We start from the raw sequence: 43,760 nt of genomic DNA, 5'->3' as shown, positions 1-43,760 counted from the left end.
AGAGAAAAGATTACTTTGTCCTTCACCAAAAGTAGCTACCTATGATTTAAAACCAGAGATGAGTGCTTTTGACATTCGTGATGCCATCCTCCCAGAATTAAAAGCAGGAGAAGCAGATTTTATATGTCTGAATTTTGCCAATACTGATATGGTGGGCCATACAGGTGTTATGGAAGCAGCAATGAAAGCGGCAGAAGCAGTTGATTCTTGTTTAAAAGATGTAGTTACCGCGGCCTTAGAAAACAATTATTCGAGCATTGTAATTGCCGATCATGGGAACAGCGAAAAAATGATTAATGAAGATGGATCGCCAAATACAGCGCATACCACGTATCCGGTTCCGTTGATTTTGGTTGAAAAGAACAAAGAACACAACATCAAAAACGGGGTTCTTGGAGATATCGCTCCTACAGTTTTGGATCTTTTGAATGTTGACAAGCCTGCTTCAATGACTCGTGATTCCCTGCTGGACTAGGAATACAGCGAATCATCGTCTCAGTAAAACACGAAAAAGAAGAATTTTTCGTTATATAATATGTTAAAATTCTATTATTGAATAGCATTTCTTGATTAAAGAAGCTATTATGAGTAGATTTGAAAAAATATCTAGATGAAAATGTTACCTAAAAATTCTCTCTTGATTGCTGTCGATTTTGATGGCACAATTGTAGAAGATGCCTATCCTAAAGTTGGAACTGCAAAAATTTTTGCTTTTGATACTTTATTGGAGTTACAGCAAAAAGGGCATCGTTTGATTTTATGGACCTATCGATATGGAGACAGGCTGCAGGATGCTGTAGATTTTTGCAGCAAAAACGGACTTGAGTTTTATGCTGTTAATAAAAGTTATCCTGAAGAAAAATTCGATGGTAGTATCAGTCGTAAAGTGAATGCTGATGTTTTTATTGATGATAGAAATGTAGGCGGTTTACTTGGCTGGGGGGAGATTTACCAACAGCTTTTAAAGACAGAAAAACCAAAAGAACACAAATCGAAGAAAGGTCTATTTGGTTTTTTTAAAAGCTAGAAAGGAATCATTGGCCGGTTCGATCTGTTTTTTATAACAGCTACAAACAAAAGATTATAATCCTCAACATCTATTAAAATGAATTCAACAGAAGCCTTTCGTATTTTTGAAAAGAGTATTGATGATTACCACATAGATGATCACATCGAAACACCTTTGAACAATCCATTTGAAAAAGACGATATCTATCATCTTTTCTATCATAAGAATTGGATAGATACGGTCCAATGGCATCTCGAAGATATTATCCGTGATCCTGAAATTGAGGCCATTGAAGCTCTCAGGATTAAAAGACAAATTGATGCCTCAAACCAGGTCAGAACAGATATGGTTGAATATATAGACAGTTACTTTTTGGATGAATTTAAAGATATTCTGGTTAAAGAGAATGCCAAAATCAATACTGAAAGTCCTGCCTGGGCCTTTGATCGACTGTCCATACTAGCTTTGAAAATTTATCATATGCGGGAAGAAGCTAACAGAGAAGATGCTTCTGAAGATCATAAGAGTTCCTGTAAATCGAAACTTGAGGTGCTTATGGAACAGCGTGAAGATCTTTGCACCGCCATTGACGAATTGCTAATAGATTTTAAAAAGGGTGACAAATACATGAAGGTTTATAAGCAGATGAAAATGTACAACGATGCTAATTTAAATCCTGTACTTCGTGCAAGAAAATGAAAAAAAACATCCTAAACACTTATTGATCATTCGACTTTCTGCTTTGGGAGATGTAGCGATGACGGTTCCCATTATTCTGGCCTTACGCCAACAGTACCCAACCTTAAAAATTACTGTTGTTTCAAAAGCTTTTCAAAGTTCTATTTTTAAAGATATTCCAGAAGTGAATTTTTTTCCCGTTGATTTCGACGAATATAAAAATGGTGTTTTTGGTTTGAATGAATTATACAAAGATTTGTCAAAATTTGGTATCGATGCTTATGCAGATCTTCATAACGTTCTGCGAACGAAAGTGATCAATTTATTTTTCAAACTGGATACGATAAACACCGCTGCTATCTCCAAAGGAAGGTCGGAAAGAAAGGAGCTGACAGCTCTCAAAGAAAAACAGATCAGCCCTATTAAATCTATTTTTGAACGGCATGCTGACGTTTGTAAAAAATTGAATCTTCCTATTGATCTTTCTACGATCAACATGCTTGATAAACAAGCCTTATCCAAAAAAACAAAACAACTCACAGGTGAAAAAAAATCATACTGGATAGGAGTCGCTCCTTTTGCTGCATATAGGACGAAAGTGTATGACCTCGAATCAATGAAGCAGGTAATTAAATCATTAGTCAAAGCAGATAGAAAGGTGTTGTTATTTGGAGGAGGGAAAACAGAAATTGACAAACTTGAAATACTAGCTGCTGATTCAGACAATAGTATCAACATGGCCGGTAAGCTATCTTTTGATGAAGAATTGGCCTTGATTAGCAATCTTGATCTTATGCTGAGTATGGATTCCGGGAATGGACATCTTGCTTCAATGTATGGCGTACCTGTCATAACGATGTGGGGAAATACGCATCCTTATGCAGGATTTGTTCCTTTCAGACAACCCCTTGAAAACAGCCTGATTCCGGACCTTACTAAATTCCCATTTATTCCTACTTCCGTTTATGGAAATAAGGTAATTCCTGGCTATGAAGATTGTATGAAGACAATTCCACCTGCCTCTGTTATCAGCAAAATAAATTCCGTTTTAAGCAATTTATAAATCTTGATATTGAAGGTTTGAATCGCTTTGGTTCAATCTCTTTTTACAGTATCTTTGCCACATTAATAATTAGTCATGATAGTAGTAAAGTCTCGTGAAGAGATAGAATTGATCAGACAAAGCGCGCTTATCGTTTCAAAAACTTTAGGGGAAATCGCAAAAGTCATCAAACCTGGAATAAGTACCTTAGAACTGGATAAAATTGCTGAAGAGTGCATTAGAGATCATGGTGCAGAACCTGGGTTTTTAGGTCTTTATGATTTTCCAAATACCCTATGCATGAGTCCAAACGAACAGGTGGTGCATGGAATTCCAAATAGCGACCCTTTGCAGGAAGGCGATATCATATCTGTCGATTGCGGAGCACTCAAAAATGGTTTTTATGGGGATCATGCCTTTACTTTTGCTGTGGGGGAAATCGCTCCTGAAACAAAGAAACTACTTGATGTAACGAAAGAAAGTCTCTATGTTGGCATCCGTCAATTCAGAGTTGGTCAAAGAGTGGGAGACGTTGGTCATGCGATTCAAAAATTTACTGAGAATCACGGCTATGGAGTTGTAAGAGAATTAGTGGGACATGGCTTAGGTCGTGAGATGCACGAAGATCCTGAAATGCCAAACTATGGAAGGCGCGGGAGAGGTAAAAAATTTGTTGAAGGAATGGTTGTTGCCATAGAGCCTATGATCAATCTAGGAACACAACGAATCAAGCAATTCAGCGATGGATGGACCATCAAAACAGCCGATGAAAAGCCCAGTGCACATTTCGAACACAATGTTGCCATTGTAAACGGGAAACCTGAGTTATTATCTACCTTCAAATATGTGAACGAAGCCTTGGGCATTGTGACTGATGAGGAGGATGAATTTAGAGCGCTATAAGACTTGGTAAAATGAAGTTATTCAAACTTGCACTGAATACAATTCCAAGGCCCTATCTGATAAAAATGAGTTATCTCGCAACCCCGTTCTTATCAGTTTGGTTAAAAGGAGATACCTATACGGATCCAATTGACGGCAAAAGCTTTAAGCGATTTTTACCTTATGGATATGGAGAACAAAGACCCAATGTTTTATCTCCAAGCACGCTTTCATTAGAGCGTCATCGTTTGATGTGGCTATACCTCAAAAATGATAGTTCTTTTTTTGACAAGCCTTTAAAAGTGCTGCATATGGCACCTGAACAATGCTTTTTATCGCGGTTCAAAAAAATGAAAAACCTCGATTACACAACAGCCGATTTATACTCGCCGATTGTTGATGTAAAAGCGGACATTCTTGAACTTCCGTTTGAGGACAATCTGTTTGATGTTGTTTTTTGCAATCATGTGTTAGAGCATATTGAAGATGACCACAAGGCAATGTCAGAACTATATCGCGTGATGAAACCAGGTGGAATGGGTATTTTCCAAGTCCCTCAAGAGCTTTCCAGAAAGACTACCTACGAAGATCCAAGTATCACCACTCCTGATGAAAAAGCCAAACACTTTGGTCAATATGACCATGTTAGAGTTTATGGCCAAGACTATTTTAACCGACTCAGAAAGGTTGGTTTTGAAGTAGAAGAAGTCGATTATTCCAAAAAATTAAGCCCGAATTTAATCGAAAAATACCGCCTGGCCACAGGTGAAATTCTACCTGTTTGTTTTAAATAGTGATCGGTTTACTGCTGTTATGATCAAGTGATGGATCGACTGAAGCCAAGCTTGTACTGAGGTGAAGGTTTCACTGATGTCAGAAAGTAATGAATAGTAAACAGCTCTCTATTATGTGTCTAAGAAACCAGAATCATCGCAGTTATTATGCTGCTAAATCTCCTTGAGATTATCTGAGATGATCCAGCCCATTTTCCCATCGGCAATTTTAATTTTCTTCCAATTATCCAAGGTTTCCAGAATTAAAACCTTGGTTCCTTCATGAAGTTCAAAATAAACCTCACTGGAAGTAGTAGGAGCATTTTTCACCTGTGCGGCCGGAGAAAAGATGATCGCTTCTATATTATTATCTATGTAATGCTTATTTCTGTATGCAAAAAACAAACTGGTTGTTACAAATATAACCGCCAGAATACTTGTAATAAAGTAGATCCTCTTTTTCGCTGTGCTGTAAGAAAAATGATACATCAAAAACAACAAGGCAAATATAAATGCCAGACTAACCGCTATTTTTGACCATGTCTCATAGGTAAATCTCAGGATAACAGCCTCCATAAAATTCTCCCATAAACTGTTGGGTATGGGTTCTATATTATCGAGAATCATTCTATTGGCAAATTCCAAATTAACCTTAATATCCTGATCATTCGGATCCAATTTCAAAGCTTTTTCATAATAGTAAACCGCAGGTGCCACCTGGTTTGTTCTATAATAAATATTTGCCATGTTGAAATAAAGTGACGCTGATTCCAACTCCAATTTCTCAATCTGTTGATACTGATCCAAAGCCTCAATGTACTTTTCCTGCTGATACAGTTTATTCGCAGCAGTAAATAAACTATCTGCACTCTGAGCTCTCATCAAAGACACTGAAAAAAACAGTGCAGTCAGAAAAATGGTATGTTTAAAAAACGTCAACATTGTTTAAATCATTTACAGCTATAATTGTTTGTCAATTTGAGCAATTACTTTCTTTGCATTCTCATATTCCTGCTTCATCATAACATCTGTCGATGGTGTATATCGGGCATAATCACAATTCTCTAAAACAGTGCTAAATTCACCAATCGTAGCATCATCTACTTGCCTTTTGTTCAATATTTCCGCTATCTTCTCACGTGAAATCTCAGAAGTTTCAACATTGAGCTTGGCCTTCAGATAATTGTGCAATGCTTTTTCCAACGCAATATAAAAAGCCTCTTTTTTACCCAATTCCTTTCTGGCCTGAGACAAGTACCTTTTGGCCAATCTATCTGCCTTCCTTCTCTTGTTACCAATGATATCACTATCTCTTTCCTGTTTCTTTTTACCGATAAAAATACCTAATGGGATCGATAGCAATGGTAATATCATGAGTAGGTAAAAGAGATTAGAATTAAAAAAATCTTCATCTTTAAACGTAGATACGAAGTCGGATTTCAATTGTATATATCTAATATCCCCTTCATTTGCAACGATCGCCTGCTTGTTAATTCCGACTACATCCTGATCTGGCAATGCTGCACCACTCAGAGCATTTAAAACTATAGGATCCGTTTCTACAGAATAATACTTCTCTTGTTTTGGGTTAAAATAAGAGAATGAAACTCCAGGAATTTTGAATTTCCCTCTGGCCTGTGGGACAACAGCATATTGATCATAAATACTTCCTTTAAGACCACCTAAGGTTGTTTTAATATTTTCTTTGTGCTCAGGTTCGTATTCTTCCAAGCCATTTGGTGTTGAAATACCTGGAAGTTTTACCAGTTTTAAGTTTCCTTCCCCTTTCAATTCAACTTTAATCTGTGCAGATTCATTGGCTTTTAAATCAGTTTTACTTGGCGTTACAGAAAACCTATAATCACCAACTGCCCCATTAAAATTAAACGGTTTATTTTCTTCAGGCAATTCTTTAACTCTAATGGTTTTCTTACCTGAAGTCAGTGTAAAACTAACATCATTCATAAGCATATTCCCAAAAAAGTCTCTCCTTCCAATAGGTACACCGGCTGTTATCTCCATCTCAAGTGGTTCAATCTCAAGCTTGCCTGATTTATGAGGAATCAATACCGTTTTTCTAACAATTACAAATCGATGAGGTTTTCCCCCATATGTTCCATTTTTGGCGACCCATTTTTTGACTTCGATATTCTGATTCCAAAAACCGTTAAAAGATGGTGAAGATGCTTCTCGGGTATTTTGAACATTCACCTTGTTAATATCCACATAGAGTTTATAAACAACAGCAATACTTTCTCCAACATAAGGGGTCATATCTGATACTTCAGCCACCAAATGAATATTTTGCTGTGCCACATACCTCGGATCGTTCGGATCTTCAGGAATTTCCACAGCATCAGTAACCGTAATTCTTACCGTATTAGACTTGATCAATTCACCTTCATATGAAACCGTAGCTGAAGGAATGGTAAAGGTTCCTTTGGCTGTTGGCTGAATCACATAGGTATAGGTTAATTTATAAGAGGTTTTTCCGTTGATAGATGAAAAACTACTTGATTGACTAGGGCCTGCAAGCACCTTAAAATTCTTAAAATCCGGTGGTGTAAAATCATCCCCACCTTGTTTATCAATTGAAAACTCAATACGCAATCTTTCGTTTAAACCTAGATCAGTTTTACTCACAGCAGTTTTAAACGTTACTTGTGCAAGTACGCTTTGGGCTGTAATAAGCAATAATAATATGGATAAATACTTCACTTTCATTTTCTAATCAACTAGAAGCAGTTCATCTTAACGCTAAAAAACTGGTTTTATTTACCAATCTTTTTCCTGATCTACTTTTTTACCCTTCGCTTTTTGGGCATTCACTTTTTTCTGTGTTTTATTCTCCTCGTTATTCATCGCCTCCAATAGTTGTTGAATCTGTTGTTGACTCAATTGATTGGGTTGAGGCTGTTTCTTTTGTTCATTCTTGTCACCCTGATCTTTTTGATCCTGCTGATCATCCTGATCGTCTTCATTATCTCCTTCATTCTCGTTCTTATCCTTCTTATCGTTTTCTCCCTGATCTTCGTTTTGATCCTTGTTTTCACTATTCTGATCCTGGTCCTGATCCTGGTTTTGATCCTGATTCTTATCCTTGTTCTTGTCCTTATTCTGATCCTGGTTCTGATCATTTTGCTGATCTTTCAGCAGTTTTTGAGCAAGAGCCAGGTTATACCTTGTTTCTTCGTCATTTGGATTGAGCAGCATGGATTTTTTATAAGCATCAACAGCTTTGTCGTATTGCTTATTTTTCATCATCACATTTCCAATATTATGAAAAGCCTTCTCTCTGGTTTCAAGCTTTAAATTACTTTTAGCGACCAATTCATATTGAGGTAGAGCCTCTTCGAACCTGTTTTGTTCATAGACTGCATTCCCAAGGTTATACCCGGCTGTTCCATAGTTCGGATTCTCTTTCAAGGCCTTTTTATACTTCACTTCGGCATCCACATAGCGCTTTTGCTTAAAAAGATCATTCCCTTTTCTAAGAATCTGCTTTTCAGCTAATTTTATTTTAACAGGTTCCTCTTTTTTGGTTTCTTTTTCCTTATCCTGAGCCCATAAGGCCAGTGGTAAAAAGAGCAACAGATATACTAGTTTTTTCATTTTACCTTTCATTAAACAGATTTAACTTTTGTACCCATTTGGTTTTCTTACTCAACAAGAAAACATCCAAGACCAAAAACAGCAAGCCAAAACCAACAAACCATTGAAACTGATCTTTATAATCCGAAAATTGTTTGGTTTCAAACTCCTTTTTATCTGCCTTTAACAATAGTTCTTCAACGTATTCAATTGTCTTTGATGTTTTATTTCCGTAGATGTATTTCCCGTCTCCCTTTTTGGCGATATCCTTTAAGGTTTCCACATTCAATTTGGTAATCACCACCTCGTCTTTATTATCTTTTTTATATCCTAAAAATTTACCTTTATTTTTGATAGGAATAGGGCCTCCTTTATTCGTTCCTACTCCAATGGTATAGGTTCTGATTCCAAGGTCAACAATCTCTTCGGCAATATTGCTGGAGTTCTCCTCATGATCTTCACCATCAGATATAACGAACAAAAACCTGTTGGTCTGTGTGTCATCATCAAAAAAGGTTTTTGACAATTCTAAGGCTTCATTAATGGCTGTTCCCTGAGAAGAAACCATATCTGGCCCGGCATTTTGTAAAAACATTTTTGCAGCTCCGTGATCCGTTGTAATCGGCAACAAGGGATAGGCATTTCCTGCATAAATAATAATTCCAACCCTGTCACTTCCCAACTTATCAATAATCTTAGAGATTATTTGTTTGGATTTCTCCAATCTGGTTGGAGCAATATCTTCAGAAAGCATACTTTTAGAAACATCCAAAGCAAAAACAATATCTACTCCCTGTCTTTTAACCGACTTTAACTGAGTTCCCATTTTTGGGTTTACCATGGCAATGATCAAAAGGGATAATCCAATAAGTACAAAGATCATCTTTAGCGCAGGTTTAAAAACGGATTTTTGAGGACTTAACTGGTTTAACAGCTTCAAATCTCCGAACTCCTTTTGCTTTTTTACTTTCCAAAACCAATTCAAAAAGTAAAATAGCACCAGTACCGCAATCGCGATAAAAAGATAAAAATATTTTGGTTCCTCTATTTGATACATTTCTTACTAAATAAAACTTCTATAAACCGTAAATCTCAACAACATTTCCAATAAAATCAGAAAACCAGCCAACATAATTAAGGGTCTATATTTTTCTTGATAATTATAATATTTAAATTCCTCTATTTCTGTTTTTTCAAGCTTGTTGATTTCTTCATAAATGGCTTCAAGTTTTTTATTCCCTGTAGCCCTGAAATACTTGCCATCCGTTTCAGCTGCAATATATTTTAAGAGCTCTTCATCTATTTCAACAGGAGCATTTCTAAAAATCAACTTTCCATTTAAATCTTTGGCCACCGGAAATAAAGCCGTTCCGTTGGTTCCAAGTCCAATGGTATAAACCTTTATATTGAGCTCTTTGGCCAATTCTGTGGCTGTTTTAGGATCAACAAACCCGGTATTGTTCACTCCATCGGTTAGTAAAATAATAACCTTGCTCTTCGCCTTACTATCTTTCAGCCTGTTCACTGCTGAACCAAGCCCCATTCCTATGGCGGTGCCATCTTCAATCTGACCCCACTTAATTTTTCTTATCGTATTCTGTATAATTGTTTTATCACTGGTAATCGGAGTTTGGGTAAAACTCTCTCCCGCATAAACAACGATACCAATTCTATCATTCGGCCTTTTTTGAACAAATTTGCTCGCCACAGTTTTCAAGGCCTCCAATCGATTTGGCTTTAGGTCCTTTGCTAACATACTGGCAGACACATCTATAGCCATTACAATATCGATTCCTCTGGTCGTTTTAGTTCTCTTGCTCACCTCAACATTTCTGGGTCTGGAAAGGGCAACTATCAAGGCAGCTATGGCAGCCAATCTCAAGACATACAGCATTGGCTTTAATTTTGCCCATATATTCCCTTGTTGAAACCCTGATATACTTGGTATATTTAGATCAGCGCTGTCCTTCTTCCTCACCAGAAAATACCATATGGCCAGCACTGGTATCAGCAATAATAACCACAAAAACCCCGGGTTGGTGAATTCCATATTACTCCCCATCATCGCCTTCTTCTTTAGTTTCCAATTTAATGGGATGTAACGTATCTATGATTCCTTCAGCATCCGTCCTATGAAGACTGATTTCATTTTGCAAAGGTTTGGATTTAGCAAATTTTACAAGATCCGCTTCCTGCAATAACTTTTGCAATTTTTCCAGCGTCTCAAGTGGTATATTCAATTTACTACTGGCGTTAAAATCTCCAATCGTATCTATTAACTCATCCGTTGTAGACTCCAAGGCCGGGATATTTAATTCTCTTTCAATAAAGGTTCTTACAATATCCGTCAGTTCAACATAGTATAATTTGATCTTGTTCTGAGAGATGAGTTTTTTTCCATCCAACTCCTTTAATCTTAATTTAGCCGCATCAAAAGGCGGAATTCTGGATAAGATCTCTTCCTCTGTTGGCTTATCTCGTAAAACAAAGTACAGAATGAGGCCAATAATCACCAAGGCCGCAATTAAGCCCCAGAAATAATTCAAATAATCTGAAAACAAATAGGGTTCATTCTCAATTTCTTTGATATGAAACATGGGTTGTTTAATCGTGTCAACAGGGACCGTTGCCACATCAATAATCACATCATCTGTAAGATATTTTTTGTTCTTTATAAATATCTCCTGTCCTGGAAGTACATACCTGCCGCTATCAAAACTGGTTAAGGTGTATTTTTTGATCAATTGATTTCTTAAAGAATCAATTTTATGAGATGTAACAACACCGATTCTGTTTAAACTGTCCAATTCTAATTTTGGAAAACGAACATCAGAAGTCTGATCTACGATAATCTCATAATTGAATTGCTCCCCTATTCTAATTTTTGTCGTATCAATTTTTGTCGATACCTGGCCATTTGCCATCAGACCGGTCAACAAAAACAGCAAAACAAAAAGGCTTGTCAAACTGGCGGTCCCAATTCCAACCCTAGTCCTTAAGGAGTTCTTCGTATTATATGTTCGCGTAAACAAAAACTTCATTTTCTTTATTCAATTTTCAAAGCAATTCTCCATTGGAGATCTTGCTATGCCCTTCTTTTAAAATAGCCTAATAGCTTCTTTACATAACTTTCATCAATCCTGGTGTTGATCACACCCGAACCACTTTTTGTAAATGATTCTTCGTAATAATCCACCGTCTTCAAATAATTGGCTCGGTAATTTGTTCTCACAGATTTGGAGTTTGTATTCACCAACTTGATTTCACCGCTTTCCGAATCTCGCATTGGTACCATACCCAATTTTGGTAGTTCCGTTTCAAGTTTATCGTATACCCTGATACCCGTTACATCATGTTTCTTTCCTACAATTTTTAAGGCATTATCATAACCTGTATCAATGAAATCTGAAAGAATAAAGACAATCGCTTTCTTCTTCATTACATTCGAAAGATATCTTAAAGTTTGGTTGAGGTCGGTTTTTTTACTTTTTGGTTTGAATTCAATCAATTCCCGAATGATTCGTAACACATGTGTTTTCCCTTTTTTCGGTGGAATGAATAATTCAATTTCATCAGAAAACAATAACAATCCTACTTTATCATTATTCTGAATGGCTGAAAAAGCCAGCGTGGCACTTATTTCGGTTAAAATATCTCTTTTGAACTGTTCTCTTGTTCCAAAAGATTCGGAGCCGCTAATATCAACTACCAACATCATGGTCAGTTCTCTTTCTTCCTCGAAAACTTTGACGTAAGGTTCGTTATACCTGGCAGTTACATTCCAATCGATGGATCGTATGTCATCACCAAATTGATATTGTCTTACTTCAGAAAAGGTCATACCACGTCCTTTAAACGAACTGTGATACTCTCCCGAAAATATATGATCAGACAATCTTCTTGTCTTGATCTCAATTTTTCTAACCTTTTTAAGTAATTCTTTCGTATCCACTAGCGGGTATTCTAATTAAACATCACAATCTTAATTCTTAAAAGATTGTCGTTTGCAAGTTTCCAATGGTTGTTGATTCTGGTATTTATTAAGGCACCTCAACTTCATTAACTATTTTGTTAATGATATCAACAGAAGTAACATTCTCGGCTTCAGCTTCATAGGTGATTCCAATTCTATGTCTCAGAACATCATGCACCACGGCGCGCACATCCTCGGGAATTACATACCCTCTTCTTTTGATAAATGCGTAACATTTCGAGGCCATTGCCAGATTAATACTACCCCTTGGTGAAGCTCCAAAACTAATAAGTGGTTTTAACTCAGCCAATCTATAATCTTCAGGGTATCTGGATGCGAAAATGATATTCAGAATATACTTTTCAATCTTTTCATCCATATAAACTTCTTTCACAGATTCTCTGGCACGAATAATCTGCTCCACTGACACAACAGGATTTACAGATCCGAAACTTCCTTGCAGATTATGTCTCATAATCATCTGCTCATCATCCAGTTTTGGATAATCAATGACGGTTTTTAACATAAATCTATCAACCTGAGCTTCTGGTAAAGGATACGTTCCTTCCTGTTCAATCGGGTTTTGTGTCGCAAGAACTAAAAATGGTTCAGGCAATTTAAAGCTGGTATCACCAATGGTAACCTGATGTTCCTGCATGGCTTCCAACAAGGCAGATTGTACTTTTGCAGGCGCTCTGTTGATCTCATCTGCCAATACAAAATTGGCAAAAATTGGTCCTTTTTTAATAGAGAAATCATTCTCTTTCATATTAAAAATCATTGTACCAATCACATCGGCAGGTAATAAATCCGGTGTAAACTGAATCCGACTGAATGAGCCCTTAACGGCTTTAGACAAGGTGTTTATAGCCAATGTCTTCGCCAAACCAGGCACACCTTCAAGTAAAATATGGCCATTTCCAAGCAAACCAATTAGCAGTCTTTCAAGCATGTGTTTTTGCCCTACAATCACCTTGTTCATTTCCAAATGAAGCAGGTCGACAAATGCACTTTCCTTTTCAATTTTCTCGTTGATTAATCTGATATCAACATTTGCGTTTTGTGTATCCATTTATCTTTTTAAATTTCTTTTTGTTTTTAGACAACAAGGGCAACAAATCTAAGGGTTAGGTAAGTTTTTTCTTGTTAAAATTTGGTTAAAAGTATAAAATAAAAAAACTCGCCTAAATGGCGAGTATACTGCATTAATACTGTTCTTCCTTGTTTGGAAAATCCTTTGATTTTACATCCGAAATATAATTTCTAAAGGCATTGCCCATTTCAGTGTAAAGGTCGAGATACCTTCTCAGGAACCTCGGGCTAAATTCATGCGTCATTCCCAACATATCATGCGTGACTAAAACCTGACCGTCAACTCCGTCTCCTGCACCAATTCCAATCACCGGAATAGAAACACTCTCAGCAACTTCCTTTGCTAATTTTGCAGGTACTTTTTCAAGCACGATGGCAAAACAACCTAACTCCTCCAATAATTTAGCGTCGGCTTTTAATTTATCCGCTTCTTCCTCTTCTCTTGCCCTGACGGTATAGGTCCCAAATTTATAAATCGATTGAGGTGTTAAGCCCAAATGTCCCATCACAGGAATACCGGCCGACAAAATTCTTGTGATTGATTCTGAAATTTCCGCGCCACCTTCCAGTTTCACTGAATGAGCTCCAGATTCTTTCATTATTCTAATGGCTGAATCCAACGCCTGCCTTGAATTTCCCTGATATCTCCCAAAAGGAAGGTCCACAACAACCAAAGCCCTTTCAATGGCACGAACCACAGAAGATGCATGGTATATCATCTGATCGAGTGTAATGGGTAATGTTGTTTCGTGTCCTGCCATAACATTTGAAGCAGAATCACCTACTAAAATAATATCTATACCAGCATGGTCAACAATTTTTGCCATGGTATAATCATATGCTGTCAACATGGCGATTTTCTCACCATTTGTTTTCATCTCAACCAAGGTCTTGGTTGTGATTCTTTTGTATTCCTTTTTAGCTACGGACATAATTAAGATTTAGCACTGCAAAAATAGCGATAATTTTTATGAGCTTGACCCGTGATTTATTAATTTTAATTGATGACGGCTTCTACATTAATCTTTGACGACTCGCACCAAATTTGGAAATATGGCAGGTGCAAAGTTTTTAACCGGTTCGTATAAAACAGATTTTTTGACTTTCGCCTTTTCCACAAATCTCAATGATGCATTTATTTCGTCATAAACAATTAAAACTATACTCAGAATCAACGCGTATTTAACAAAGCCAAATATGGCGCCTACCAATTTATTAAAAAAGCCCAGGGCGATGGTTTCTGCAATTTTTGTCATCGCTTTTCCCAGAAGAACCATTCCAATAAGTATGATTAAGAATGTCCCTGCAAAGGAAACGAGCTGGAGCATAGATTCATCCCAACTCACACTTTCTTTTAAGAAATCTCCTAAAAAGTGTGAAAAGTGTATGGCTCCATAAATACCCAACACCAAACCAACCAGCGTTGTAACCTCAATAAACAACCCTTTTAGAAAACCATTTACAGTCCCAAAAATGAGTATGATCCCAATAATAATATCAATTGTATTCATAAATTTTATCTTTTAACTACCGTAATTTTATCATCTATATAAACCAATATGCGGTTGGCCACTTCATAATTCAATTTTTGCAATACCTGGGCATAATTATCAATTTGAAGTTTGTGATTCTCATTCGGGCTGCCCGTTTTGTAATCAATAATTGTCACTTTATCTCCCTCAAACACCAACCTGTCTGGAATTATTAATTGACCTGAATCTGTCAATATCTCTCGCTCAGTCAGCACCTTAGCACCTTTCTTGAAATAGTTATCAAGCAAAGGATGTCTGACAATCTCTACAACCAAGCGTCTAATTTCTGCCATTGATTCCTCCTGAATCAATCCTTTTCTCAGGGTTCTTTCTATGGCTGATTCTATATCTTCTTCATCGATGATCATTTCCATTAATTCATGAATTAGATTTCCATACCCAATAGCTTCTTCCCTGGTCTGATCCCATAATAATTCAGAATTTGCAACAATATGAATCTGATGATCCTTCCAGGAACTACTGATGAATTCTTCCTGAAATACCGCTTCGCTTTTCGATCTTTGCGGCTTACTTAACCGCTCCATGTTTCCAAATTCATAGGATAATTTATTGTCATCCCAAAGATGTTGTTGCTTTAAAAAATCCACAAAAAGTTGTGAACTTGTTCCCAGTGCCTTGCCTGATTTTTTTATTTCAGAAATGATATACAATTGTTCTATGGCTCTTGTCAAACAAACATACAAAAGGTTATAACTATCCAGTTCTTTTTCTTTTTCCTGTTCTTCATAAATCATTGTTCCTGATTCTCCGGTTTTTTTTATTCCAGTAGAAGAATTGACCAGGATACTGTCGAATCCATGAAACGATTCCCCGTCCAGGTCCTTAAACCAGGCTTTCGGATCTCTTTCATAATAGATATCCAGATCAAAAGGATAGATCACCACGGGGAACTCCAAGCCTTTTGACTTATGAATTGTCATAATTCTAACTGCCTTGACATCCTCAGAATTGACAATATTCAATCGATCCTTTTTTTCTTCCCAGAACTCCAGAAAAGAACTGCTTTTCTGAGATTTTCTCTGGGTATAATCGAAAACAAAGTCCAGAAAAAACTGAATAAAAGCGTCTGATTCAGCGGTTAATCGAAAACATCTTATCAGATCTTCTACGCCTTCTAAAATTGAATATTCATTAAAAGTGTCAGGGGAGTAAAACACATTATAGGCCTCAAATGATCTAAAAAAATCTTTTCCTTCTTTTTTCACAAATTGTTTGATAAATTCATGCTTGGCCATTTTTACACCTAAATGTATGTGCAGAAAATATAATATTTCAAACTTCGCATCTTCATTTTTATCATCTTCTATGATTCGCATTAAATTGATGATAAAACCGATTTTCCTGTTGTTTTGAATCTGAAGGGTCTCAGAACTTACAATAGGCACTCCTTGTTCAGTCAAGAATTTAGCAACTGCTGCTCCTTCTTTCTTCTTTCTGACCAGAATGCAAATTTCATTCGCCTGATATTGATTCAATAATTTCGTCAATGTCTCAAGAACCACTCTGGGGTAATGCTCTTCTCGCTCTTCATTGTTCTTGAAGGCCTCCATAAACTGCAGACTTACAAAACCACCTTTTTTATGATTGATTTTTTGAGCATTCCCTAACCTGTATAATTCATCATACGTTTTATTGCCAAAATTACTCGCAATATGACTGAAAAAATCGTTGTTAAATTTGACAATCTCTTCAAGTGATCTATAATTTGTATCGAGATTTAATGCTGATTTTTCAGCTTGAAAAGGATTGGCATCAATCTTAAAACTGTCGGATGACAAACTAATAAACTGTTCGGCACGTCCGCCCCTCCATCTGTAGATGGCCTGCTTGGCATCCCCAACCAGCATTAATCCAGCTGATTCGGCACTTAATGCATTGTCAATTAACGGTATCAGGTTGTTCCATTGCAAAACAGAGGTATCCTGCATCTCATCTATAAAAAAATATTTGAATCGCTCCCCAAGCTTTTCATAGATAAAAGCTGCCGGCTCATTGATCAAATGATCACTGATCAATTGATTAAACTCTGCATTTAACCTGATGTTATTGTTGGTCTTTATTTCTTCCAATGCCTGGTTAATCGCATTAATCACAGCCAAAGGCACCAGATTCTTTAAAATCAACTCATTCAGCTTATACTTTTCAAACAGCTTGGAGGCATCACTATAAAAAGTTATGAGCTCGTCACTTATACCGTCAATGGATAATTTTACTTTTTCCGGTTTTGATTTGCCATAAAAATTTCTATCACGAATATTTCTGGACAAACTATTTTCTTTGTCAAAATCTAATCCTGGCGGATCATTGATCATTTTTAGAAAAAACTTTGGAAACTGACCTCTATAAAAGTCTTTCATATCTATTCCTTGCGCATCAATCAGGGCAATAGCGGCTTCTCCTTTCTCTGTAATTTCTTTGATATAGGCAGCTTGCTGCTTTCGTAGCCTTTTCGATAAGTCCGAAAACGAAGACAAACTCTTGTCAGATAATCTCACTAGTTCCCTGGAATGATTCTCATTCAAAATAAGTTTAGAAACTTCAAACAGATCCTTACTGATATCCCAGGATTTATCTTCAAGTGTTTTTTCCTTAGAAAAAGAAACCAACAATTTGGTCAGTTCCTGATCTATACCAATTCTTGCAAGCACTCCATCAACAGCCTCCTGCAAAATAGCGTCTGTATCAAGTTCGACTTCAAAATCAGTTGATAATCCAAGATCGAAAGCAAAAGATTTGATCAACTTATTGGTAAAACTATCGATCGTTTTAATATGAAAAGAGGCATAATTCTTTAGTATATCCTGCAAACGCTCTTTGGCTCTTTTCTGAATAACCTCTTGATCCAGTCCGGTTTCCTCCACAACAGTACTAAGCATGTCATTTGATCGGTCTGATTCGGATGCGATTGAAAAATCAAGTAGGTTTTCTAAAATCCTATCCTTCATCTCAGAGGCGGCCTTGTTCGTAAAGGTAATCGCCAATATATGCTGGTACAATCTAAAATCAGGATCACTTAGAATTATCTTCAAATACTCCTTGACCAGCGTAAAGGTTTTTCCACTCCCGGCGGAGGCATTATAGACTTTAAAAGAAGTACTGGAATCCAATTATTGATTTTTCATAAAAGTAATGAAATTGACGAAATCTTTGAGTTGATTCTATCAAAAATTACGTTGGGAAAAATAGGGCTTCTATACCATAAAAATACGCCATAGCTGAGCCACTAAAAACGTCACAACAAAACCAAGAATTACAGGTAAGATAGAAGCCACTGTCGTCCATTTTACACTGTTTGTTTCTTTATAAATCGTGTAAATTGTTGTACTACACGGGTTATGAAGCAAACTAAACAGCATTAAATTAATCGCCGTAAGCAAGGTCCATCCTCCTGCTTTCAGAATACTACCAGTATCCGAAACCGAATCAAGTTCAAACATTACTCCTGCTCCTTCTCCTCCAGTAAGCCCAGTTACAAGCACCGTCAACATAAGAATGGTTGGAATAACAATTTCATTCGCTGGAATTGCAACAATATAAGCCACTAAAATCACCCCGTTTAAGCCCAGTAAAAAACCAAAACCATCAAGGCTTTGCACCGTCCAGCCGGCCAGACTTAAATCCCCTATATAAATATTGGATATCAGCCAGATCACTGCCCCTGCAGGTGCTGCAAAAACAATGGCCCGCCATAACACAATTAACGTTCTGTCAATGATAGAAGTATATATTGTTTTCCAAAATCTTGGAGGTCTGTATGGAGGTAATTCTAAATTAAAGGTAGAAACCTCTCCTTTTAATACAGTTCTCGACAATCCCCAGGATACCAGAAACATAAATGCAATTCCTAAAATGGCAATTCCGATGACCGCCATCAAAGAGGCTAAACTGGAAAAACTTTCCGGTACAACAGCTCCAATAAATATGGTGGCAATCAGTATTTGTGTTGGCCAACGACCATTACACAAAGAAAAGTTATTGGTAATGATGGCAATCAATCTCTCTCTCGGACTGTCAATAATCCTTGTGGCAACAACTCCTGCAGCATTACATCCAAAACCCATGCTCATTGTTAAAGCCTGCTTCCCATGCGCTCCAGATTTTCTAAATAAATTATCCATATTAAAGGCCACTCTTGGCAAATAGCCAAAATCCTCCAATAAAGTAAACAAGGGAAAGAAGATGGCCATAGGAGGCAACATCACTGCTATGACCCAGGCAACAGCCAAATAAACACCATCAAAAAGAAAGCCACTCAACCACCAGGGCATTCCCAAAGTGACACCTAAATTTTTAAGTATCGGATGTAAACCTTCCAGCAATAGTTCTGCAAGCATTGCAGAAGGATAATTTGCGCCTTCAATGGTTAACCACAACACGACTCCCAAAATCAAAAACATAATGGGGAATCCCCATGTTTTACTGGTAACTATTTCATCAATTTTCCTATCTATTCTAAAATGCTTTTTTCCTGCATCTTTCGACACAGAACCATGAGCAATTTCAGAAGCATCTGCATAAATCCCTTCGGCCAAATGATCGTGAAAATCTTCTCCAATTTGCCAACGCAGCTCGTTGGTCATATTCAATATTTTATCTACAGAACTGTTCTCCATATCACACTAATTCACCGGCCTTTAAAGCGTCAATTATTCGGTTATCTCCTTCTAAAAGTCTAAATGCAATCCATCTGCTATTCGGAATATTCGGAAATTCTGCTTCTATTTCAGCGCTTAATTTCGTAACAGCCTCCAAAATATTCTTGGGTACATTCTTTATTCTTCTCGGTTTACATATTATTTTTCCTGTTGCAATATCATCAACCGTTTGAATAAGCTCCGGGATGCCTCGTTGATATCTGGCACTGGTAGCAACAACAGGTATTCCTAAATCTTTTGAAAGCGTTCTGGTATCAATTTCAATATGATTCCTTTCTGCCTCATCGATTAGATTGAGACATAAGACTGCCTTATCTGTAATCTCAAGTATTTGTAGAGCCAAATTCAAATTTCGCTCCAAACGACAGGCGTCTACTACAACAATTGTTACATCCGGCTTTCCAAAAAGGATAAAGTTTCTGGCAACCTCTTCATCCTGTGAAGTGGACAATAAAGAATATGTTCCCGGAAGATCGACAAGCTTATATTTTTTATCCCCATAAGAATACGCGCCTTCAGCCCGTACAACCGTTTTACCAGGCCAATTACCTGTATGCTGGCGCAATCCTGTCAAGGCATTAAAAACAGTACTCTTACCGGTATTTGGATTCCCGGCAATTGCAATAACATGGTCAAAATCACCTACATCAACACCGAGTTTTTTAAGTCCATCAGCGTTATAATGAGCGCAGTTTCCGCATGCATGATCATCTTTTGTCGCCATAGTTATACTTTATTAATTAAAATTTTAGAAGCCTGATCGTTTCTTAACGCAATACTTGTTCCTTTAATGGAGTACGCCACCGGATTCTTCAAGGGACTATTCAAATCTATTTTTATCTCAGACCCGTTTACAAACCCAAGATCAAGCAATCTTCTTCTGTTTTCACCCCTGCATTCTTTCGACATTCCAACAATAATCCCAACTTCTTCATCTTTTAAACTTGACAGTCGAACCGTTCCTTCTTCAATTTCGACTTCCTTTTTGAGAGGTGAAACCGTAATATTAGCCGCTACAATCGGAGCCAAAACGAACTCCTCGCCTTCCGAATGGAAGACAATACGCTCGTTGCTTCTTTCTTCAACCCTAATCACTGAGCCAATATGAATCTTTTCAGCCAGTATCTGACGGTAAATTACATCAGGCTCATCCTCAATATGGACAATTCTGCCAACAGTTTCAGCCTCCATAGAAGATAAGGGTTCACCGATAATTTCTTTGAGCATCCCCGATTTATTAGGAATCGGATCTCCGTGAGGATCATACATTGGATTTCCTAACTGATTCGCCAACAGATCAGTTTCCTCATGACTTAAAACGTGCTCCATCTCTTCTGCCATATCATGCCAATCCGTTTTATCAAATCCAGTTTTCTCAGCCAAATACTTTTCCCATAATCTGTGGACCCGGATAATCTTTAAAGCATACTGCCTTCCTTCTGCAGTAAGCTGGATTAAATCACCTTCAACTTTTACCAATTCCATCACCGACATTTTATGCAAAGCATCTATTATAACTGCATCCTTAAACTTTAAAGAATTGGTAAGCAAGCTTATATCTGTTTCAGAGCCATACGTTTCCAGGCGATACAGCTGCTTTAGAATATCCTCTATCACAGTTTTTTCATTGGATTGATAGTTGTTTTTGATCAACCAATACCAACCTTTCACAGGGCGAAAGAAAGCGAAAATCAGGATCACCAACCCTATGAATATCATCAAAGCTATTATTGGATTGTACATCATTATTTCACATTTTTTAAACATAGGTTCTCGGCTACATTACTCGTAATTACCAACCTGTGTGTTTTTGTTTCAATATGATAGGAGTTATCAAAGGGCTCAATATCAATAACCCTTATTTTATCTCCCAAGGCGAGGTTTTTTTTATTCAAATACTTTAAAAAAGTGGCTGAAGAATCTTTTACGCCTACAAAAACACCAGCCGATCCGATCCTCATATCGGTAATGGTCTTGGTTTTATTTAGCATCATTCTTCCCTGCGCATCCGGAATTGGATCTCCATGTGGATCTAATTTTGGAAATCTTAAAAACGCATCCAGCTTATTGATCAGGACTTCCGATTTAACATGCTCCAATTGCTCGGCGATTTCATGAACTTCATCCCAGTTAAATTGCAACTTTTGAACTAAAAAACACTCCCATAATCGATGTTTTCTAATTACTTTTAATGCACTCAGTCTACCTAATTCTGTTAAATAAACACCTTGGTATTTTTTATAAACAACCAGCTCTTTTACGGCCAGCTTCTTTAGCATATCCGTTACAGAAGATGCTTTTGTCTTTATTTTTCCAGCAATAAGGTTTGTGCTCACTTCATTACCATATTCGCTTTCTAACGCGTAAATGGTCTTTAAATAATTTTCCTCTGCCTGTGAATACATAGCTATTTTTTTTGCAAATATAAATATTATTTTAGATAAGTCTAAAATTTGTTGCAGTTTTTATTGTTTATCCCTAAAAATTACAAACCATCAAGGGGTTTATGAGTGAGGTAGCCGAAAGGGGCTTTGGGCTGGGAGATTGGGTGATAAAAAAAAAGAAAACCCTGCCTTTTCTTCACTTAAAAGGATTCTTTGAATGGACAGGTTATTTTAACACCAAATATTATCTGGATGAAAAAAAATATCGTTCTTATAGGAATGACACAAATGTTTGCCTTTGACAATGAACCCTTCTGGCAAGAGCTTAACAAAGTCATTTATTTAGCGATGGACTCATCTAGGAGTTATTTCATTTTCAGCAACTTAAGGACGCCCTCTGTAAAAGTCTCCATACTAACTTCCTCCACATTTATCGAAAGGGAATGATCAACAATCATATCTACTCTATTCAGTGGAAATGCCAAACCTGTCGTAATACGTCTAAGCATCATGATCTCTTCCTGTTGAATTTTATGATCTGCCTTCACCATGACCATTAACTCATATAAGCGCTCAATCCTTTCAACACAATCTAAATGTGCGATGGTGGGGATATTCTCAGGGAATTTTAAAATCTCTTTAAAATTCTCGTCAGAGATGTTGTACTTCTTCGATACTTTTGAAAGAAATTCAATCTCCTCAGAAGAAATTTGACTGTCAGATTTAGCGATGCGGACGATGTTGGCAAAGTGGCTAATGTCCCTTCTTTGCCCAATTGACAAATATATATCGGAAATATTCATAATATCAATTTTTAGGACTCTATCAAATATACGAAATAAGCCCTTAAAAAATTAATGTGCTGACCTTAAAATCATTTATTATTCTGCACTTTTAAACTTATATTTGACGAAAATTTATCGCCTTGAGTAAGCAAGTTATTGCTGATCTTTATAATAGTTTTGACAAGGTTAATCATATCGTAGACCTCGTTCAAAAAGACACAGAACAAATTGAACTAAGCAATTTGAATGGATCTTCATTGTCAATGGTGATCTCAACCGTATTTAAAAAAGTAGATAAGCCACTACTGTTAATTTGCAATGACAAAGAAGAAGCAGCTTACTATCTCAATGATTTAGAACAATTATTTGACCCTAAAAAGGGCAGTACAAGAGAAGATGTACTTTTCTATCCGGGATCCTACAGAAGACCATATCAAATAGAAGATACCGACAATGCCAATATTCTATTGCGAGCGGAAGTACTTAATAGAATTAATTCCCAGAAAAAACCCGCACTGATTGTCACCTATGCCGATGCCTTGTTCGAACAAGTAATCACAAAAAGTGAATTAAAAAGAAATACCCTGAAACTGGCTGTTTCTGATACGTTATCGCTTGACTTTGTCCATGATTTATTACATGAATTTAAATTCAACAGGGTTGATTTTGTAGTTGATCCAGGAGATTTTGCCATACGAGGTGGGATCATTGATGTTTTTTCATTTTCAAATGACCATCCTTATAGAATTGAATTTTTTGGTGATGAAATAGATAGTATCAGAACATTTGATATTGAGTCTCAGCTTTCGATAGATCGTTTGAGCAAGATTGATATCATGCCGAATGTTGAAAACAAATTCCTGGAAGAAAAGCGACAGAGTTTCTTGAAATATATTTCTTCAAAAACGACCGTTTTCATTAAACATCCTGAACTGAACAAAGCCAGACTGGATAAATTATTTGTAAAAGCAACAGAAGCTTTTGATAATCTAAAAGGTGAAATAAAGCACAGTAGTCCGGTGGAACTATTTTGTGACGGTGCACTGATTGAAGAACAATTGGCCGATTTCACCAGCGTGGTGATTGAAAACTCCGGCAAAGACGATCATCCAAACAGTATTATCTTTAACACCCTGGCTCAGCCCGCCTTTAACAAACAGTTTGATCTATTAATTGAGACGCTTAATGAGAATTCTGAAAATGGCATCAGTAATTATTTGTTTTGTGATAACGAGAATCAAGCTAAAAGATTCCATGATATTTTTGACGACCTCGATCAGAAAGTAGACTATCAAACAATTACAAACCCATTATATCAAGGCTTTATTGATAGGGATCTTAAAATAGCCTGTTTTACCGATCATCAAATATTTGAACGTTATCATAAATTCAGGTTGAAAAGCGGTTTTGCGAAAAAGCAATCCATACAACTCAAAGAGCTGACCAATCTTGAAATGGGCGATTATGTTACTCACATAGATCACGGAATTGGTCGTTTTGGAGGATTGCATAAGATTGATGTTGAAGGAAAAAAACAAGAAGCCATCAAACTTATTTATGGTGAACGAGACGTTTTATACATCAGTATTCACGCCCTTCATAAAATAACCAAGTACAACGGGAAGGAAGGGAAGGCACCAAAAGTTCATAAATTAGGCTCCAACGTCTGGAAAAAACTAAAGCAAAAAACCAAGGCCAGAGTTAAACATATCGCCTATAACCTCATCGAACTCTATGCCAAAAGAAAGCTTCAAAAAGGTTTTGCCTATAATGTTGACAGTTATTTACAGCATGAATTGGAAGCAAGTTTTATTTATGAAGATACCCCGGATCAACTAAGTGCTACTGAAGCCGTTAAAGTTGATATGGAAAAAGACCAGCCAATGGATCGTCTCATTTGTGGTGATGTTGGGTTTGGTAAAACTGAAATTGCTATCAGGGCTGCTTTTAAGGCCGTTGACAATGGAAAACAAGTGGCTATTTTGGTGCCGACAACAATTCTTGCCTTTCAACATGCCAAAACTTTTCAAGAAAGACTCAAAGATTTTCCACTAAGAGTCGATTATTTAAACAGATTCAGAACTGCCAAGCAAAAAAAAGATGTTCTTGAAGGATTAACTAGCGGGGCTGTTGACATTGTCATTGGAACACATCAGCTCGTAAGTAAAAATGTGAAATTCAAGGATCTTGGCTTATTAATCATTGACGAAGAGCAGAAATTTGGGGTGGCAGTAAAAGACAAGTTAAAAACCATCAAAGAAAATATTGACACCTTGACCTTGACGGCAACTCCGATACCAAGAACACTTCAATTTTCGTTGATGGCTGCAAGAGATTTATCGGTCATCAAAACACCTCCTCCCAACAGACATCCTATTGAAACACAGGTGATACGTTTTGGAGAAGATACCATTAGAGATGCTATCCGTTACGAGATTTTAAGAGGTGGTCAGGTGTTTTTCATTCACAATCGCATCGAAAATATTCAAGAGGTAGCAGGTCTTATCCAAAGACTCGTGCCGGATGCGAAAGTAGGAATCGGTCACGGACAGATGGATGGTAAAAAGCTAGAACACTTAATGCTTCAGTTTATCAGCGGGGAATTTGATGTTTTGGTCAGTACCACCATCGTTGAAAGTGGTCTGGATGTTCCGAACGCGAATACCATATTTATCAATAATGCCAATAATTTTGGATTAAGCGATCTTCATCAGATGAGAGGAAGAGTGGGAAGATCCAACAAAAAAGCATTTTGTTATTTAATCACACCTCCCTATCATATGATGACCGATGATGCCAGAAAGAGAATACAGGCCCTTGAACTGCACTCTGAATTAGGCAGTGGTTTTTATATTGCCATGAAAGACCTTGAAATACGCGGCGCAGGAGATCTGTTAGGGGGAGAACAATCCGGCTTTATCAATGATATCGGTTTTGAAACATATCAGAAAATTCTAAATGAAGCCATACAGGAATTGAAAGAGAACGAATTTAAAGATCTCTATCATCAGGAAGAAGGTCATGTAAAAGAATATGTAAAGGAAGTTCAAATAGACACTGACTTTGAAATACTATTCCCGGACGATTATATTAACAGTATTGCCGAAAGACTCAGCCTGTATAAGGAATTAAGTGAACTTGAAACAGAAGAAGAAATTCAGGAATTTGAGAAAAAACTGGTAGATCGGTTTGGAGAACTGCCCATTGAAGCTGTGGACCTCTTAAATTCAGTGCGACTTAAATGGATTGCCAGATCGTTGGGATTAGAGCGACTGATATTAAAACAAAAAAGAATGATTGGTTATTTCTTGGCAGATCAGCAAAGCGATTTTTACCAAAGTCCGTTTTTCACAAAGATCCTGCAATATGTTCAGTCTCATGGGCAGACCTGTGTCATGAAAGAAAAGCAAACCAAAAAAGGTCTAAGACTCCTGATTACCTTTATCAGAATTGACAGTATTGAAAAGGCTTTAGCTACACTTCATAGCATTTAGTTAACTTCTTGTTGATAAGTCGGACCATATTTTAAAGCCTCCTCCTTTTTTCAATGTTTATTTTTTGTACATTTTTAAAAAATTAGAAGCTGCCATTTGCAACGGCGCCTATGAAAAATTAACCTTGTCACTGAAGAAGTGACCTGGTCTCGCCTTTAAAAATTTTTTTATGAAGAAAAACACTACGAAGAAAATTTACGTCTTAGACACCTCTGTTTTATTATTTGATCACAATTCAATTACTAGTTTTGAAGAGAACGATGTGGCCATTCCGATCACCGTATTAGAAGAATTAGATCAGTTTAAAATCGGTAATGAAACTAAAAACTTTGAAGCCCGAGAAATCATTCGGTTTTTGGACAAACTATCCGGAACAAACGGTTTGAACTCCTGGATGAAGCTTGGAAAAGACAAAGGAAAGATCAAGGTGATCATGGACCAGCTATCCTTGGAGAAATTAGATGCGGAAGAAGTCTTTGGAACAACAAAAAATGACAACAAGATTATCAATGCGGCCATTTCTTTACAAAATGAAGAAAAAAAACATGCCGTCATTCTAGTATCAAAGGATATTAATCTTCGAATAAAAGCGAGAGCCATTGGACTGGTTTCCGAAGATTATGAAACAGGGAAAGTTAAAAACATAAAAAAGTTTTCAGAAGGGCTCCCTATCATAGAAAACATAGATGCTGATATCATTCAAAGCATCTATCAAAAAAATAAGGTAAAAGAAAAAGGGATTCTTGGAAAAGAAAAAGTCACCAATGGCTACTATATCCTCAACAATTGCACGAATTCAGTACTTGCCAGGTATAATGGTGAAACAGATGTCATCGAAAAAGTGGATAAAAAATATGTCTTTGGCATCAAGCCACGTAATGCAGAACAGACCTTTGGACTAAATGCCCTTCTCAATGAAGATATTAAATTAGTGGCGCTGGAAGGGGTGGCTGGAACTGGTAAAACACTATTGGCTTTAGCATCGGCTCTCGAGCAGAAAAATAAATATGATCAGATCATTCTTGCCAGACCGATTATTCCTTTGAGCAACAGGGAAATTGGCTTCCTGCCAGGAGATGCTGAGGACAAAATATCTCCTTATATGCAACCCCTTTGGGACAATCTGACTTTTATAAAAAATCAATTCAAAGCCAATGAAAAAAAGAGCAGATTACTTCAACAATTACAAGAATCAGGTCTGCTAACCATCACTGCGCTGGCCTTTATCAGAGGCCGTAGCCTTAGCAATTCAATTTTTATTATTGATGAGGCACAGAATCTTACACCGCATGAAGTAAAAACGATCATTACAAGAGCCGGTGAGGGAACCAAAGTAATTTTTACAGGAGATATCAATCAAATAGATACTCCTTACATGGACGAACACAGTAACGGACTCACCTATCTAATTGACAGGCTGAAAGGAAATTCTCTTTTTGCCCATATTAAATTAGAGAAGGGAGAACGATCTGAATTGGCGAATCTGGCCAATGATATGCTTTAACAATTTTTCCAAATGGGTTTATACTCATGGTTTTATTCAGAATTTTTACGAAAAGTGAAGCTTTGATCATAAAATCATGAGTAACCCTATTTTATTATTTGTAACAAAAACGGATCTCATTCGTCGTATTGGAAATCCCCAATCATGAAAAGACTGCTTCTTTTATTTGTCATCGTCGCTTTTTCCTCTTGCGCAATAAATACATCGTTCAATTCCTTTTATCAGGAACATGAAGATGATTCTGAATTTTCTTTTGGACTTAGCAGTTCTTTAGTCGCCACCTTTTTACCCGAAGAAGATCTTAAGGATATCAAGCCTTTACTAAAAAAAGCCAAGCATATTCGCATTCTTGTGTTTTCTGAACATGCCGAAGACAAAACGGAGAAGTTCGATAAATTCATCAATCGATCAAAGTTCGAAAAGATGATAAAAGTGAAAGGTGACAATGAAAAAATTGCATTTTTTACGCTGCAGAGAAATAAAAAAGTGAAAGAAATTGTACTTGAAATTGCAACTGGAAGTGACCTTGTGCTCATTGGATTAAAAACCAACCTGAAGCAGGCAGATCTCGATAAGATCATCAATGGGTCTGACATTGAGGATGCAATTATGTAACATCAACCTTACGGACCATTCTCGAAAGTACCAAAGGAAAAAATCTTTTTACGTACACCGCTAATAATTCCAATTTTCCCCCAATTACTATTTCCTGCCTTTCGCTACGGATGGCGTTTATTGCTTTTTTTGCGAAATAATCAGGACTTAAACCATTGGCAGTTGCTTTGTCTTTTGTCCCTTGTTTTTCTCCTTTTCCGGTTAGGGCATTGATAGAAACATCGGTATTTACAAAACCCGGGCATATGATTGTTACCTTTATACCTTGCTCATAATTCTCAGCTCTTAGGCTGTCATAAAATCCATGAAGCGCATGTTTTGAGGCGGAATAAGAAGACCTTAACGGGGTACCTATTTTTCCAACAACACTGCTGATAACAACAAACTGTCCAGAATTTCTATCCAGAAAATGAGGAAGAAGTGCCTTCGTTAAGGCAATGGTGCCAAAATAATTCACTTCAAAAATCTGCCTGTCTACTTCCAATACAGTATCCTTGACCAAAGCTCTTTGACTGATACCCGCATTATTAATAAGGATGTCTACCTTACCGAAAAAATCAATGGCCTGCCTCACGACAGAAGACAGGTCTTTGTTATCAGACAAGTCAAGCGGAAAAACTTTGATTTTGTCCGGGTTAGAACAAGATGACTTCACCGCTTCCAGCGCTTTTTTATTCCGTGCCGAAAGAATCAATTGTGCTCCTTGTGAGGCATAGCTCATGGCCATTGCCTTCCCTATTCCGGAAGAAGATCCTGTAATCCAAATTACTTTATCCATAAACGTACTAAATTTGACTTTTTCAAATATAATCAAATGTCCTGCATTGATACTTCTGCTAAAAACTTGTTTGCGAAAAATCGATTTTAAGATTAATTGTACCTTTGCGAAAAATCCTAAAATGAGGAAGCATCTTTTTTTACTTCTATTCTTTTCTTCTTTTGTGCTGCAGGCACAATATTCAATAGTTGGCACCATTGATCCTGATCATGACTATTCATGGATCTTATTGTACAAAATTGAAAACGGCGACCAATCGTATGTGGCAAATGCAGATGTTATAGATGGTGAATTTACTTTTGATGTGGATGAGAATGAGCCTTCGGGAATCTACCGTGCCTATTACCAGATTGAAAATAGTTTATACGTAGAGTTCATCTACAACCGCGAAAATATTCGTTTTTCATTTGATCCGAACAATCCGGATACTTCCATTTCATTTTCTGAATCAAAGGAAAATAAAATCTATCAAGAATACTATAAAACCATAAAATCAAGACAGGAAAAACTTGATTCGGTTCAAGTGCTTTATTTTAGTTCAACAGAGAAAAAATCTGATGAAGGACTGCTAAAAACCTATAAAAGCTACCTTTCGGACCTGAAGAACGCACAAGCTACATTTGAAAAAAATTCGGAGAACTTTCTTGCAAATCATTTTATTACCGCAAGTGCTCAATACAATGCAGAGGTTCCTCATAAAAGTCCGGAGCTGTATCTTGAAGTAATAAAGGAACATTTTTTCGATGCAATGGATCTTTCAGATAGTATTTTGAGGAATTCCACTTTTGTAAATGACCGACTGAATGATTACGTTTTCTATTTAAATCAGGCCGAGGATCTTGAGTCAGAAAACGTCTTGCAAAAAAATGCCATAGAAAATGCGATTGCATGGATTGGCTCCCATCAGGAACTATTGAGTAATTTTGAAGAGGAGCTTATTGAAACATACGCTCAAAGAGAAAATGTTGAAATGGTCAATTTTGTTTTGGAGGAATATTACAAACTTTTACCCCCTGCCTATCAAAGTGAAGAATTGATTAAACGAACAGAGGCAAGCCTTAAAACTGCGCTGGGCAGTACCGCCCCAGATTTTAGCTGGACCCATGACGGTAAGACTGAATCCTTACATGAACTCACCGGCACGGATTACTATGTGGTGCTGTTTTTTAGTTCCAACTGCCCTCATTGCCAGATGGAAATACCTGAGTTCTATAAATTCATCAGTGAAATTGAAAACCTGAAAGTAGTGGCTGTCGGTCTCGAGGATGAAAAGAAAAGCTGGGAGGCCATGACTCAAGAATATTCAGAGTTTATCAATATTCTTGACCTGGATAAATGGTCGAGCCAAAAGGTTCAAGATTACGGTATCTCTGCCATTCCAACTTATTTGGTCTTGGATGCTGATAAGAAAATTTTAGCCAAACCTGAAGATTTCGAAGAGTTGAAATCTATGTTTGAAACTCGCTAATATTGCGCCTTTTTTTAAAAATGATAAAACGCATCTTGTAGATGCGTGATAGAAATATCATGGTGTGTCTTTACAATGCCTATCACGTCAAATCTCACTTCATGGTCAAGGTCCTGTTCGATTATATAGTGATTAATGGCTTTGGTCAGTAATCTGATCTTCTCCCGACTAATAAATTCATGAGGCTGGCCATAATAACTGCTCGCCCTTGTTTTGACCTCTACCGCGGCAAGAATATTGCCCTTTGAAGCGATAATATCAACCTCAGCTTTCTGAAACCGATAGTTCGTTTCTCGAATGATATACCCTTGTTGTTTAAGATAATTTGCTGCTAATAATTCCCCGGTTTTACCAAGTTCATTATGAGCTGCCATACTATCTAAATCTAATTTTTGCTTTACTTTTTGTAACCTTCATATCAACATAACTTCCCAGCAATAATGACCTGTTATCATCCACATGACCTGCAGGAAAATCAAATACAATTGGAAAATCGGTTCCTTCTGCGGCCTCTAAAACAATTTCTTCAAGTGTTTTTCCAAACCGATTGCCTTCATTCGATTTTAATCTGAAATCTCCCACAATTATTCCATCACAATTGTCGAAAAATCCGGCTCTTTTTAAACTTATCATCATGCGATCAATATGATACAAGGCTTCTCCCACATCCTCTATAAAGAGAATTTTTCCATTCATGTTTAAATTAGTGTCAGAAGCCAGCATACTGTAAACAATGGATAAATTACCTCCTACCAACTGACCTGAACTTTCACCCAGTCTGTTGTATTCTGAAGCACTAATCTTATACTGCAATTTCTTTCCAAACAAGGTTCGGTGCAAGGTTTGAATCGATTCTTTTTGAACAGGATCTTCCAGATCGAGAGTCAAGGGCATTTGACCATGAACCGATTGATAGCCCAATTCGTGAACTTTATTGTGAAGTACTGTGACATCTGAATAACCAATGATCCATTTTGGATGTTCAGAAAACTTGCTAAAATCAAGATCATCAATAATTCTAACCGTCCCATAGCCTCCTCTTGCGGCCCAGATGGCCTTGATACTGGGATCATCAAGTGCTTTTTGCAAGTCTTCAAGTCTTTCATCATCTGATCCTGCAAATGTATTGTCCTGAGAAAGGAGGTGATTCCCAAAAAACACCACCAATCCCCAATGATTGGCCAACTCAATTCCAGGATCAACAGAACTTCTATCCTTTATCTTACCTGCCGGAGCCAGGATGATAATCGTATCTCCTTTCTTAAGATACGGCGGTCTTATCAGGTCTCTGGTGATGATCGCTTCTTCATCGTTTTGGGCATTAAGCATTTGACTCATTCCAACAAGAACAATACATGCCAAAAAGGATATTTTCAACTTCTGGTACATTTTAAATTTTTTGATAAAAATAGAATTTAAAATTTATTTTCTTACCATCATCAAGAATTATGACAGCAGGTCTTGATAAATAAAAATAAAACCCCACATGTTTCGCCTTTTTCTTACTTTTGTGGTCTTAATTTTTACACATGCAAGATCCTAAAAGAACAACCATTACAGCTGCTTTGCCTTATACCAATGGGCCAGTTCATATTGGTCATTTGGCTGGTGTTTACGTACCAGCTGACATATATGCCAGATACCTTCGCCTTAATGGCCAAGATGTAGCATTTGTTTGTGGTTCCGATGAACACGGGGTTCCCATCACATTAAAGGCCAAAGCTGAAGGAATTACTCCTCAAGCGGTTGTGGATAAATACCACGAGATAATTAAAAAATCTTTTAAGGAATTTGGAATTACTTTTGATAATTATTCAAGGACAACTGCCAAAGTACATCACGAAACTGCCAGTGAGTTCTTCAGGGATTTATATGAAAACGACAAATTTATCGAAGAAACTTCGGCTCAGTTATACGATGAGGAGGCAAATCAATTTTTAGCAGATAGATTCGTTGTTGGAACCTGTCCAAAATGTGGATTTGAAGAAAGCTATGGAGACCAATGTGAAAATTGTGGAACCAGTCACAACGCACAGGATCTGATCAATCCAAAATCGGTGATTACAGGGAACAAACCTTCCTTGAAAGAGACAAAGCATTGGTACCTTCCTTTGAACGAATATGAGAGCTGGCTCAATGAGTGGATCGTAAAAGGACATAAAAACGATTGGAAATCCAATGTCCTGGGTCAGGTTAAATCATGGGTGGATGATGGTTTAAAACCCAGAGCTGTAACAAGAGATCTAGATTGGGGAATTCCGGTTCCTGTTAAAGGTGCTGAAGGCAAAGTCTTGTATGTTTGGTTCGATGCGCCGATAGGATATATTTCGTCGACCAAAGAATGGGCCGAAAAAACAGGAAAAGACTGGGAACCTTATTGGAAAGATAAAGATACGCGGCTCATTCATTTTATTGGAAAAGATAACATTGTTTTTCATTGTATTATTTTCCCTGCCATGTTAAAAGCCCAAGGAAGCTATATTTTACCTGAAAATGTACCAGCCAATGAATTCTTGAACCTTGAAGGAAACAAGATTTCTACTTCTAAGAACTGGGCCGTTTGGCTTCATGAATATTTAGAGGAATTTCCGAATATGCAGGATGTTTTAAGGTATGTACTAACTGCCAATGCTCCAGAAACGAAGGACAACGATTTTACCTGGAAAGATTTTCAGGCAAGAAACAATAATGAGCTTGTTGCCATTTTTGGCAATTTCATCAATCGAGTAGTGGTTTTAACCAACAAATATTATGAAGGGGTCATTCCAGCACCTGCTGCTTTTTCTGAGTTGGATAAAAAAACATTGGATCTTTTAGCTGAATACCCAGCTATTATTTCAGGTTCTATCAATAGATATAGATTTAGGGAAGCATTGAGTGAATTAATGAATCTGGCTAGACTAGGTAACAAATACCTGGCCGATGAAGAGCCATGGAAAAAAATTAAAACAGATCCTGAAAGAGTCAAAACAATCATGTTTGTTGCCTTGCAGATTGCTGCAGGCCTGGCTGTATTGTGTGAGCCATTTTTACCTTTTACCAGTAAAAAACTGAAGGGTATTCTCAATTTTGATGAACCGGATAATTTAGATTGGAATTCTGTGAGTTCTGAAAGTGTTTTAATACCAGCAAGCCACCAGATTAACAAGGCTGAATTGCTCTTCGCTAAAATTGAAGATGCTGATATTCAGAAACAAATTGAGAAGCTGGAAGTTTCTAAAAAAAGTCAGGAGAAGGTGATACTGGAGCCTCAAAAAGAAACTATTGAATTTGACGATTTTACGAAATTAGATATCAGAATAGGTACGATTCTCGAAGCCGAGAAAATTCCTAAAACTAAAAAACTTTTAAAATTAAAAGTTGATGTAGGCATCGATACCCGAACCATTGTAAGCGGTATTGCTGAGAGCTTTGATCCTTCAAAAATCATTGGGCAAAAAGTCTCTGTTTTAGTGAATTTGGCACCTAGAAAACTAAGAGGCGTTGAAAGTCAGGGTATGATTTTAATGAGTGATACTACAGAAGGGAAATTAAGTTTTATTGAACCTGACGCCGATTCAGTGGCCAATGGTGAAAAAGTGAGTTAATTCTTTGAAAATTGAATGAGAACATGAAATGAATTCTATTTGTTTCATGTTTTTTTATGCCTTAAATTCAAAAGAAATTAAATCCCTGTCAACCTTTTCACCGAAAAGTACGTCTTAGAAGTATAAGGCCTTTTGCAAGCATGTCCAAAGTCATTAAAATAAATAACGATTCTCAATTAATTGAATTGTCGCTTTTAAAAAATAGAAAGGCACAAAAACAATTATTCGACAAATATGCCCCAAAAATGCTCGGCTTGTGTTCTTATTATATAAAAGATCTTCAGCAATCAGAAGAAGTTATGATGAGTGGATTTTTTAAGGTTTTTATCAAATTAGAACAGTATGCGAATAAAGGGAGTTTTGAAGGTTGGATCAGAAAGATAATGGTGTACGAGAGTATCGCTTTTCTTCGCAGAAAGAAAGAACTCATTTTTACTGATAAGATTGAACACTTTGAAAAACATATAGAAACTGAAATTGAGCTTTGTATCGATGCGGATGATTTACATAATTATATCAATCGATTGCCTGAAAATTGCAAAATCGTATTTAACATGTATGTCATCGAAGGTTATAAACATAGTGAAATAGCGGAAATTTTGGGTGTCAGTGCCGGGACGAGTAAAACCCAGCTCCATAGAGCGCGAAAAGCTTTAAAGGAGATGATATCGAAGCACCAAAAAAGAGTATTATGAAACACGTTAAATACAGAGATAAACTACAAAATAAACGTATAAAACCTTCTTCAGGATCTTGGGATATCTTGGAAAAAGCACTCGATACTCAAGAAAAGAAGGAGAGAAAAAGACGCTGGCCATTTTTAAAAATAGCGTCAATTGTATTGATAGTAATTTCAGTCAGTTACTTTTCTTTATCTCCCGAAAAGAAAATTGATAAAACGCCTGTAAAGACTTCGCCGAAAATGGAAGTTGCTTCCCCCGCAGTAAAAAAAGACAAGATTACTCCAAATGAAGAAAATCAGGTTATTTCTGCTGACATAGCGAATCCGGTTAAGACTTCGCCCATCACAGATCCAGCTTCAGATGATCCAGTAATCATCGCATCAAAAGATAATTCAGCTCCACTGGTTGTTCCTGATGAAAATTTAATCGAAGTTTCCATTAATGACAGTATAACAGGAGTCATTCAAGTAGCAGAAATGCCCAAGTCTGAAGAAGAACTCATCGATGAGGAAGTAGATCAGCTGTTGAGAAACTCGAAAATTAAACTTGTAGTAAATGGTCAAATCTCATCAGAAAAAGTAGTAAGCTCAGAGGCACTCCTCAACTCAGTCGAGGAAGATCTTTACAAGGATCTAAAGCAAAAATTAATTGAAAAAATCACAAATAAGCTTAAAAACCCAAAGGAAATTGTCACTTCTCGTGATAACTAATCCGCTGACCATTCTCCCATGAAAAATATTCTATCCTTTGTATTTGTACCCGTATTCATTCTTTTTTATACGCCTGCTTTTGCCCAGGAAACTAATGAGGACGATGAAAATAAAGCCGTTCTACAGGAAAAAAAAGAGGCGGCAATTCTTGAAGAAAAAGAAGCCTTAAAAAAAGAAGTTATAGATATTAACGAACGGTTTAACAATGATGAAATCACCAGAGAAGAGGCTGATCAGTTAAAGGAAAAAGCAGCTGATATTCATGCCTTAAACATTGAAAATCGAATTGCGATTCTTGAAAATGAGGCGGCCTTAAATTCACGGGCTCAATATGCAGATAAAAGTCATGATACACTCTCTGATAAGACCTCTGAAATATCACATATAGAGATAAAGGTATTTGATGAGGTGGATCCTTTAGTTGATATCAATCTGGGGCATCAAAAAAAATATGATAAAAGAACTCATTCAAATCTATTAGTAGCCTTTGGTTTAAATAACGCCATTATTGAGGGGCAATCACTTGATAATTCGCCTTACAAAATCGGTAAGAGTAAATTTTTCGAGATCGGGTGGACTTTTACAACCCGGGTACTTAAAGAATCAAATGCGATTCGTTTTAGATACGGTTTTGCTTTTCAGTTCAACGGCTTAAACCCGACTGACAATATGTATTTTGTTCAAGATGGAGAACTTACCTACTTAGAAGAATTTCCAGGGAATTTGACCAAATCAAAATTGCGAATGGACAATTTGGTATTCCCTGTTCATTTAGAATTCGGCCCCTTTAAAACAATCGATAAAGGCGATTATATAAGGTATTCGACACGTAAAAAGTTTAAATTTGGGATTGGGAGTTATTTCGGATTCAATATGCGAACACGACAAAAACTAAAATACACTGAAAATGGATCCAAGAAAAAAGAGAAGATCACCCAAAGCTATAATACCAGTAATTTGATCTATGGTCTGAGCAGCTATATCGGTTTAGATGCTTTCTCATTTTATGTAAAATACGACCTGAATACTATTTTCAATGAACCAAATCCAAAGGAAAACAACATCTCCCTCGGTCTGCGTTTCGATCTTTAAGCAGCTCTCCTAAAAAACCCAATGATCATTTTTTTCCTGGGGTTTTTATAATTCTCCTGTTTTTATTCTTAATGAAACGATACCTTTGTCTTTTCATTTTCGCCCATGCAATTAATCCCATTTATCACTTCGCAAACCAGGCTTCCCATAAAAGGAGTTGAAAACACAATTGAACTTTTAAATCAAGATTGTACCGTCCCTTTTATCTCAAGATATCGAAAGGAGAAAACAGGCAATCTCGATGAAGTTGAAATAGGTCGGATTGTGGAATTCAAAAAAGTTTTTGAAGATTTGGAGAAACGCAAATCAACAATTTTAAAAGCACTTGAGGAACAGGACGTTTTAACCGATGCTTTAAAATCTGAAATTGAGGCAACGCTTGAAGTCAACACCTTAGAAGATCTGTACCTTCCCTTTAAAAAAAAGAGAAAAACCAAGGCAGAGCATGCCCGAAACAATGGTTTAGAGCCCCTGGCCAAGATTATTATGAGCCAAAAGCCCGCTTCGCTCTTCTCGATCGTTTCTAACTATACTTCCAGCGAATTAAATGAAGAATCGGCCCTTGAAGGAGCCCGGCATATTATTGCGGAATGGATCAACGAAAGAACCAGCGTAAGAAACAGGCTGCGATGGCATTTGAATAAATTCGCTCGAATTCAAACCAAGGTGGTTAAATCCAAAGCTGATGATGAAAAAGCCCTGAAGTTTTCAGACTATTTTAAATGGGAAGAAGATCTTAGATCCTGTCCATCACATCGTCTACTTGCCATACTAAGAGCTGAAAGAGAAGGGTTTTTACGCATCTCTGTTACTATTGATAAGGAGAAAGTGCTCCAGGAAATCAAACAAAGAGTTATTCAAAGACCATCGGAATGCGCCACTCAAATTTCATTGGCCATTGAAGACGCATTCAAAAGACTTTTATTCCCCTCCCTATCGAATGAAATCCTCCAATCTGCGAAAGAGAAAGCAGATGAAAATGCAATTCTGGTTTTTTCTAAAAACCTAAGGCAACTAATGCTTGGTGCACCCTTGGGCGAAAAAAGAATATTAGCCATTGATCCCGGGTTTCGTTCGGGATGTAAAATTGTCTGTTTAAACAAGCAAGGCCGATTAGAGCACAATGAGAATATTTACCCTCATGCACCCACCAATGATAGCAAAGGCGCCATGAAAAAGATCAATTCTCTGGTAGATGCATACAAAATTGAAGCCATCGCCATCGGAAATGGAACTGCTTCTCGAGAAACTGAGCGCCTAGTAAAAAATATCCGTTTTAATAAAGATGTGCAGGTATACATTGTAAACGAGGCAGGAGCTTCCATTTATTCAGCTTCTAAAATTGCCAGAGACGAATTTCCTACCTATGATGTGACCGTGAGAGGAGCGGTGTCAATTGGAAGAAGACTGGCAGACCCTTTGGCTGAATTGGTGAAAATTGACCCTAAATCAATTGGGGTTGGACAATACCAGCACGATGTAGATCAACATAAATTAAAACACAGTCTTGACACGGTGGTTGAAAGTTGTGTGAATACCATTGGCGTAAATGTGAACACAGCCAGCGTTTCACTCTTGGGATATGTTTCCGGTATTGGTCCCAAACTCGCTCAAAATATTGTTGACCACAGAAAAGAAAATGGTGCCTTTAGATCAAGGTCGGATATCAATAATGTTGCAAGACTCGGAGGCAAAGCTTATCAGCAGGCCGCTGGTTTTTTACGTATTAAAAATGCGAAAAACCCATTGGATGATTCTGCGGTACATCCGGAAAGTTATGAATTGGTATCCAGGATTGCCAAAGATGAAAGCGTTGAATTGAATGAGATGATTGGAAATAAGACCCTCCTTGACAAGGTAAATCTTCAAAACTACTGTAGCGCTGACATTGGACTTCCAACCTTGACTGATATTGTAGAGGAACTTGAAAAACCTGGTGCTGACCCAAGGGAAAAAGCCAAAATTTTCAGCTTCGATCAGAATTTGAGAAGTATTGATGACTTACGAGAAGGACAACTACTGCCAGGAATTATTAACAACATTACAAATTTTGGATGTTTTGTTGATATCGGCATTAAAGAAAATGGCTTGATCCATGTTTCAAATCTTTCCGACACTTTTGTAAAAGATGTCAATTCCATTGTAAGTCTTCATGAGCAAGTGATTGTTAAAGTATTGGAAGTTGACAAAAACAGAAAACGTATTCAACTGGCCTTGCATACCAAACCTAAGACAGAACTAGGACGCACTTAAGGCAAATTCCACGGCTTTCTCAGCATGTAGTTTGGTCGTATTAAAAAGTGGAATATCAATATCTTCCGGATATATCAATAAAGGAATTTCTGTACAACCGAGGATCACTCCTTCAGCCCCTTGACTGATCAAGTCCTGTATCACCGAAATATATATTCTCTTCGATTCTTCTTTCATAATTCCATGGATTAATTCATTGTAAATAATGTCATGTACCTGATTTCTTGCTGATGGATCAGGCACTAAAACTTCAATTCCTCTCTTTTGAAGAATATCCTTAAAAAAAGCCTTTTCCATGGTAAATTTTGTACCCAATAAGGCGATTTTTTTTAAGGAAAAGGCCTTGATTTCATCGGCAGTCACCTCAGCGATATGAATCACAGGAATAGTCGTGCATTGTTCAATGGCAGGAACACATAAATGCATCGTATTGGCACAGACAAGAATCATTTCAGCACCTGAGGACACCAATGAATTCGCTCGTTCCTGCATCAAAGAGTCTAAGGCTGGCCAATCATCATTTGCTTGCAATTCAGCAATTTCTGCGAAATCTACAGACTCAATAACACAATTCGCAGAATGAGAACCTCCTCTCAGTTGCTTGACCTTTTCATTGAGAAGTTTATAATATAGCAGGGTTGACTCCCAACTCATCCCTCCTATTAATCCAATTTTTTTCATCTTTATTCCTGATCAACGATATTCAATACACTTAAGCGATCTCTATTCACTGTCAATTTCGTAACATCCGGTCTTGAATAATGACCTACAACATCAAAATTCTGTCGTTCTTCAAAAACACGGTTAAAATCAATATCCTGAACAATCAACCCTTCTGAATCCACTTGAGGCTCGATAATCCATTCCCCATCAGGTCCTGCAATACAGGAACCACCATTTGCCAGAGTATCAGGGCAATCCGAAAGTATTTCATTCAAATAAGGAGTTTCGTCTGGAAAGTCACTGCTACGCATCAAACTTGACACTGAAATCACAAAGGATCTTGATTCTCTGGCAATGAATCTTGTGATATCTTTGGTATTGTGATCAGATCCTGGCCACACGGCAACATGAAGATTCTCACCCAAACCATATAAGGCCGTTCTGGGCAAAGGCATCCAATTTTCCCAGCAATTCAATCCACCTACTGTAAATTGTTTTAAGGCGTGTACCTGCAAACCATGACCGTCTCCGGGAGACCAGGTGAGCCTTTCATCATAGGTAGGCTGCAACTTTCTATGAACCGATTTAATATCTCCATGTTCATTGATATAAACCAACGAACAATATAAACTATGACCACCTCTGTCTATTGGACGCTCTATGATCCCAAGGTAAACTGCTATCTTTTTCTTCGCACAAAGGCTCGTAATTTGATCCAGATCTCCTGATTCTATCTGAACCGCATTTCTTGCATATTCGGCATGCATTTCTTTTTGCATTTTAGAATTAAACTCGGTCGCTTTTGTCAAACCTAACCAAAACGGATACCCTGGCAGAAGACCTTCTCCAAATATCAAAAGTTCGCATTTTTGATCAGAAGCTTCCTTTATTTGCCTAATTATTTTTTTTATAGTTGCTTCCTTATTTAGCCAAACCGGTGCTATTTGGGCCATTCCTATCCTTAATTTTGATCTGCTATTTGACATAATTCTTCAATTCAATTCAAATGTTATCTCGGGATTTAAAGATAAGTTCTTTTTTATTATCATTCATGGAAAGGGCAATCCTATCAAGGACATTTGAAATAAAAAAAATAAGTATCTTGTTCCTTTCAAAGTCCTTTTTATGAAACTTCCTTGTCTTAGACTTTTTTATATCCTATTGATCTTTTTCTTTGTGTCATCCGCTGCTGTAGCGCAAAATACTTCGGCTTCGAAAGATAGCATAGCTGTACCTTCTGAATCTATTGCTATTGGAGATATTTCTGAAGAATCGGAAAAACTGGGTCAGCAATTACTCAAACTAAAAGGAACCTTAGACCAAAGCAGCAGAATTACTGAAATTGACTCCATTGTTGTTGCAAAAACACCCGAAATTATTGCACTTGTAGACTCTGCTTTTTTAAACCGTGATGATGTAACACTAAGAGATCTGAAAGTCCGAAAAGTTGAGTGGAACAATTACAAGACCGTCTTAAACGAATATCAAAGTGTCGTAAAAAACAGGTCCGAAGAAATTAGTAAAATCATTAACGATCTTTTCTATGACTTAAACCGTTGGGAAAAGACTAAAAAAGAGCTGGCTGGAAGAAGTGAATCTAAAGACATGGAGGAGAGTTTCGATGAGGCCATTGTTGCTTTAGATGAAATGATGAAAGCTGCTCATCTTCGCTTAGACAGTGTATTTCTGACCCAGAAAAAAATCACTGAACTGGTGTTGGTGATAGATGAAGAAATTTCAAATATAGAATTTGCCGAGAATCAAAGACGGAAGGACTATTTTGTTTTTGATAGTAAACCTCTATGGGAAAAGCCTGAAAAATTAATGATAGGTGATAGTATCGCCACAGAAACCTTATCTTCTTACGGACTCATTATTGACGGTATAAAACAGAATCGAAAGCAGTTTCTCGATTTTTATCACCTCAACTTTAAAACCTTTATTCTTCAGGTTATTTTCTTAATTCTTTTATTGGCCTTTTTGATCTTTGCAAATAGGAAATGGAATAAATCCTTTCTTTCATTGAGAAATCCTATAGAAATTCAAGCGAAAACTATTCTTATGAATCCCATATTGACAACCCTGTCAGTTGGTGTTCTGGTATCAGCTTTTTTCTACGACTCCATGGTGCCGGCCTATGCCGAATTTCATATAATGATTGTTTTATTTGCTACTGTATTATTACTTCCCAAGGTAACTGATAAAAAATTCAGTCTTTTTTTATGGATGCTGTTCCTGGTGTATTTGATCAATACTTTTGAAGCCTTTATAGGTGTTAAGGCAAATTTAGTAAGAGGCTTGCTCATTATAGATGCGATCATTTTATTTGCTTCCTTATTTATTGGAAGAAGAATAGTAAAAGCCAATCCTTTGAAATTTTCACAGGTGATCAAACCGTTCAAATTTGTCTCTATCCTTTACATGTTTTTATTGGTGATCTCGATGGTGGCAAATGTCATAGGTATGGTGGCTCTTTCTAATTACCTGACAAAGGCGGTCATTGTGTCTCTCACATTTGGTGTGATCATTTACTTGGCCATAAAGGTGTTTACAAGCATCTTTATTCTGATATTTAAATTCAGGAGCGCTACAAATATCCAAACCTTAACGTCCATGGTAAAGGCAACTCACCAAAGAATTAGGCCTTTATTCAATTTTATTGGACTCTTGTTTTGGTTGTTTTTTACCCTCAATGGATTCGAGCTGTATGACTATATCATTAATGCCTATAACGAACTTCTTGCGATCGAATGGAGAGTCGGGGAAATGACTATTTCTTTGGGTGGCATTCTGGCCTTTGCTGGAATCTTTATTTTTACGCTGATTATTGCCAAAATTGCAGCCGCGCTTTTCCAGGATGAGTGGATGGTCAACGTGCTGCCAAGAGGTGTTGCGCCGGCAATTTCACTGGTGCTGCGAATTGTTGTAATTGCCCTTGGGTTATACGCAGGCTTCACAGCCGCAGGTGTAGACCTGAGCAAATTAGGTTTCATTCTCGGCGCCCTGGGGGTAGGTATTGGTTTTGGCCTTCAAAATGTTGTTCTCAATTTTGTATCCGGACTTATTCTGGCCTTTGAAAGACCTATTAATTTAGGGGACACCATCGAAGTAGATATGGAGATGGGCGTGGTTACAAATATCGGCGTTAGATCCAGTAATATCAGGGCTTATTCAGGTGCGGAAGTGATTATACCAAACGGTGACCTTATTTCAAAAAAAGTAATTAACTGGACACTGTCCAATAGAAATCGGAGAAGTAAGGTTCCTATGAAAACCTCTCCAGATGCAGATCCTGAAAAGGTGATTGAATTATTCAATCAGATCGCTCTGGAGCATCCCAACACGAGTCCCGAACCACCGCCAAAAACCTATTTTTACGGCTATGGACCAGATGGAAATCTTAATTTCGCTCTCATGTATTGGACGACTTTTTCGGATACTTTAAAAACCGATAGTAATATCGCACTTGCCATTTTCAAGAAACTTAAAGAAGAGGGAATACAGGCTCCGGCACCGGTCAGAAGAATCATTGCTCAAGAACCGAACAAAGGAGAATAATTCTCCTTCAAACGCAGGGATGTTTATGATTCGAGTCTTTTATTCATGATCCAAAAAAACAAAGGAGGTATTGTGGCCAGCAACATCATACCAGGGTAACCAGTTGGCATCTGAGGGCTTTCTGGTATGGATTCCAAGAGTTGGTATTTTTTACTTGCCTTATAGTGATGATCGGAATGTCTCGACAGGTTAAAAAGCATTAGTCTGCCCAATTGATGATCCGAATTCCAGGAGTGTTTGTGTTTTACGCGTTCATAACGACCCGCCTCGTTCTTCTTTCTTAAAAGTCCATAATGTTCAATATAATCTACAGTACCCAGTAATAAGATGCCAATCACTGCAGACATGATAAAAGCAATCAATACTTTGGCATCGAAAAAGAAGTAGATCAATCCAAGCACCACAAGGTTTGCGATTGAATAAACAATCATTTTGTTAGACAGGGAAATCACTGGTTTACCCTTGCGCTTCATTCTATTATTCTCAATGTTCCAGGCCTTGGCATAACTCCTAAAATGTGAGGTAAACCAAAACGAATACAACCATTGATCTTTCTTGGCTGTCGCCGCGTCCCCTGGGGTTGCCACCTCTCGATGATGTCCTTCATTATGATAAGGAAGAAAATGGGTGTTTAAAGATGTAAGCAATAATAGTTCTCCCAGGAATCGTTCAATTCTTGAAGAGCGATGCCCTAATTCATGTCCGATATTGATTCCCATGACCCCGCATAATAAACCCATTGAAAAAACTTTCCCAAAATAGCTCACTGAAAATAAAGGTGTTAAGTCAATGACCACTAAAAATGAAACGAGCATGAGTAACTGAACCGGTATTGAGAGGTAAAGTATCCAATCATACAATTTTGAATTCTTTTCTAACAACATGGTTTCCTGATCAAGATTTCCGCTATCGGGTTTTATAAATAGTTCAGAAACCGG

36 protein-coding genes and 2 pseudogenes are annotated in these 43,760 nt (G+C 37.2%); 17 read left to right on the top strand and 21 right to left on the bottom strand.

Going from position 1 to position 43,760, the window contains the following annotated elements; genetic code table 11:
* The 6 genes and pseudogenes from ACR2MV_RS09410 to ACR2MV_RS09385 all read left to right on the top strand — a co-directional run.
* A pseudogene (locus ACR2MV_RS09410) lies at positions 1 to 475 on the top strand (2,3-bisphosphoglycerate-independent phosphoglycerate mutase); the annotation flags it as partial.
* 141 nt (positions 476 to 616) lie between these two features.
* Positions 617 to 1,027: a BT0820 family HAD-type phosphatase gene (locus tag ACR2MV_RS09405; protein ID WP_434021658.1), complete on the top strand. Its 411-nt coding sequence runs from the start codon at positions 617 to 619 to the stop codon at positions 1,025 to 1,027.
* A 78-nt stretch (positions 1,028 to 1,105) separates the two neighbouring features.
* Entirely contained in the window at positions 1,106 to 1,708 is a 603-nt protein-coding gene (locus ACR2MV_RS09400) for a DUF4254 domain-containing protein (protein ID WP_434021657.1), read from the top strand.
* Positions 1,695 to 2,750, top strand: coding sequence for a glycosyltransferase family 9 protein (locus ACR2MV_RS09395; RefSeq protein WP_434021656.1), 1,056 nt, complete (start codon positions 1,695 to 1,697; stop codon positions 2,748 to 2,750). Before ACR2MV_RS09400 ends, ACR2MV_RS09395 begins: the two co-directional genes overlap by 14 nt.
* 75 nt (positions 2,751 to 2,825) lie before the next feature.
* On the top strand, positions 2,826 to 3,632 hold the full coding sequence (gene map, locus ACR2MV_RS09390) for a type I methionyl aminopeptidase (protein WP_434021655.1): 807 nt from the start codon (positions 2,826 to 2,828) through the stop codon (positions 3,630 to 3,632).
* 11 nt (positions 3,633 to 3,643) lie between these two features.
* Positions 3,644 to 4,405, top strand: coding sequence for a methyltransferase domain-containing protein (locus ACR2MV_RS09385; protein ID WP_434021654.1), 762 nt, complete (start codon positions 3,644 to 3,646; stop codon positions 4,403 to 4,405).
* A 153-nt stretch (positions 4,406 to 4,558) separates the two neighbouring features.
* Here the strand turns inward: ACR2MV_RS09385 and ACR2MV_RS09380 are convergent, their stop codons facing one another.
* The 14 genes and pseudogenes from ACR2MV_RS09380 to ACR2MV_RS09315 all read right to left on the bottom strand — a co-directional run bounded on the left by ACR2MV_RS09380 (position 4,559) and on the right by ACR2MV_RS09315 (position 21,653).
* Entirely contained in the window at positions 4,559 to 5,326 is a 768-nt protein-coding gene (locus ACR2MV_RS09380) for a tetratricopeptide repeat protein (RefSeq protein ID WP_434021653.1), read from the bottom strand.
* An 18-nt stretch (positions 5,327 to 5,344) separates the two neighbouring features.
* Complete coding sequence (locus tag ACR2MV_RS09375) at positions 5,345 to 7,108, bottom strand: BatD family protein (RefSeq protein WP_434021652.1); 1,764 nt, start codon at positions 7,106 to 7,108, stop codon at positions 5,345 to 5,347.
* A gap of 51 nt (positions 7,109 to 7,159) precedes the next feature.
* Positions 7,160 to 7,996 carry a tetratricopeptide repeat protein gene (locus ACR2MV_RS09370; protein WP_434021651.1) on the bottom strand — a complete coding sequence of 279 codons (837 nt, stop codon included), beginning with the start codon at positions 7,994 to 7,996 and terminating at the stop codon, positions 7,160 to 7,162.
* A 1-nt stretch (position 7,997) separates the two neighbouring features.
* Entirely contained in the window at positions 7,998 to 9,032 is a 1,035-nt protein-coding gene (locus ACR2MV_RS09365; protein ID WP_434021650.1) for a VWA domain-containing protein, read from the bottom strand.
* Between the two features lie 6 nt (positions 9,033 to 9,038).
* Positions 9,039 to 10,040 (bottom strand): vWA domain-containing protein, encoded by a 1,002-nt coding sequence (locus ACR2MV_RS09360; protein WP_434021649.1) that lies wholly within the window; start codon positions 10,038 to 10,040, stop codon positions 9,039 to 9,041.
* Positions 10,027 to 11,016, bottom strand: coding sequence for a hypothetical protein (locus ACR2MV_RS09355; RefSeq protein ID WP_434021648.1), 990 nt, complete (start codon positions 11,014 to 11,016; stop codon positions 10,027 to 10,029). The genes ACR2MV_RS09360 and ACR2MV_RS09355 overlap by 14 nt, the downstream gene beginning before the upstream one ends.
* 44 nt (positions 11,017 to 11,060) lie before the next feature.
* Positions 11,061 to 11,927, bottom strand: a complete 867-nt coding sequence (locus ACR2MV_RS09350) for a DUF58 domain-containing protein (protein ID WP_434021647.1) — start codon at positions 11,925 to 11,927, stop codon at positions 11,061 to 11,063.
* Between the two features lie 88 nt (positions 11,928 to 12,015).
* Complete coding sequence (locus tag ACR2MV_RS09345) at positions 12,016 to 13,020, bottom strand: AAA family ATPase (protein ID WP_434021646.1); 1,005 nt, start codon at positions 13,018 to 13,020, stop codon at positions 12,016 to 12,018.
* 133 nt (positions 13,021 to 13,153) lie between these two features.
* A complete protein-coding gene (gene panB / locus ACR2MV_RS09340; RefSeq protein WP_434021645.1) occupies positions 13,154 to 13,972 on the bottom strand; it encodes a 3-methyl-2-oxobutanoate hydroxymethyltransferase in 819 nt (272 codons plus the stop codon).
* An 87-nt stretch (positions 13,973 to 14,059) separates the two neighbouring features.
* Positions 14,060 to 14,551 carry a CvpA family protein gene (locus ACR2MV_RS09335; protein ID WP_434021644.1) on the bottom strand — a complete coding sequence of 164 codons (492 nt, stop codon included), beginning with the start codon at positions 14,549 to 14,551 and terminating at the stop codon, positions 14,060 to 14,062.
* 5 nt (positions 14,552 to 14,556) lie between these two features.
* Complete coding sequence (locus ACR2MV_RS09330) at positions 14,557 to 17,700, bottom strand: UvrD-helicase domain-containing protein (RefSeq protein WP_434021643.1); 3,144 nt, start codon at positions 17,698 to 17,700, stop codon at positions 14,557 to 14,559.
* An 84-nt stretch (positions 17,701 to 17,784) separates the two neighbouring features.
* Positions 17,785 to 19,972: pseudogene (feoB, locus tag ACR2MV_RS09325) on the bottom strand (ferrous iron transport protein B).
* 2 nt (positions 19,973 to 19,974) lie between these two features.
* Complete coding sequence (locus ACR2MV_RS09320; RefSeq protein ID WP_434021642.1) at positions 19,975 to 20,967, bottom strand: iron dependent repressor, metal binding and dimerization domain protein; 993 nt, start codon at positions 20,965 to 20,967, stop codon at positions 19,975 to 19,977.
* Positions 20,968 to 20,993: 26 nt separating this feature from the next.
* The gene (locus tag ACR2MV_RS09315) at positions 20,994 to 21,653 is read right to left on the bottom strand and encodes a metal-dependent transcriptional regulator (RefSeq protein WP_434021641.1); all 660 of its coding nucleotides are present in this window, start codon (positions 21,651 to 21,653) and stop codon (positions 20,994 to 20,996) included.
* A gap of 101 nt (positions 21,654 to 21,754) precedes the next feature.
* Here ACR2MV_RS09315 and ACR2MV_RS09310 point away from each other — a divergent pair, with 101 nt between their 5' ends.
* Positions 21,755 to 21,934 carry a hypothetical protein gene (locus ACR2MV_RS09310; protein WP_434021640.1) on the top strand — a complete coding sequence of 60 codons (180 nt, stop codon included), beginning with the start codon at positions 21,755 to 21,757 and terminating at the stop codon, positions 21,932 to 21,934.
* Positions 21,935 to 21,997: 63 nt separating this feature from the next.
* Here the strand turns inward: ACR2MV_RS09310 and ACR2MV_RS09305 are convergent, their stop codons facing one another.
* Positions 21,998 to 22,435: a hypothetical protein gene (locus ACR2MV_RS09305; RefSeq protein ID WP_434021639.1), complete on the bottom strand. Its 438-nt coding sequence runs from the start codon at positions 22,433 to 22,435 to the stop codon at positions 21,998 to 22,000.
* Between the two features lie 122 nt (positions 22,436 to 22,557).
* On the opposite strand from ACR2MV_RS09305, the gene mfd reads away from it, so the two are divergent.
* From mfd to ACR2MV_RS09290, 3 genes are all read left to right on the top strand, one after another.
* Positions 22,558 to 25,911 (top strand): transcription-repair coupling factor, encoded by a 3,354-nt coding sequence (mfd, locus tag ACR2MV_RS09300; RefSeq protein ID WP_434021638.1) that lies wholly within the window; start codon positions 22,558 to 22,560, stop codon positions 25,909 to 25,911.
* Between the two features lie 169 nt (positions 25,912 to 26,080).
* Positions 26,081 to 27,415: a PhoH family protein gene (locus ACR2MV_RS09295; RefSeq protein ID WP_434021637.1), complete on the top strand. Its 1,335-nt coding sequence runs from the start codon at positions 26,081 to 26,083 to the stop codon at positions 27,413 to 27,415.
* A gap of 144 nt (positions 27,416 to 27,559) precedes the next feature.
* Positions 27,560 to 28,030, top strand: a complete 471-nt coding sequence (locus tag ACR2MV_RS09290; RefSeq protein ID WP_434021636.1) for a DUF4252 domain-containing protein — start codon at positions 27,560 to 27,562, stop codon at positions 28,028 to 28,030.
* Here ACR2MV_RS09290 and ACR2MV_RS09285 read toward each other — a convergent pair.
* Positions 28,023 to 28,808: an SDR family oxidoreductase gene (locus ACR2MV_RS09285; RefSeq protein WP_434021635.1), complete on the bottom strand. Its 786-nt coding sequence runs from the start codon at positions 28,806 to 28,808 to the stop codon at positions 28,023 to 28,025. The genes ACR2MV_RS09290 and ACR2MV_RS09285 overlap by 8 nt on opposite strands.
* Before the next feature lie 121 nt (positions 28,809 to 28,929).
* Between ACR2MV_RS09285 and ACR2MV_RS09280 the strand changes: the two genes are divergently transcribed.
* Positions 28,930 to 30,276: a thioredoxin-like domain-containing protein gene (locus ACR2MV_RS09280; RefSeq protein WP_434021634.1), complete on the top strand. Its 1,347-nt coding sequence runs from the start codon at positions 28,930 to 28,932 to the stop codon at positions 30,274 to 30,276.
* 14 nt (positions 30,277 to 30,290) lie between these two features.
* On the opposite strand, the gene ACR2MV_RS09275 is transcribed toward ACR2MV_RS09280, so the two are convergent.
* The gene (locus tag ACR2MV_RS09275; protein ID WP_434021633.1) at positions 30,291 to 30,650 is read right to left on the bottom strand and encodes a YraN family protein; all 360 of its coding nucleotides are present in this window, start codon (positions 30,648 to 30,650) and stop codon (positions 30,291 to 30,293) included.
* A gap of 1 nt (position 30,651) precedes the next feature.
* A complete protein-coding gene (locus ACR2MV_RS09270; protein ID WP_434021632.1) occupies positions 30,652 to 31,665 on the bottom strand; it encodes a S66 peptidase family protein in 1,014 nt (337 codons plus the stop codon).
* Positions 31,666 to 31,805: 140 nt separating this feature from the next.
* Here ACR2MV_RS09270 and metG point away from each other — a divergent pair, with 140 nt between their 5' ends.
* From metG to ACR2MV_RS09245, 5 genes are all read left to right on the top strand, one after another.
* Positions 31,806 to 33,863 carry a methionine--tRNA ligase gene (gene metG / locus ACR2MV_RS09265; protein ID WP_434021631.1) on the top strand — a complete coding sequence of 686 codons (2,058 nt, stop codon included), beginning with the start codon at positions 31,806 to 31,808 and terminating at the stop codon, positions 33,861 to 33,863.
* Between the two features lie 185 nt (positions 33,864 to 34,048).
* Positions 34,049 to 34,558 (top strand): RNA polymerase sigma factor, encoded by a 510-nt coding sequence (locus ACR2MV_RS09260; protein ID WP_434021630.1) that lies wholly within the window; start codon positions 34,049 to 34,051, stop codon positions 34,556 to 34,558.
* Complete coding sequence (locus ACR2MV_RS09255) at positions 34,555 to 35,256, top strand: hypothetical protein (RefSeq protein ID WP_434021629.1); 702 nt, start codon at positions 34,555 to 34,557, stop codon at positions 35,254 to 35,256. The genes ACR2MV_RS09260 and ACR2MV_RS09255 overlap by 4 nt, the downstream gene beginning before the upstream one ends.
* An 18-nt stretch (positions 35,257 to 35,274) precedes the next feature.
* Positions 35,275 to 36,348: a coiled-coil domain-containing protein gene (locus tag ACR2MV_RS09250; protein ID WP_434021628.1), complete on the top strand. Its 1,074-nt coding sequence runs from the start codon at positions 35,275 to 35,277 to the stop codon at positions 36,346 to 36,348.
* A gap of 105 nt (positions 36,349 to 36,453) precedes the next feature.
* Positions 36,454 to 38,601, top strand: coding sequence for a Tex family protein (locus ACR2MV_RS09245; protein WP_434021627.1), 2,148 nt, complete (start codon positions 36,454 to 36,456; stop codon positions 38,599 to 38,601).
* Here the strand turns inward: ACR2MV_RS09245 and ACR2MV_RS09240 are convergent.
* Entirely contained in the window at positions 38,587 to 39,282 is a 696-nt protein-coding gene (locus ACR2MV_RS09240; RefSeq protein WP_434021626.1) for an aspartate/glutamate racemase family protein, read from the bottom strand. The genes ACR2MV_RS09245 and ACR2MV_RS09240 overlap by 15 nt on opposite strands.
* A 2-nt stretch (positions 39,283 to 39,284) precedes the next feature.
* Positions 39,285 to 40,250: a carbon-nitrogen hydrolase family protein gene (locus ACR2MV_RS09235; RefSeq protein ID WP_434021625.1), complete on the bottom strand. Its 966-nt coding sequence runs from the start codon at positions 40,248 to 40,250 to the stop codon at positions 39,285 to 39,287.
* A 139-nt stretch (positions 40,251 to 40,389) separates the two neighbouring features.
* Between ACR2MV_RS09235 and ACR2MV_RS09230 the strand changes: the two genes are divergently transcribed.
* Positions 40,390 to 42,822, top strand: a complete 2,433-nt coding sequence (locus ACR2MV_RS09230; RefSeq protein WP_434021624.1) for a mechanosensitive ion channel family protein — start codon at positions 40,390 to 40,392, stop codon at positions 42,820 to 42,822.
* A 23-nt stretch (positions 42,823 to 42,845) separates the two neighbouring features.
* On the opposite strand, the gene ACR2MV_RS09225 is transcribed toward ACR2MV_RS09230, so the two are convergent.
* The coding region (locus tag ACR2MV_RS09225) for an alkane 1-monooxygenase (protein ID WP_434021623.1) at positions 42,846 to 43,760 on the bottom strand (915 nt) is incomplete at its 5' end.

Origin of the sequence: Lutimonas sp. (assembly GCF_051011215.1) — a bacterium.
GTDB lineage: Bacteria > Bacteroidota > Bacteroidia > Flavobacteriales > Flavobacteriaceae > Lutimonas.
Note: the sequence above shows the minus strand (reverse complement) of the source record. Positions and strands in the feature narration are given on the sequence as shown.

Excerpts from the sequence above, each read along its gene's own strand:
- ACR2MV_RS09310 (WP_434021640.1), top strand. The coding sequence starts at position 21,755 with ATGAGTGAGGTAGCCGAAAGGGGCTTTGGGCTGGGAGATTGGGTGATA.
- ACR2MV_RS09285 (WP_434021635.1), bottom strand. The coding sequence starts at position 28,808 with ATGGATAAAGTAATTTGGATTACAGGATCTTCTTCCGGAATAGGGAAG.
- ACR2MV_RS09365 (WP_434021650.1), bottom strand. The coding sequence starts at position 9,032 with ATGTATCAAATAGAGGAACCAAAATATTTTTATCTTTTTATCGCGATT.
- ACR2MV_RS09360 (WP_434021649.1), bottom strand. The coding sequence starts at position 10,040 with ATGATGGGGAGTAATATGGAATTCACCAACCCGGGGTTTTTGTGGTTA.
- map (WP_434021655.1), top strand. The coding sequence starts at position 2,826 with ATGATAGTAGTAAAGTCTCGTGAAGAGATAGAATTGATCAGACAAAGC.
- ACR2MV_RS09355 (WP_434021648.1), bottom strand. The coding sequence starts at position 11,016 with ATGAAGTTTTTGTTTACGCGAACATATAATACGAAGAACTCCTTAAGG.
- ACR2MV_RS09275 (WP_434021633.1), bottom strand. The coding sequence starts at position 30,650 with ATGGCAGCTCATAATGAACTTGGTAAAACCGGGGAATTATTAGCAGCA.
- ACR2MV_RS09245 (WP_434021627.1), top strand. The coding sequence starts at position 36,454 with ATGCAATTAATCCCATTTATCACTTCGCAAACCAGGCTTCCCATAAAA.
- ACR2MV_RS09400 (WP_434021657.1), top strand. The coding sequence starts at position 1,106 with ATGAATTCAACAGAAGCCTTTCGTATTTTTGAAAAGAGTATTGATGAT.
- panB (WP_434021645.1), bottom strand. The coding sequence starts at position 13,972 with ATGTCCGTAGCTAAAAAGGAATACAAAAGAATCACAACCAAGACCTTG.
- metG (WP_434021631.1), top strand. The coding sequence starts at position 31,806 with ATGCAAGATCCTAAAAGAACAACCATTACAGCTGCTTTGCCTTATACC.
- ACR2MV_RS09255 (WP_434021629.1), top strand. The coding sequence starts at position 34,555 with ATGAAACACGTTAAATACAGAGATAAACTACAAAATAAACGTATAAAA.
- ACR2MV_RS09335 (WP_434021644.1), bottom strand. The coding sequence starts at position 14,551 with ATGAATACAATTGATATTATTATTGGGATCATACTCATTTTTGGGACT.
- ACR2MV_RS09375 (WP_434021652.1), bottom strand. The coding sequence starts at position 7,108 with ATGAAAGTGAAGTATTTATCCATATTATTATTGCTTATTACAGCCCAA.
- ACR2MV_RS09230 (WP_434021624.1), top strand. The coding sequence starts at position 40,390 with ATGAAACTTCCTTGTCTTAGACTTTTTTATATCCTATTGATCTTTTTC.
- ACR2MV_RS09315 (WP_434021641.1), bottom strand. The coding sequence starts at position 21,653 with ATGTATTCACAGGCAGAGGAAAATTATTTAAAGACCATTTACGCGTTA.
- ACR2MV_RS09250 (WP_434021628.1), top strand. The coding sequence starts at position 35,275 with ATGAAAAATATTCTATCCTTTGTATTTGTACCCGTATTCATTCTTTTT.
- ACR2MV_RS09290 (WP_434021636.1), top strand. The coding sequence starts at position 27,560 with ATGAAAAGACTGCTTCTTTTATTTGTCATCGTCGCTTTTTCCTCTTGC.
- ACR2MV_RS09280 (WP_434021634.1), top strand. The coding sequence starts at position 28,930 with ATGAGGAAGCATCTTTTTTTACTTCTATTCTTTTCTTCTTTTGTGCTG.
- ACR2MV_RS09270 (WP_434021632.1), bottom strand. The coding sequence starts at position 31,665 with ATGTACCAGAAGTTGAAAATATCCTTTTTGGCATGTATTGTTCTTGTT.
- ACR2MV_RS09405 (WP_434021658.1), top strand. The coding sequence starts at position 617 with ATGTTACCTAAAAATTCTCTCTTGATTGCTGTCGATTTTGATGGCACA.
- ACR2MV_RS09380 (WP_434021653.1), bottom strand. The coding sequence starts at position 5,326 with ATGTTGACGTTTTTTAAACATACCATTTTTCTGACTGCACTGTTTTTT.
- ACR2MV_RS09345 (WP_434021646.1), bottom strand. The coding sequence starts at position 13,020 with ATGGATACACAAAACGCAAATGTTGATATCAGATTAATCAACGAGAAA.
- ACR2MV_RS09295 (WP_434021637.1), top strand. The coding sequence starts at position 26,081 with ATGAAGAAAAACACTACGAAGAAAATTTACGTCTTAGACACCTCTGTT.
- ACR2MV_RS09235 (WP_434021625.1), bottom strand. The coding sequence starts at position 40,250 with ATGTCAAATAGCAGATCAAAATTAAGGATAGGAATGGCCCAAATAGCA.
- ACR2MV_RS09370 (WP_434021651.1), bottom strand. The coding sequence starts at position 7,996 with ATGAAAAAACTAGTATATCTGTTGCTCTTTTTACCACTGGCCTTATGG.
- ACR2MV_RS09305 (WP_434021639.1), bottom strand. The coding sequence starts at position 22,435 with ATGAATATTTCCGATATATATTTGTCAATTGGGCAAAGAAGGGACATT.
- ACR2MV_RS09240 (WP_434021626.1), bottom strand. The coding sequence starts at position 39,282 with ATGAAAAAAATTGGATTAATAGGAGGGATGAGTTGGGAGTCAACCCTG.
- ACR2MV_RS09320 (WP_434021642.1), bottom strand. The coding sequence starts at position 20,967 with ATGATATTCATAGGGTTGGTGATCCTGATTTTCGCTTTCTTTCGCCCT.
- ACR2MV_RS09385 (WP_434021654.1), top strand. The coding sequence starts at position 3,644 with ATGAAGTTATTCAAACTTGCACTGAATACAATTCCAAGGCCCTATCTG.